The organism is Streptomyces sp. SPB162, assembly GCF_029504575.1.
GTDB lineage: Bacteria > Actinomycetota > Actinomycetes > Streptomycetales > Streptomycetaceae > Actinacidiphila.
Map to the genome: position 1 here is coordinate 4,424,358 of NZ_JAQFII010000001.1, position 56,857 is coordinate 4,481,214.

50 protein-coding genes, 3 rRNA genes and 1 pseudogene (2 of these 54 only partly in view) are annotated in these 56,857 nt (G+C 69.6%); 36 read left to right on the plus strand and 18 right to left on the minus strand.

What is annotated here, in order from left to right:
* Window positions 1-1,396, plus strand: the 3' portion of a protein-coding gene (locus tag M2266_RS20270) for an ATP-dependent Clp protease ATP-binding subunit (protein WP_277439464.1). Its footprint begins 1,136 nt before the window's first position; the window shows 1,396 of its 2,532 coding nt (coding positions 1,137-2,532); its start codon lies beyond the left edge, outside the window; the stop codon is at window positions 1,394-1,396.
* 80 nt (window positions 1,397-1,476) lie between these two features.
* Here M2266_RS20270 and M2266_RS20275 read toward each other — a convergent pair whose 3' ends face one another.
* The gene (locus tag M2266_RS20275) at window positions 1,477-1,617 is read right to left on the minus strand and encodes a hypothetical protein (RefSeq protein ID WP_277439465.1); all 141 of its coding nucleotides are present in this window, start codon (window positions 1,615-1,617) and stop codon (window positions 1,477-1,479) included.
* Between the two features lie 86 nt (window positions 1,618-1,703).
* On the opposite strand from M2266_RS20275, the gene M2266_RS20280 reads away from it, so the two are divergent.
* Complete coding sequence (locus M2266_RS20280; RefSeq protein WP_277441279.1) at window positions 1,704-2,009, plus strand: hypothetical protein; 306 nt, start codon at window positions 1,704-1,706, stop codon at window positions 2,007-2,009.
* 61 nt (window positions 2,010-2,070) lie between these two features.
* On the plus strand, window positions 2,071-2,301 hold the full coding sequence (locus M2266_RS20285; protein ID WP_277439466.1) for a hypothetical protein: 231 nt from the start codon (window positions 2,071-2,073) through the stop codon (window positions 2,299-2,301).
* 136 nt (window positions 2,302-2,437) lie between these two features.
* On the opposite strand, the gene M2266_RS20290 is transcribed toward M2266_RS20285, so the two are convergent.
* Window positions 2,438-3,337, minus strand: coding sequence for an alpha/beta hydrolase (locus M2266_RS20290; RefSeq protein ID WP_277439467.1), 900 nt, complete (start codon window positions 3,335-3,337; stop codon window positions 2,438-2,440).
* Window positions 3,338-3,394: 57 nt separating this feature from the next.
* Between M2266_RS20290 and M2266_RS20295 the strand changes: the two genes are divergently transcribed.
* On the plus strand, window positions 3,395-4,003 hold the full coding sequence (locus M2266_RS20295) for a TetR/AcrR family transcriptional regulator (protein ID WP_277439468.1): 609 nt from the start codon (window positions 3,395-3,397) through the stop codon (window positions 4,001-4,003).
* A 419-nt stretch (window positions 4,004-4,422) separates the two neighbouring features.
* Here the strand turns inward: M2266_RS20295 and M2266_RS20300 are convergent, their stop codons facing one another.
* Entirely contained in the window at window positions 4,423-4,812 is a 390-nt protein-coding gene (locus M2266_RS20300) for a trypco2 family protein (protein ID WP_277439469.1), read from the minus strand.
* 447 nt (window positions 4,813-5,259) lie between these two features.
* Here M2266_RS20300 and M2266_RS20305 point away from each other — a divergent pair, with 447 nt between their 5' ends.
* Complete coding sequence (locus tag M2266_RS20305) at window positions 5,260-5,964, plus strand: M23 family metallopeptidase (protein ID WP_277439470.1); 705 nt, start codon at window positions 5,260-5,262, stop codon at window positions 5,962-5,964.
* A gap of 18 nt (window positions 5,965-5,982) precedes the next feature.
* On the opposite strand, the gene M2266_RS20310 is transcribed toward M2266_RS20305, so the two are convergent.
* Complete coding sequence (locus M2266_RS20310; protein WP_277439471.1) at window positions 5,983-6,558, minus strand: TetR/AcrR family transcriptional regulator; 576 nt, start codon at window positions 6,556-6,558, stop codon at window positions 5,983-5,985.
* A gap of 196 nt (window positions 6,559-6,754) precedes the next feature.
* Here M2266_RS20310 and M2266_RS20315 point away from each other — a divergent pair, with 196 nt between their 5' ends.
* Window positions 6,755-8,362 (plus strand): MDR family MFS transporter, encoded by a 1,608-nt coding sequence (locus tag M2266_RS20315; RefSeq protein ID WP_277439472.1) that lies wholly within the window; start codon window positions 6,755-6,757, stop codon window positions 8,360-8,362.
* 46 nt (window positions 8,363-8,408) lie between these two features.
* On the opposite strand, the gene M2266_RS20320 is transcribed toward M2266_RS20315, so the two are convergent.
* The 5 genes from M2266_RS20320 to M2266_RS20340 all read right to left on the minus strand — a co-directional run bounded on the left by M2266_RS20320 (window position 8,409) and on the right by M2266_RS20340 (window position 12,531).
* Complete coding sequence (locus M2266_RS20320) at window positions 8,409-9,647, minus strand: HAMP domain-containing sensor histidine kinase (RefSeq protein WP_277439473.1); 1,239 nt, start codon at window positions 9,645-9,647, stop codon at window positions 8,409-8,411.
* Window positions 9,648-9,653: 6 nt separating this feature from the next.
* Window positions 9,654-10,337: a two-component system response regulator CseB gene (gene cseB, locus M2266_RS20325; protein WP_277439474.1), complete on the minus strand. Its 684-nt coding sequence runs from the start codon at window positions 10,335-10,337 to the stop codon at window positions 9,654-9,656.
* Window positions 10,330-10,938, minus strand: coding sequence for a hypothetical protein (locus M2266_RS20330; RefSeq protein WP_277439475.1), 609 nt, complete (start codon window positions 10,936-10,938; stop codon window positions 10,330-10,332). The genes cseB and M2266_RS20330 overlap by 8 nt, the downstream gene beginning before the upstream one ends.
* On the minus strand, window positions 10,926-11,456 hold the full coding sequence (locus tag M2266_RS20335) for a SigE family RNA polymerase sigma factor (protein WP_277439476.1): 531 nt from the start codon (window positions 11,454-11,456) through the stop codon (window positions 10,926-10,928). Before M2266_RS20335 ends, M2266_RS20330 begins: the two co-directional genes overlap by 13 nt.
* A gap of 178 nt (window positions 11,457-11,634) precedes the next feature.
* Entirely contained in the window at window positions 11,635-12,531 is an 897-nt protein-coding gene (locus M2266_RS20340; RefSeq protein WP_277439477.1) for an A/G-specific adenine glycosylase, read from the minus strand.
* A 206-nt stretch (window positions 12,532-12,737) separates the two neighbouring features.
* Here M2266_RS20340 and M2266_RS20345 point away from each other — a divergent pair, with 206 nt between their 5' ends.
* A complete protein-coding gene (locus tag M2266_RS20345) occupies window positions 12,738-13,496 on the plus strand; it encodes a hypothetical protein (protein ID WP_346780914.1) in 759 nt (252 codons plus the stop codon).
* 249 nt (window positions 13,497-13,745) lie between these two features.
* On the opposite strand, the gene disA is transcribed toward M2266_RS20345, so the two are convergent.
* Together disA and radA are read right to left on the minus strand one after the other, a co-directional pair.
* Window positions 13,746-14,870 carry a DNA integrity scanning diadenylate cyclase DisA gene (gene disA, locus M2266_RS20350; RefSeq protein WP_269271917.1) on the minus strand — a complete coding sequence of 375 codons (1,125 nt, stop codon included), beginning with the start codon at window positions 14,868-14,870 and terminating at the stop codon, window positions 13,746-13,748.
* A gap of 101 nt (window positions 14,871-14,971) precedes the next feature.
* Window positions 14,972-16,357: a DNA repair protein RadA gene (radA, locus tag M2266_RS20355; protein ID WP_277439479.1), complete on the minus strand. Its 1,386-nt coding sequence runs from the start codon at window positions 16,355-16,357 to the stop codon at window positions 14,972-14,974.
* A 201-nt stretch (window positions 16,358-16,558) separates the two neighbouring features.
* On the opposite strand from radA, the gene M2266_RS20360 reads away from it, so the two are divergent.
* Window positions 16,559-18,199, plus strand: coding sequence for a hypothetical protein (locus tag M2266_RS20360; protein ID WP_277439480.1), 1,641 nt, complete (start codon window positions 16,559-16,561; stop codon window positions 18,197-18,199).
* A gap of 217 nt (window positions 18,200-18,416) precedes the next feature.
* Here M2266_RS20360 and M2266_RS20365 read toward each other — a convergent pair whose 3' ends face one another.
* Window positions 18,417-19,202, minus strand: a complete 786-nt coding sequence (locus M2266_RS20365) for a hypothetical protein (RefSeq protein ID WP_277441280.1) — start codon at window positions 19,200-19,202, stop codon at window positions 18,417-18,419.
* A 158-nt stretch (window positions 19,203-19,360) separates the two neighbouring features.
* Between M2266_RS20365 and M2266_RS20370 the strand changes: the two genes are divergently transcribed.
* From M2266_RS20370 to M2266_RS20395, 6 genes and pseudogenes are all read left to right on the plus strand, one after another.
* On the plus strand, window positions 19,361-20,329 hold the full coding sequence (locus M2266_RS20370; protein ID WP_277439481.1) for a Ppx/GppA phosphatase family protein: 969 nt from the start codon (window positions 19,361-19,363) through the stop codon (window positions 20,327-20,329).
* A 127-nt stretch (window positions 20,330-20,456) separates the two neighbouring features.
* Window positions 20,457-21,269: a sugar phosphate isomerase/epimerase gene (locus tag M2266_RS20375; RefSeq protein WP_277441281.1), complete on the plus strand. Its 813-nt coding sequence runs from the start codon at window positions 20,457-20,459 to the stop codon at window positions 21,267-21,269.
* On the plus strand, window positions 21,266-21,973 hold the full coding sequence (locus tag M2266_RS20380; RefSeq protein ID WP_277439482.1) for a TetR family transcriptional regulator: 708 nt from the start codon (window positions 21,266-21,268) through the stop codon (window positions 21,971-21,973). The genes M2266_RS20375 and M2266_RS20380 overlap by 4 nt, the downstream gene beginning before the upstream one ends.
* Window positions 21,974-22,157: 184 nt before the next feature.
* A pseudogene (gene ilvD, locus M2266_RS20385) lies at window positions 22,158-24,000 on the plus strand (dihydroxy-acid dehydratase).
* Window positions 24,001-24,209: 209 nt separating this feature from the next.
* Window positions 24,210-24,758, plus strand: coding sequence for a hypothetical protein (locus tag M2266_RS20390; RefSeq protein ID WP_277439483.1), 549 nt, complete (start codon window positions 24,210-24,212; stop codon window positions 24,756-24,758).
* Between the two features lie 91 nt (window positions 24,759-24,849).
* Window positions 24,850-25,608, plus strand: coding sequence for a class I SAM-dependent methyltransferase (locus M2266_RS20395; RefSeq protein WP_277439484.1), 759 nt, complete (start codon window positions 24,850-24,852; stop codon window positions 25,606-25,608).
* 273 nt (window positions 25,609-25,881) lie between these two features.
* Here M2266_RS20395 and M2266_RS20400 read toward each other — a convergent pair whose 3' ends face one another.
* On the minus strand, window positions 25,882-26,343 hold the full coding sequence (locus tag M2266_RS20400) for a hypothetical protein (protein ID WP_277439485.1): 462 nt from the start codon (window positions 26,341-26,343) through the stop codon (window positions 25,882-25,884).
* Between the two features lie 150 nt (window positions 26,344-26,493).
* Here M2266_RS20400 and M2266_RS20405 point away from each other — a divergent pair, with 150 nt between their 5' ends.
* The 3 genes from M2266_RS20405 (at window position 26,494) to proC (ending at window position 29,173) form a co-directional block, all read left to right on the plus strand.
* Window positions 26,494-27,294, plus strand: coding sequence for an ABC transporter ATP-binding protein (locus M2266_RS20405; protein ID WP_277439486.1), 801 nt, complete (start codon window positions 26,494-26,496; stop codon window positions 27,292-27,294).
* Between the two features lie 237 nt (window positions 27,295-27,531).
* Window positions 27,532-28,230: an ABC transporter permease gene (locus M2266_RS20410; protein WP_277441282.1), complete on the plus strand. Its 699-nt coding sequence runs from the start codon at window positions 27,532-27,534 to the stop codon at window positions 28,228-28,230.
* Between the two features lie 133 nt (window positions 28,231-28,363).
* Window positions 28,364-29,173: a pyrroline-5-carboxylate reductase gene (gene proC, locus M2266_RS20415; protein ID WP_277439487.1), complete on the plus strand. Its 810-nt coding sequence runs from the start codon at window positions 28,364-28,366 to the stop codon at window positions 29,171-29,173.
* A 54-nt stretch (window positions 29,174-29,227) separates the two neighbouring features.
* Here the strand turns inward: proC and trpS are convergent, their stop codons facing one another.
* Window positions 29,228-30,217, minus strand: a complete 990-nt coding sequence (gene trpS / locus M2266_RS20420) for a tryptophan--tRNA ligase (RefSeq protein WP_277439488.1) — start codon at window positions 30,215-30,217, stop codon at window positions 29,228-29,230.
* Window positions 30,218-31,051: 834 nt separating this feature from the next.
* Between trpS and M2266_RS20425 the strand changes: the two genes are divergently transcribed.
* The 11 genes from M2266_RS20425 to M2266_RS20475 all read left to right on the plus strand — a co-directional run bounded on the left by M2266_RS20425 (window position 31,052) and on the right by M2266_RS20475 (window position 43,334).
* Window positions 31,052-32,575, plus strand: a 16S ribosomal RNA gene (locus tag M2266_RS20425).
* A gap of 291 nt (window positions 32,576-32,866) precedes the next feature.
* A 23S ribosomal RNA gene (locus M2266_RS20430) occupies window positions 32,867-35,991 on the plus strand.
* A 78-nt stretch (window positions 35,992-36,069) separates the two neighbouring features.
* Window positions 36,070-36,186 (plus strand): 5S ribosomal RNA (rrf, locus tag M2266_RS20435).
* The 16S, 23S and 5S rRNA genes sit together here, the layout of an rRNA operon.
* Before the next feature lie 83 nt (window positions 36,187-36,269).
* A complete protein-coding gene (locus tag M2266_RS20440; RefSeq protein ID WP_277439489.1) occupies window positions 36,270-36,932 on the plus strand; it encodes an HAD family hydrolase in 663 nt (220 codons plus the stop codon).
* A 48-nt stretch (window positions 36,933-36,980) separates the two neighbouring features.
* Window positions 36,981-38,180 (plus strand): MFS transporter, encoded by a 1,200-nt coding sequence (locus tag M2266_RS20445; RefSeq protein ID WP_277439490.1) that lies wholly within the window; start codon window positions 36,981-36,983, stop codon window positions 38,178-38,180.
* Window positions 38,149-39,324 carry an acetoin utilization protein AcuC gene (locus tag M2266_RS20450; protein ID WP_277439491.1) on the plus strand — a complete coding sequence of 392 codons (1,176 nt, stop codon included), beginning with the start codon at window positions 38,149-38,151 and terminating at the stop codon, window positions 39,322-39,324. The genes M2266_RS20445 and M2266_RS20450 overlap by 32 nt, the downstream gene beginning before the upstream one ends.
* A gap of 123 nt (window positions 39,325-39,447) precedes the next feature.
* Window positions 39,448-40,263 carry a phosphatase gene (locus M2266_RS20455; RefSeq protein WP_277439492.1) on the plus strand — a complete coding sequence of 272 codons (816 nt, stop codon included), beginning with the start codon at window positions 39,448-39,450 and terminating at the stop codon, window positions 40,261-40,263.
* Window positions 40,264-40,391: 128 nt separating this feature from the next.
* Window positions 40,392-40,604 carry a helix-turn-helix domain-containing protein gene (locus M2266_RS20460; RefSeq protein WP_164297503.1) on the plus strand — a complete coding sequence of 71 codons (213 nt, stop codon included), beginning with the start codon at window positions 40,392-40,394 and terminating at the stop codon, window positions 40,602-40,604.
* A gap of 115 nt (window positions 40,605-40,719) precedes the next feature.
* Window positions 40,720-40,818, plus strand: a complete 99-nt coding sequence (locus M2266_RS20465; protein WP_003948845.1) for an AURKAIP1/COX24 domain-containing protein — start codon at window positions 40,720-40,722, stop codon at window positions 40,816-40,818.
* A 220-nt stretch (window positions 40,819-41,038) separates the two neighbouring features.
* On the plus strand, window positions 41,039-42,082 hold the full coding sequence (locus tag M2266_RS20470; RefSeq protein ID WP_277439493.1) for an NAD-dependent epimerase/dehydratase family protein: 1,044 nt from the start codon (window positions 41,039-41,041) through the stop codon (window positions 42,080-42,082).
* 25 nt (window positions 42,083-42,107) lie between these two features.
* Window positions 42,108-43,334, plus strand: coding sequence for a lysophospholipid acyltransferase family protein (locus tag M2266_RS20475; RefSeq protein ID WP_277439494.1), 1,227 nt, complete (start codon window positions 42,108-42,110; stop codon window positions 43,332-43,334).
* 78 nt (window positions 43,335-43,412) lie between these two features.
* On the opposite strand, the gene M2266_RS20480 is transcribed toward M2266_RS20475, so the two are convergent.
* From M2266_RS20480 to M2266_RS20490, 3 genes are all read right to left on the minus strand, one after another.
* Complete coding sequence (locus M2266_RS20480; protein WP_277439495.1) at window positions 43,413-44,645, minus strand: DUF5667 domain-containing protein; 1,233 nt, start codon at window positions 44,643-44,645, stop codon at window positions 43,413-43,415.
* A gap of 232 nt (window positions 44,646-44,877) precedes the next feature.
* The gene (locus tag M2266_RS20485) at window positions 44,878-45,672 is read right to left on the minus strand and encodes an ECF subfamily RNA polymerase sigma factor, BldN family (RefSeq protein ID WP_277439496.1); all 795 of its coding nucleotides are present in this window, start codon (window positions 45,670-45,672) and stop codon (window positions 44,878-44,880) included.
* Between the two features lie 334 nt (window positions 45,673-46,006).
* Window positions 46,007-46,990, minus strand: coding sequence for an HAD-IB family hydrolase (locus M2266_RS20490; RefSeq protein WP_277439497.1), 984 nt, complete (start codon window positions 46,988-46,990; stop codon window positions 46,007-46,009).
* Window positions 46,991-47,119: 129 nt separating this feature from the next.
* On the opposite strand from M2266_RS20490, the gene M2266_RS20495 reads away from it, so the two are divergent.
* From M2266_RS20495 to M2266_RS20530, 8 genes are all read left to right on the plus strand, one after another.
* On the plus strand, window positions 47,120-47,398 hold the full coding sequence (locus M2266_RS20495; protein ID WP_277439498.1) for a glutaredoxin family protein: 279 nt from the start codon (window positions 47,120-47,122) through the stop codon (window positions 47,396-47,398).
* A 92-nt stretch (window positions 47,399-47,490) separates the two neighbouring features.
* Complete coding sequence (locus M2266_RS20500; RefSeq protein ID WP_277439499.1) at window positions 47,491-48,321, plus strand: 3'-5' exonuclease; 831 nt, start codon at window positions 47,491-47,493, stop codon at window positions 48,319-48,321.
* Window positions 48,322-48,453: 132 nt separating this feature from the next.
* Window positions 48,454-49,164, plus strand: a complete 711-nt coding sequence (locus tag M2266_RS20505) for a redox-sensing transcriptional repressor Rex (protein WP_277439500.1) — start codon at window positions 48,454-48,456, stop codon at window positions 49,162-49,164.
* The gene (locus M2266_RS20510; RefSeq protein ID WP_277439501.1) at window positions 49,161-50,486 is read left to right on the plus strand and encodes a glutamyl-tRNA reductase; all 1,326 of its coding nucleotides are present in this window, start codon (window positions 49,161-49,163) and stop codon (window positions 50,484-50,486) included. The genes M2266_RS20505 and M2266_RS20510 overlap by 4 nt, the downstream gene beginning before the upstream one ends.
* A complete protein-coding gene (hemC, locus tag M2266_RS20515) occupies window positions 50,483-51,472 on the plus strand; it encodes a hydroxymethylbilane synthase (RefSeq protein WP_277439502.1) in 990 nt (329 codons plus the stop codon). Before M2266_RS20510 ends, hemC begins: the two co-directional genes overlap by 4 nt.
* The gene (locus M2266_RS20520; protein ID WP_277439503.1) at window positions 51,469-53,085 is read left to right on the plus strand and encodes a uroporphyrinogen-III synthase; all 1,617 of its coding nucleotides are present in this window, start codon (window positions 51,469-51,471) and stop codon (window positions 53,083-53,085) included. The genes hemC and M2266_RS20520 overlap by 4 nt, the downstream gene beginning before the upstream one ends.
* A 315-nt stretch (window positions 53,086-53,400) precedes the next feature.
* Window positions 53,401-54,390: a porphobilinogen synthase gene (gene hemB, locus M2266_RS20525; protein ID WP_277439504.1), complete on the plus strand. Its 990-nt coding sequence runs from the start codon at window positions 53,401-53,403 to the stop codon at window positions 54,388-54,390.
* Between the two features lie 180 nt (window positions 54,391-54,570).
* The gene (locus M2266_RS20530; RefSeq protein ID WP_277439505.1) at window positions 54,571-55,506 is read left to right on the plus strand and encodes a hypothetical protein; all 936 of its coding nucleotides are present in this window, start codon (window positions 54,571-54,573) and stop codon (window positions 55,504-55,506) included.
* Between the two features lie 60 nt (window positions 55,507-55,566).
* On the opposite strand, the gene argS is transcribed toward M2266_RS20530, so the two are convergent.
* Window positions 55,567-56,857, minus strand: partial view of an arginine--tRNA ligase gene (gene argS / locus M2266_RS20535; RefSeq protein WP_277439506.1) — the 3' portion only. It continues 470 nt past the right edge of the window; only the last 1,291 of its 1,761 coding nucleotides appear in the window; the start codon falls outside the window, past its right edge; its stop codon occupies window positions 55,567-55,569.

Below are 56,857 nucleotides of genomic sequence, written 5' to 3' on the forward strand. Positions count from 1 at the left end.
CGCCGCCACCCTGGCCGACCGCTACATCTCGGACCGCTTCCTCCCGGACAAGGCGATCGACCTGATCGACGAGGCCGGCTCCCGGATGCGCATTCGCCGGATGACCGCACCGCCGGACCTCCGCGAGTTCGACGAGAAGATCGCCGACGTGCGCCGTGAGAAGGAGTCCGCGATCGACTCGCAGGACTTCGAGAAGGCCGCCTCGCTCCGCGACAAGGAGAAGCAGCTCCTCGCCGCCAAGGGCAAGCGCGAGAAGGAGTGGAAGGCCGGCGACATGGACGTCGTCGCCGAGGTGGACGAGGAGCTGATCGCGGAGGTCCTGGCCACGGCCACCGGCATCCCGGTCTTCAAGCTCACCGAGGAGGAGTCCTCGCGCCTGCTGCGCATGGAGGACGAGCTCCACAAGCGCGTCATCGGCCAGAAGGACGCCATCAAGGCGCTCTCCCAGGCCATCCGACGCACCCGCGCCGGCCTCAAGGACCCGAAGCGTCCCGGTGGCTCGTTCATCTTCGCCGGCCCGTCCGGCGTCGGTAAGACCGAGCTGTCGAAGACGCTCGCCGAGTTCCTCTTCGGCGACGAGGACGCGCTCATCCAGCTCGACATGTCGGAGTTCAGCGAGAAGCACACCGTCTCGCGGCTCTTCGGCTCGCCTCCCGGCTACGTCGGCTACGAAGAGGGCGGGCAGCTCACCGAGAAGGTGCGCCGCAAGCCGTTCTCGGTCGTCCTCTTCGACGAGGTCGAGAAGGCCCACCCCGACATCTTCAACTCCCTGTTGCAGATCCTGGAGGACGGTCGGCTGACCGACTCCCAGGGCCGGGTCGTGGACTTCAAGAACACGGTCATCATCATGACGACCAACCTCGGCACCCGGGACATCTCCAAGGGCTTCAACCTCGGCTTCGCGGCCACGGGTGACGCCAAGACCGGGTACGAGCGGATGAAGGCGAAGGTCGGCGAGGAGCTCAAGCAGCACTTCCGTCCCGAGTTCCTCAACCGTGTCGACGACGTCGTGGTCTTCCACCAGCTGACGGAGGAAGACATCATGCAGATCGTCGACCTCATGGTCGCCAAGGTGGACGAGCGCCTCAAGGACCGCGACATGGGCCTGGAGCTCAGCGTCGAGGCCAAGAAGCTGCTCGGCAAGAAGGGCTACGACCCCGTCCTGGGCGCCCGGCCGCTGCGCCGGACGATCCAGCGGGAGGTCGAGGACATCCTCTCCGAGAAGATCCTCTTCGGTGAGCTGCGCCCCGGTCACATCGTGGTCGTCGACACCGAGGGCGAGGGTGAGGAGAAGAAGTTCACCTTCCGCGGTGAGGACAAGGTCACGGTCGCGGACGCCCCGCCGATCGAGGCCGCGGGTTCGGGCGGCGCCCCGAACCTCTCCAAGGACGCGTAAGCGCCTGCCGCTCGGCCCGCAGTGACAGGGGGCGGGCCCGGAAACCTTCCAAGGTTCCGGGCCCGCCCCTTTGGCGTCTCTCAGGGCCTACTGATGCCCGCGTCCGCGTCCAGGACGTCCTGAGCCACCCGGGCGAGATCCTCCTCGCTCGGCATCAGCGCCCGCGCCTCCGGCGGCAGCGTGGCATACGTACTGACGGCGAGGGGCCGGCTGCAGGACATCCACTCCCTCGGGGATCGTCACCTTGAAATTCGTGGCTGCCGCGCCCTCCGAGCAGCCCACCGGCCCGTACGGACCGTTGGTCGCCATGCCGGAACTGGTACCCGACGCCCTGCGGGCGGCCGTCGCGAAGATCGCTCCGAGCAGGGTGCCCGCTCTGACCCAGCACGTGTTCGAAGCCACCAGCAATGCGCAGCGGACCAGCAGCCTGGCCCCATTGCGGGCCTTCGTTCACTCATGGGCGGTGTTCGTCGCCATCGAACGCATCCCGGAACGTGCCGCCCGGTTGCGGGAGCTGGAACGGGTCGTGAACGAGGGCTTGCACGACCCGACCGCGGCGATCGCGGAGATCCAGGCCATTCGTGAGGCGGCGGAAGCGGAAGCGGGTCTGTGACTGATGGGGGCTGGGACTGGAACCCCAGTAGGAGTACGTATCTCACGGGCTTCCGTCTGGCGTGATCGCCGAGGTCGAGCGCCTCGCCGCAGAACTTGCTGCCTTGGGCCGCGACGCGATGAAGGTGGGGCGGCCGGAGGGCCGGGAAGGCGGACTTCGGGAGTTCGACATCCTGAGCGGCCGGGGCTTCTTCTCTTTCCCTGCCGTTCCCCGGCAGCAAGCCGTCTACGTCTGCAACATCACCTTCTACGAGGAGCGAGGAAGGTCCGCAGTCATCGCGTTATGGGGGTGATCGGCCGGCCGCGTCACGCTGCACCAAAGAGCTCGTACCACGATCGTGGGTGGGCCTTCTTGAGGCGCCGTCAGCAGATGAGGCTGCGTGCCAGGGAGGCGAAGGTGTCGTGGAGTTCAGCCGTGTGGTGTGCCTGCTACCGGTTGGCCGCGAGGAAGTCCTCCAAAACCTCGACAAACCGTGCCGGCTGCTCCTCGGCCGGGTAATGGCCGCAGTCGTCGAGGACGACCCCCGTGACGTCGTCGGCCGCCAGCCGCATCGTCTGGGCGGCATTCCCGCCGCCCCACAGCGCGCCGCCGAGGGCGAGCACCGGCAGCGTCAGCCGGGTCTTGCTGCGCTGCTCGTTCTGCGCGATCGTCTCGTCCAGCGCCCGGTAGTACGCGAAGCTCGCCCGCAGCGCGCGAGGATCCGCGGTGATCGCGTCGACGTAGACGTCCACGGCGTACGCGGGGATCGCGGCCGGGGTGGCGGCCTTGGAGGCGAACTGCCAGCCGAAGAAGAGCCGCTCCCGTCCCCGGACCAGTTCCTCGTTGAGGTCGGTGAGCCGGTTGAAGCCGAACTGCCAGAGCTTCAGGTTGACCGCGTCCGGGCCGAAGAGCGGCGGGGACGGTGTGAGACCGGGGATCACTGCTTCGAGGATGGCGAGCCGGCCCACCCGCTCGGGGTGATCGGCGGCGAGGGCGTATGAGGTCCACGTACCGATGTCGTGGCCGACCACGTCGAACCGGTCGTGCCCGAGGGCGGCCATCAACGCGACCAGGTCGGCGGCCAGCGTGCCGGCGTCGTACCCGTCGTCGGGCTTGTCGGAGAGCCCGGCCCCGCGCGAGTCGACGGCGACCACGGTGTGCCGGCGGGCGAGCGCGAGCATCCCCTCCCGCCAGGCGTACCAGGTCTGGGGCCATCCGCCGACCAGCAGCAGCGCCGGGCCGTCCCCACCGGTGACCGCGTGCAGCCGCAGCCCGTTCGCCTCCACGAGCCGGCTGGTGAAGACGTCGGTGAACCCGTCGGGCAGTCGCAGCGAACTCAAGGTTGTCATGACGGCGACCCTACCCATCTTTGAACGATCGGTACAAGATGTGTAGAGTGACGGACCATGGCAGGCCGTAAGCAATTCGACGTGGACGAGGCGCTACGACGCGCGATGCACGTCTTCTGGCGCTGGGGATATTCGGAGGCCTCGATCGATCGCCTGACCGAGGGCACGGGCCTGGGCCGGGGCTCGCTCTACGGCACCTTCGGCGACAAGAGCGCCCTCTTCCGTAAAAGCCTCCAACGGTACGCGCAGACCTACCACCCGCTGTACGAGCGGGCACTGTCCGGCCCCCACCCGAGCCCGAGGGCCGTGGTGGCCGCCTTCCTGCAGGTCGCCCTGAACCGTATCGCCGACCCGACGGTCCCGGATGGCTGCCTGCTCACGGTGTCGGTAACGCAGTTCCCGGCGCTTGACGCGGAGGGCCAGGCGATGGTCCGCGCCATGATTGACGGGTTGCGGGCGAGGCTGGAGCAGGCGTTGCTGGCGGCGGGGGCCGGTGAGCAGGAGGCGGCAGAGCTGGCGTTGTGCACGCTGGCGACCAATAAATCTCTGGCGGTGCTGAGTCGCGCCGGTTTCTCGGGCGAAGACCTGGCAACCGTCGCGGCAGCCGCCGCCAAGAATGCCAAGGCTCTGCCGAATCGACCGGCCGAACCGTCGGGGCCGCGATAGGCGGGAACGACTCCGTCGCCAATGGATCTGCGGAGACCTTGGGGCAGCCGGCGGCTCGGCAAGAAGGGACTCGGCCCAGCCCTCATGGGGGCTGAGTCGACCCGGGCGACGAAATCGTCTCACCGGGGGAAGCAGCTGACCTGAGCCGCCTCGGCCTTCGGGCTCCTGGAGCTCGCAAAAGGATCATGGTGCAGGACATACAGAATGCCCTGCACACACAGCCGGTCCGCCACCGGCTTCGGCCCCGGAGACCGCTCGGGCCAAGGCGGCAGCGATGGCTCGACCAGCGCCCACAAGTCGTCGTCCACGATCCACGGCCGAGTCGTCCCACCCGCCCGAACGATCAGACCGTCACAACGGTCACGCCAACCAGGGCCGTTCAAGAAGATCGTGTTACGAGCTCAAAGGGGCCATCGCCGTCAGCTACCCGCGTCCGTGAAGTGGCTGCTGTCGCCCTCGTCGTTCAGGTGGACGTCCAGGTGACCGCCGGTCGTGGCGTTCCGTGGCTTGAGGGTGAAGGAGACCGTGTGGGTGCGGCCCCGCGTGCGGGTGCCTTCCACTCCGGCGTCCACGACCCAGGCCTTCACGCCGGCCTTGCCGGTCACGTCGCGGCGGATCTCCACCGTGAACTCCATGTGGATGTCACCGACCTCGAAGCGGACGGCCTTCCCGCTGCCGCGCGCGGCAGCGGTGGCCAGGCCCTCGCGGACCGCCTCGACCGCGTCCGCCAGCTCGATGTCGCTCAGGTACTCGTCGTCCGCCATCGCGTGCAGCCCCCGCCCTCGTCCGCCCTCGTCCGGTGAGGTCACGCTAGGGCAGCGCGGGTGCCCGTCGCCATGGTTTTCGGTGAATTGCGTGACGGGGGCCACAGGACTTTCGGCCCGCGGCAATTACTCCGAGGTCCCGCCGGAAAGGCAGTGGATCTTATGGTCCGGTGACTTGGCACACGCGCCATTTCGCCAATACTAGCCGGAATAGTTGTCGCTTCCACGGGATAACGAGGGCCGTGAATTCCGTGGCCTGGATCACAGGGGCGACACCGAAAACGCTGTGGTTTCGGCAGTGATGGGCGATTTGGTACCGCGATTCGGCCGTCACTTACCGCAGCGACAGGTGTTCCGCCGACCCATTCGCTACGGCCGCCGTTAGTAGAAAGGCGCCTTGTGCGGGCACTGCGGGGCGGGTTACCACTGAATGGCCAGAGCGGCCCACGGTCGCTTCGGCTTCCTACCCCCCATTCAGTGAGGTAATCCCGCATGCTCAAGAACTCGACGAAGAACCACGCCTCGAAGTCCGCCCTTCGTGGCCGTGCGGCCGTGGTGGCGGGCGGCGTGTGCGTGGCACTCGCGCTGGGCTCTACGGCGGCCATGGCCGCCGACTCGCAGGACGCCGGTCTCTTCGGAGCCTCGTCCGCGGGGAGCATCGCGGACGCGATGAAGACCCAGGCCGCCGGGCAGAAGACGCAGGCGGAGGTCCAGAAGCGGGCCGCCGCCGCGAAGGCCGACGCCAAGAAGCGCGCGGCCGTGAAGTCCGCCGCCGACCGCAAGGCGCGCGTGAACGCCTGGGTGAAGCCCGTGGACAACTACACGATCGGCGCGGCCTTCGCGCAGGCCGGTGCGCACTGGTCGCACAAGCACTCCGGCCAGGACTTCGTGGTCCCGACCGGCACGCAGGTCAAGGCCGTGCACGGCGGCACCGTGGTCGACGCCGGCTGGGGCGGCGCCTACGGCAACAACATCGTGATCAAGCACGCGAGCGGCACGTACACGCAGTACGGCCACCTGTCGAAGATCGAGGTCTCGGTCGGCCAGACCGTGAGCACCAGCCAGGAGATCGGCCGCTCCGGCAGCACCGGGAACTCGACCGGCCCGCACCTGCACTTCGAGGCCCGCACCACCCCGGTCTACGGCTCGGGCGAGGAGCCGCTGGCGTTCCTGCACCAGCACGGCGTCAACATGTGACCCGCGTCAACACACTGCTTACTCCAGGCCCTGGTGGGCCTGGGCGATGAGATCGAGGGCGACCTCGAGGATGGCTTCGCGCTTGTCCTCGGGGTCGCCCTCGATGTTCTGCACCGCGAACATCCCGGCGTGCATCGCGAAGAGCGCGGTGATGCAGCGGACCTGGCTCGCCATCGAGAACTCCGGCTCCTTGAGCAGGCCGTTCAGGGCGAGCATCTTGCTCTTGAACTGCTCGCCGATGCTCAGCTCGCGCACCGTGGCCTGGTTCTCCTGGATGAACCGGAAGAGCGCCGAGGCGCCCCACAGGGCGGCGCTGTAGCGGCGCAGCATCTCCTGCTTGTTCTCCAGGGTGCGCGGCTGCGCCTCGGCCCAGGTGATCAGCTCGTCCACCGGGCGGCCGATGTCCTCGACGATGCTGGTGAGGATGTCTTCCTTGGTCTTGAAGTGGTAGTAGAGCGCGGCCTTCGTCACGTCCAGGTGCTCGGCGATCTCACGCAGCGAGGTCTTCTCGTACCCCTGCTCGGCGAAGAGTTCGAGCGCGACGTCCTGGATGCGGTGGCGAGTGTCCCCGCGACGTGCCTGCGAAGTGCCCATGACTACCGCTCTCCTGCGTTGAACGCCCGTTTCGCCGGGGGCCGGTGTGGCTCCGGTATGGCTTCCGTCAAACGTAATCTACTTACTTGACGACCGGCTAGTGACGGCTTACCTTCAGTATCGTAATAAACTAGCCGGGCGGCAAGTAAGTACCAAAAGCGCGAGCGAGCCGCCCCATCCAGGGGAGGCACCGGTCATGTCCCAGACCGCAGAAACGCCACCCGAAGCGGCTCCTCAGCGCAGTGTGCGTGTGGTTCTGCTCGGGCTCATGATCGCGATGTTGCTCGCGATGCTCGACAACATGATCATCGGTACCGCGATGCCGACGATCGTGGGGGAGCTCGGCGGCCTCAACCACCTCTCCTGGGTGGTCACCGCCTACACGCTCGCGACCGCCGCCTCGACGCCCATCTGGGGAAAGCTCGGCGACATGTACGGTCGCAAGGGCATCTTCATGACGTCGATCGTGCTCTTCCTGGCCGGTTCGGCGCTCTCCGGTCTCTCCCAGTCGATGGACCAGCTGATCGCGTTCCGCGCGATCCAGGGCCTCGGCGCCGGCGGTCTGATCGTCGGTGTGATGGCGATCATCGGTGACCTCATACCGCCGCGGGAACGTGGCAAGTACCAGGGCATGATGGCCGGCGTCATGGCGCTCGCGATGATCGGCGGTCCGCTCGTCGGCGGCACCATCACCGACAACTGGGGCTGGCGCTGGAGCTTCTACATCAACCTGCCGCTCGGCGCGGTGGCGCTCGGGATGATCTACATCGTCCTGCACCTGCCGAAGAAGCGCGTCCAGGCCCGCATCGACTACCTCGGTGCCGGACTGCTCACGGTCGGCATCACCGCGCTGGTGCTCCTCACCACCTGGGGCGGCACCCAGTACGGGTGGGCCTCGGCGCAGATCATCGGGCTGCTCGTGCTCGGCGTCGTCGCGATCGCGGCCTTCGTCTGGGTCGAGACCAAGGCCAAAGAGCCTGTCATGCCGTTGCACATCTTCCGTAACCGCAACTTCTCGCTGATCTCCCTGATCGGCTTCCTCGTCGGTTTCGTGATGTTCGGCGCGATGACGTTCCTGCCGCTCTACCAGCAGACCGTCCAGGGCGCGTCGGCCACCAACTCCGGCCTGCTGCTCCTGCCGATGCTGCTGTCGATGATGGTGGTCTCGCTGATCGCCGGCCGGGTCACCACCCAGACCGGCCGCTACAAGATCTTCCCGATCATCGGCGGCGGCCTGATCACCGTCGGGCTCTACCTGCTGTCCACGATGGACACCGGCACCACCCGCTTCTGGTCCGGCGTCTTCATGGCCGTACTCGGCGCGGGCATGGGCTTCCTGATGCAGATCACCATGCTCGTCGCGCAGAACAGCGTCGAGATGAAGGACATCGGCGTCGGCAGCTCGTCCGCGACGCTCTTCCGCACCATCGGCGGCTCGTTCGGTGTCTCGCTCTTCGGCGCGCTCTTCACGCACCACGTGCAGGACACCATGACGGAGCTCGGCGGCGCCGGCGGCAGCAAGGCGACGCAGGGCTCGGCCCAGCTCGACCCGAACAGCATCGCGCACCTGCCGGCGCAGATCCGCGACGCCTACCTGCACGCGGTCTCCAACGGCACCCACACCGTCTTCCTGTGGGGCGCGGTGATCAGCGTCATCGGCTTCGTGGCGGCCTGGTTCGTCAAGGAGATCCCGCTGCGCGGCGCTCCGCAGGCCCCCCGCCGACGGCGACAAGGACGCGGCCTCCGCGGACGCGGCGCCGCTGCACGCGGTCGACGCGATCTGACGTACGCACGGAACGCATGACGACGGCCCCCGGCGAACGCGCCGGGGGCCGTCCGCGTACTGGGGTTCAGCGGGGCAGCAGCAGCTGGGCGACCGCGCCGCCGCCGTCGGAGGCGGGGGCGTTGCGGAAGGTGAGCCGGGCGCGCAACACGCGGGCCTGGCCGGCGGCGATGGTGAGGCCGAGGCCGTGGTCGCCGCCCGCCCGGTCGGAGCTGCCGGTACGGAAGCGGCTGGGGCCCTCGCGCAGCAGGTCGTCGGGGAAGCCGGGACCGTGGTCGCGGATCCGCAGGAACGGCCCGTTGATGCTCACCTCGGTCAGCGGCTTGCCGTGCCGTGCCGCGTTGGCCAGCAGGTTGCCGAGGATGCGCTCCAGCCGGCGCGGATCGGTGTGCACCACCGCGTCCTCGATCACGGTCACCTCGGCGTCGGGATCGAACGCCAGCACCCGGCGGCGGACGAAGTCGCCGAGCGCGACCTCCTGCAGGTCGGCCTGCTCGGCCGCCCCGTCCAGCCGCGCCACCTCCAGCACGTCCTCGACCAGGGTGCGCAGGGCCTGGGCCCGGTTCCGCACCAGCTCGGCCGGGCGGCCCGGGGGCAGCAGTTCGGCCGCGGTGACCAGCCCGGTCACCGGGGTGCGCAGCTCGTGGGCAATGTCGGCGGTGACCCGCCGCTCGGCCTCCAGCCGGTCCTGCAGCGCGTCGGCCATGGCGTCGACGGCGGCCGCCAGCTCGTCGGTCTCGTCGCGTACCCGGCCGCCGATCGCGGCGCGCACCCGCACCTCGGGGTTGCCGTCGGCCACCTTGCGGGCGGCGACGGCGGCCTTGCGCAGCCGCCGGGACATCCGGCCGCCGATCAGTACGCCGAGCGCGGTGCCGCCCACGACCACCGCGAGGGAACCGACTATCAGGGCCTGGTCGAGGTCGACGAGGACGGAGTAGCGGTCCTTGAAGGTGGTGCGCAGCGACAGGATGCGGCCGTCGTTGGTGGGCGTCTCGGCCCACACGATCGGCGCGCCGCCGCTGTCCTGGACGTACGTCGCCCGTTCGCCCCTGGCCGCGAACTCCTTGAGCGGCTTGGGCAGGGCCGGGTCGTCGAGCTGGGCCGAGAAGACCTTCTTGCCGGTGACCTCGTAGATCCGCAGCGCGGACTGCACCCGTTCGTCCTGCACGTCACGGGAGTTGTCGATCATGCTGACGCGGGCGGCGTTGTGCACCACGAGGCTCAGCGCCACGGCGACGAGCACCGATACGCAGGCGATGGCGGCGCTGAGCTTCCAGCGCAGACTGGAGCGGGGGAACAACGGCATGGTGTGTCAGGCCCTGAGTTTGTAACCGAAGCCGCGCACCGTCTCGATCCGGTCCTGACCGATCTTGACACGCAGCCGCTGGACGTGGACGTCCACGACCCGGGTGTCGCCACCCCACTCATAGTCCCAGACCCGCTCCAGCAGCCGGTCACGGGAGAGCACGGCGCCGGGCGCCCCGGAGAACTCCAGCAGCAGCCGCATCTCGGTGGGGGTCAGGGCGAGCCGCTCACCGCCGCGGGTCACCTCCAGCCCCTCGGGGTCGATCTCGATGTCGCCGAAGGACAGCAGGGCCGCCTCCGCCGGTTCGTCACCGGAGGAGGCGTGGCCGAAACGGCGCAGGACCGCCCGGATCCGGGCGACCAGCACCGCCCCGTCGAAGGGCTTCGTCACGTAGTCGTCGGCGCCGGCCTCGAGGCCGAGCACGATGTCGATGGAGTCGGCGCGCGCGGACAGCATGATCACCGGCACGGTCGACTCGTCCCGGATCCGCCGGCACAGGCTCACGCCGTCGAGCCCCGGCACCATCACGTCGAGCAGCGCGAGATCGGGCTGCTCGGCGCGGAACGCCTCGAGTCCGGCGAGCCCGTCGGCGACCGCCGTCACCTTGAAGCCGTCCCGCTCCAGTGCGAGCGTGGTCGCCTCGCGGATGACGTCGTCGTCCTCGACGAACAGGACGTGTGTCTCAGCCATGCGTCTTCTTTTCCGGCGTAGGTGAGGGGAGCGCGTCCCCGTAGTCGGTGTACGTGCGCTCCACCTGCACGAACCTGGTGTCCTTCCAGACGTACGTCAGGGCCTCCTGCCCGGTGGGGCAGCAGACCTGGTCGTCGCCTTTGTACACCTGACGGATGATCTCGAGTCTGCCGTTGTCGGCGCTGCCGTAGACCGGCGGCTGCTCGTCGGCGAAGACGTTCTGGTAGTGCCCGTCGATCATCCGGTACACATAGCTCGCGATCCCCATGCCATCGCCGCAGGTGGCGACGTTCACGATCAGATCGGGTCCATCGCCGCTGGTCAGATCGCCGGACGAGGTGTCCACCGGGTACTCGTCGCCCGCGCACGGCGCGAGATCGTCGCGCACCTCCGCGCTGACGTTCCGGGTGTCCCTCTTCACCAGCTTCGCCAGCGCCGCCGGGTCACCGGCGATGGACGGCACGGGGCTGGGCTCCGCCTTCAGCGTCTGGAGGGGTGCGGGGCCCTCACGGCGTGCCCCGGTGCCGGTCCTGCAGCCTGCGAGCGCGGTCAGCAGGCACATGGCCACTGCCACCGCGATCAGCGCTGCTAGGCGGCGCACACGCCCTCCATCCGTGAGTAGCCGTAACGGCCGTGCTCCAGCTCGTGGCGCAACCGGGCGAGCGCCCGGTGCAGAGTGCTCTTCACCGTACCTGTCGACATCCCGAGGGCGCGGGCGGTCTCCTCCGTGGACAGCTGGCCGTAGTGGCGCAACATCACGACCTGGCGCTGCTTGGGGGCGAGGACCTTCAGCGCGTCGCGGAGCATCTCGCGGTCGGCCCGCTGGTCGGCGCCGTCGTCGACGCTGGCGTCCGGCAGCTCCTGGGTGGGGATCTCGTCGAGCTTGCGGTTGCGCCACCACTCGGTCCGCGTGTTGATCATGACGCGGCGCATGTACGCGTCCGCGAGCGACTTGTCCGCGATGCCGTCCCAGCGGGGGTAGGTGCGCACCAGTGCGGTCTGGACGAGGTCCTGGGCGTCGATCGGGTCGGGCACGAGCCGCCGTGCGCTGCGCAGCAGTGCGTCCTGCCGCGTCCTCACGTACTCCTCGAACTCCAGAACCGTGCCGTTCGCCGCCATGGGTCGCCCTCCGTCCCGTGCTGTCCCGCCCTGCCGGTTGTTGCGCTGATGTGCCAACCGTTCCGACGAGGACGACGCTACGGAGGGGATGTTGGGCTTTTGCCACCGTGGGCGCACAGGGGGCTCACAGGAAGCCGTCGGTTATGTAACAGCCTCAGGACCAACGTCCCGAAGGGGTTTAAACGGGCAACCGGTAGACACCGTCGGCGAGCGGCTCGACCAGACCGTCCTCCACCAGGCCGTCCAACGCGCGGGCCCGCTGCACCGGCTCGTGCCACACCGCGTCCAGCGCGGACTGCGGCACGGGTTCGACCGCCTCCCGCAGCACGGCGAGCAGCTTTCCGCGCACCTGGCGATCGGTGCCCGCGTACGTCTGGCCGCGGCGCGGCGGCCCCGTGTGCGCGGGGGAACCGGCCAGCCGCCAGGCGCAGCTCGCCGCGATCGGGCAGCGGGCGCAGTCGGGTGTGCGCGCGGTGCAGACCAGCGCGCCCAGTTCCATCGTGGCCGCCGCCCAGCGGGCCGCCGTCGCCTGGTCGGCGGGCAGCAGGGTCAGCGCGGTGCGCCGCTCGGCGGCGGTGGTCGCCGTCGGCGGGTACTGGACGCCGGTGACGGCCCGGGCGAAGACCCGGCGGACGTTGGTGTCCAGCACGGAGTGCCGCTGGCCGTACGCGAACGAGGCGATGGCCGCCGCGGTGTACTCGCCGACCCCGGGCAACGCCAGCAACTTGGCGTGGTCGCGCGGGACTTCACCGCCGTGGCCGAGCGCTATCGCGGTCGCCGCCGCGTGCAGCCGCAGCGCGCGGCGCGGGTAGCCGAGCCGGCCCCAGGCCCGCACGGCCTCGCCCGCCGACTCCGTCGCGAGGTCGGCGGGGCGCGGCCAGCGCGCCAGCCACTGCTCGTACACCGGCAGCACACGGCTGACCGGGGTCTGCTGCAGCATGAACTCGCTGACCATCACCCCCCACGCTCCGGCCTCCGGGCGGCGCCACGGAAGGTCCCGGGCGTGCTCGTCGAACCAGTCGATGACCGGGGCGTGCAGATCGGAGTGTGCGGTGGCGCGGGTGTCTGTGCTCATAGCGTCGTCGATCCTCGCACATGCCACTGACAGTGACCGCCCCGGCGGGAAAACGTGATGATCGGGAAAGACCACGCCCAGTCCGGCGGGTGTTGCGACGGTGCGCGGTGGATCTCCCCTAGAGTTCGCGTGTGGGCTCTGTGCGCAATCCGATCGGACCTCTTCCGTCGTCCATCTACTGGCGACGGCGGGCTGTTGTGCTCTGCATGGTCGCTCTGCTCGCCGTATTGGCGGTGTGGGCCTTCGACTCGGGCGGTTCCGGCGGCGGCAACGGCGCGAAGGGACCCGACGGGCACACCCCGGCGACCTCCATCACGCCCGGCCCCACCCCCAGCGGCTCGCACATCCCCGGACGGCCGGGCGGACGCGACACCAGCGGCGGCGGCTCCTCGGGCGACACGTCGTCCGGCGGCACCTCCGGATCGCCCTCGTCCGGCACCGACGCCGGTGCGTCCGGGGGCGGTTCGAACGGCACGACGACCGGCTCCTCGGCCGGTACCACGTCCGGCGGAGCGGCGGCCGGCGGCTCGGGCGGCCAGCTCCCGGCGGGCTCGACCCTGGCCGACTGCGCCGTCTCCGACGTCCAGTTGACGCTGCGCAGCACGCAGAACGCCTACGCGCCGGGCGAGAAGCCGAAGTTCGAGCTGACCGCGGCCAACTCCGCCGCCACGGCCTGCAAGCTGAACTTCGGTTCGACGGCGGCCGTCGTCTCCATCACCGCCACCACCGGCAACAAGCACGTGTGGTCCACCGACGACTGCCCGGCCGCCCGCGGCGCCTACCTGATGCAGGTTCCGGCGCACAGCGCGACGACCTACACGATCGAATGGGACCGCCGGACGAGCTCCCCGGCGTGCGCCACCCCCAAGGACCAGCCTGCGGCCGTGGGAACGACCTACCTCGTGGAAGCGAGGCTTCCGGGCTTCACCCCGAAGCAGGCGTCCTTTGTCCTGAAGGCCGACTGAAGGTGTTGCGAAAGTAGCGCCGTTCGCCCGTGAGGACGGGGTCCGCGGCGTCTGGTGCGTGGGACTGCAGGGCGGAGGGTCGTCCTCGTACCGGACGTACTTGGACGGGCCGGACAACGCGGCAGGCGTGCGTGCCGGGCGTCGCGGGCCAGACGGGGCTTTCGCACCACCCTTCAGGACGCGTCAGGAACGTGCGAGGGGGGTCGGGGCATCGGCCCCGACCCCCCTCGGCACAGCACGAACCCCGGACTAGACGTAACGCTCCAGGATCGACGACTCCGCCAGCCTGGACAGGCCCTCCCGCACCGACCGGGCGCGCGCCTCCCCGACCCCGTCCACCGTCTGCAGATCGTCGACGCTCGCGGCCAGCAGCTTCTGCAGCCCGCCGAAGTGCTCGACGAGCCGGTCGATGACCGTGTTCGGCAGCCGCGGCACCTTCGCCAGCAGTCGGTAGCCGCGCGGCGAGACCGCGGAGTCCAGGGTCTCGGGGGAGCCGGTGTAACCCAGGGCGCGGGCCACGGTGGTGAGTTCGAGCAGCTCCGCGTGGGGCAGCGCGTCCAGTTCGACGAGCGCCTCCGGCACCGTCCGGTTCCGCTTCGCGGTCGGCTCCGGCACGTAGTCCTTGACGACCAGTTCGCGCTCCGGCTCGACGCCCGCGATCAGCTCGTCCAGCTGCAGGGAGAGCAGCCGGCCGTCGGTGCCCAGCTCGACCACGTACTCGGCGATCTCGGTGGCGATCCGGCGGACCATCTCCAGCCGCTGCGATACCGCGCTGACGTCCCGGACCGTGACCAGGTCCTCGATCTCCAGCGCGGAGAGCGTGCCCGCCACCTCGTCCAGGCGCAGCTTGTACCGCTCCAGGGTGGCCAGCGCCTGGTTCGCCCGCGACAGGATCGCGGCGGAGTCCTCCAGGACCCGGCGCTGCCCGTCGACGTACAGCGCGATCAGCCGCATCGACTGGCTGACCGAGACGACCGGGAAGTTGACCTGCTTGCTCACCCGGTCCGCGGTGCGGTGCCGGGTGCCGGTCTCCTCGGTCGGGATGTTGGAGTCGGGGACCAGCTGCACGCCGGCCCGCAGGATCTTCGTCAGGTCCTTGTCGAGGATCAGCGCGCCGTCGAGCTTGCACAGTTCGCGCAGCCGGGTCGCGGTGAACTCGACGTCGAGGACGAAGCCGCCCGTACAGAGCGACTCGACGGTCTTGTCCATGCCGAGGACGAGCAACCCGCCCGTATTACCCCGCAGAATGCGTTCGAGTCCGTCCCGCAGGCCGGTGCCCGGAGCTACCGCACTGAGCGAAGCGCGCATCAGGGCATCGGCAGCGGAACTCCCGCCGGACTTGCCGGGAGCTGCTGCCCGGTCGTTGGCTGCCACTGCAATCCTCCGGTCGCTACGGATGCCCAAAGGGCGAGACCAGGGCAAAGTTTACTGACGTTCTCTCCGCAATGGGCCAGCGACCGCTGTTCGGACCCTCCCTAGCCTCGTGAGCCGCGCTTCGGGAGCGCCCGCAGGGCGTCTGAGATGTCGGCCACCTCGACCACTTTCATGCCCGGCGGGATCTTCCCGGGATCCGGCGGTACGAGGGCGTGGGTGAAGCCCAGCCGGGCCGCCTCTGACAGCCTGCGCTGCACCCCGGTGACCCGTCTGACCTCGCCCGCGAGGCCGACCTCGCCGATCGCGACCAGGTTCTTGGGCAGCGGTGTGTCGATCGCCGCACTGGCCAGCGCGAGGGCCACGGCAAGGTCCGCCGCGGGCTCGGTGAGCTTCACGCCGCCCACCGTCGCCGTGTAGATGTCGCGCTTTCCGATCGCCTGGATCCGGCCGCGCTGTTCGAGCACGGCGAGCATCATCGAGACGCGGGACGTCTCGAGACCCGACGTCGTACGGCGCGGGGACGGGATCTGGGTGTCGACGGTGAGCCCCTGGACCTCGACCACCAGCGGGCGCTTGCCCTCCAGCGTGACCGTCAGGCAGGTGCCGGGGACCGGTTCGTCGCGGCGGGTCAGGAAGAGCCCGGAGGGATCGGCCAGTCCCGTGATGCCCTCGTCGTGCAGTTCGAAGCAGCCGACCTCGTCGGTCGCGCCGTACCGGTTCTTGACGCCGCGGATCAGTCGCAGCCGGGCGTGTCGGTCGCCCTCGAAGCTCAGCACCACGTCGACCAGGTGCTCCAGCAGGCGGGGACCCGCGATGGCGCCGTCCTTGGTGACGTGGCCGACCAGGAGCGTCGACATACCGCGCTCCTTGGAGGCACGGATCAACGCCCCGGCGACCTCGCGGACCTGCGCCATCCCGCCGGGCGCGCCGTCGATCTCCGGGGACGCCACCGTCTGTACCGAGTCCAGAATCAGCAGTGCGGGCTTGATGTCGTCCAGATGGCCCAGGACGGCCGACAGATCCGTCTCGGCCGCGAGGTACAGGTGGTCGGAGAGCGCGCCGATCCGGTCGGCGCGCAGCCGGACCTGGGACGCCGACTCCTCGGCGGTGATGTAGAGCGTCGGGCCCTGCGCGCTGGCCGCCTTCGCCGCCACGTCCAGCAGCAGCGTCGACTTGCCGACGCCCGGTTCACCCGCGACCAGCACGACCGCGCCGGGCACCAGCCCGCCGCCGAGCACCCGGTCCAGCTCGGGTACACCCGTCGAGCGGGCCGTCGCCTGGCTGACGTCCACCTGGCCGATCGGCTTCGCCGCCGTCGTCACCCGGCCGGCCGCCGTGGTCCTGACGGCGGGCGCGCCGCCGAACTCCTCGACGGTGCCCCAGGCCTGGCACTCCCCGCAGCGGCCGAGCCACTTCACAGTGGTCCAGCCGCACTCGGTGCAGCGGTAGGACGGTCGGTCCTTCGTGGCGGTCTTGCGGGGAGGCATGGGGTTCACCGTAGCCGCAGGGTCCGACAACGCGTCCCGATCCCTCCCACCGGACGTCCGCAGCGCACGCACCCGCGTTCTCCGCGGCACTCGTCCGAGTGAAGGGGGTGTCCCCTTTTGAGCGGCATCACCACCCATACGGGTTAACGCCCCGCAGGACACCTGAGACTTGTGCTCCGGCCGTCCTACCGTCGCCGGGTGATGAGCAGGCAGGAGATCCAACCCCAGGACGCCGGTACCGGCCCTCGCACCGGTACGCACCGCAAGCACCGGGCGGCGTCGCGGACACGCCCCGAAGCGCGTCCGGAACAGCGCGACCGCAAGGACCGGCGCCCGCACGGCACGCTGCCGATGCAGCCTCCGGCCCACTACGAGCCCTATCTGGACGGGCTGTTCACCTACTGCCTCTCCGTCCTCTGCGAGCACGACGCCGCCGCGGCCGCGCTCGGCGAGGTGCTCGCCCTCGCCGAGCGGCAGCGTGGCCGGCTTCGTGACGCCGGGCTGCGCCGTCCCTGGCTCTACGCCCTCGCCCGCTGGTCCTGCCGCCGCCGCCTGGCGGCCGGCCGGCCCGAGGTGCCCCGCATGTCGGTGGCGGTCGCCGACGAGCGCCGCGGCCGGCTGGCCGCCCTCGCCTGGCCGGAGGCCGCGGGCACCACCCCCGAGCAGCGCGAGGCGCTCGAACTCGCCGTCCGCCACCAGCTCCCGCCGCACGAGGTCGGCCACGTCCTCGGCATCGAGCCGGACGCGGCCCGCGCGCTCCTCGCCCGCGCCGCCTGCGAGGTCGAACGCACCCGCGCCGCCCTCGCCGTCGTCGAGGTCGGCACCTGCGCCGCCGTCGGGCGGCTGGCCGGTGACACCCAGGTGCTGCTCGGCCCGGCGCTGCGCCGGGAGCTCGTACGGCATGTCGACGAGTGCCCGGAGTGCCGGCTCACCGCCGAGCGCGCCGTGGGCGCCTCCTGGCCGGGCGCCGCCACCACCGCGGCGACCGCCGTCCTCACCATGCTCGAAGCGCCGCGGTCCGCCGCGTACGCCGCCCTCATGTACTCCCTGCGCGACGGCGCCGGCCGCAGCCGCGAGGGCACCCCGCGCTTCGACCGGCGCGGCTTCCCCCTCGACCACCGGGACCGCGCCGCCCGCCTCGCCCAGTTGCGGCACCGCGCCATCACCACCACGGTCGTCGCCGCCGTCGTCGCGGCGCCGGTACTCGCCCTGTGGGCCGCCTACCGCGGCGCGCCGATCGGTGCGGACGAGCCGGGCGGCATCTCCGCCAGCGAACCGGACGCCGACGGCATCGACGGCCACCCGTACGAGAAGGCCGGCAGCACCGGAACCGGCGACGCCCGGCAGCCGGCGGCCGGGCGGGCGCCGGGAACGACCGTCAGCGTCGCCACGTCCGCCCCTCCCGGCTCGGCCACCCCGCAAACCTCCGCCCCAGGCGCCGGCCACCTCACCGTCACCGCCGGATCCCACGGCGGCACCACCGTCATCACCCTCACCGCGAGCGGCGACGCCCCCGTCCACTGGGCCGCCTCCACCGCCGCCCACTGGCTCCACCTGAGCGCCATCGCGGGAGACCTACGCCCCGGCGAGTCGGCCACGATCGCCGTAACGATCATTCACGCCGCCGAACCCCCCACCCCCTGGACCGCCCACATCCTCCTGACCCCCTCAGGAGCGGCAATCACCATCCAGGGCACCCCGACACGCCCCACGCATACCCCGACCCCGGCACCGACCCACACGACGCCGACTTCAACCCCCGCCCCGACCCTCACACCGACGCCGGACCCCACCCCGACCCCCACCCCGAGCGAGTCGACGCCGGCCCCGTCGACGACCTGAGAGCCGAGCGCGCGCGGCCCCCCGGACCTAGGCCGTGTCTGACGAATCCCGCCTGGCCCGGGACGCCTGGCACGCGCGCTCTCCCCCAGCTACCGCTGGGAGGGGCCCCCAGTTGTCGGGCCCGCCCCGGTACGTCCAGTACAGGGGCGACCCTCCGCCGTGCGATCGCACGCACCAGACGCCCCGGGCCCGCCCTCCGGGCGGACGCCGGTATGTGTCAGACACGACCTAGGCCGGGCGGCACGGGATCCGCCGGATGCGGAGCCATCGGCAGCAACGAAGCCAGCCGCGCCTCGCACAACTCCGCCAACCGCGAATACCCCGCCACCCCCATGAGCTCCGTCAGCTCCGGCCGGTACGACACATAAACCGGCTCGCCCGCCCCATGCGCCGACGTCGCACTCGTGCACCACCAGTGCAGGTCGTGCCCGCCCGGCCCCCACCCCCGCCGGTCGTACTCGCCGATGGACACGACCAGAACCCGCGTCTCGTCCGGCCGGTCCACCCAGTCGTACGTGCGCCGGATCGGCAGCTGCCAGCACACGTCGGGCTTCGTCTCCAGCGGTTCCTTGCCCTCCCGGAGGGCAAGAGCGTGCAGCGCGCACCCCTGTCCGCCGGCGAAACCGGCGCGGTTGCTGAAGATGCAGGCACCGTCGACCACGCGGGTCTGACGTTCGCCGTCCTCGTTGACCATGGCCCAGGCGCCCGCCTTCTCCGTGCCCAGGTCGTGGAACTGCCAGGTCTCGGGTGTGAGCCGGGCGGCGTGGCCGGCGACACGCTGCTCGTCCTCCTCGTCGGAGAAGTGCGCGCCCAGCGAGCAGCATCCGTCGGCGGCGCGGCCGGCGACGATGCCCTGGCAACCCTGGCCGAAGATGCAGGTCCAGCGTGAGGTGAGCCAGGTGAGGTCGCAGCGGAACAGCTGCTCGTCGTCGGCCGGGTCGGGGAACTCGACCCACGCGCGGGCGAAGTCCGGACCGGCCTCGTCCGGCACGGCAGCCGGCACCGAGACGGTTGCGGATCCCCGCGGGGACGTTTTCGACTGCTTGAGCTTCTTTGCCACGTTCTTCGCCACGTTGCCAGGGTAGATCGCCGGGAGCGCGGACAGCGTCTGCTGCGGCCCCCGCACCATGTGCGGCGCTGATGGGCGCTAGCGTCTGTCCCATGCGACTCGGAGTGCTCGACGTGGGTTCCAACACCGTTCACCTGTTGGTGATGGACGCGCACCCGGGTGCGCGCCCGCTGCCGGCCTACTCCCACAAGGCGGAGCTGCGCTTGGCGGAGCTGCTCGACGATCACGGGGCGATCAGCCTGGAGGGCGTCGACCGGTTGGTGGCGACGCTCGCGCAGGCACTGCGTATCGCCGAGGACAAGGGCGCGGAGGACGTGCTGGCGTTCGCCACCTCGGCGGTCCGTGAGGCGGCCAACGGCGAGGCGGTGCTGGCGCGGGTCGCCGCCGAAGCCGGCGTGACGCTCACGGTGCTGTCCGGCGAGGACGAGGCCCGGCTCACGTTCCTCGCGGTGCGCCGCTGGTTCGGCTGGTCGGCGGGCCGGCTGCTGGTTCTGGACATCGGCGGCGGCTCCCTCGAAGTCGGTTACGGCATGGACGAGGACCCGGACGCGGCGGTCTCGCTGCCGCTCGGCGCGGGCCGGCTGACCAGCGCCTGGCTGCCGGGCGATCCGCCGGCCACCGACGATGTGCGCGCGCTGCGCAAGCACGTCAGGGCCGAGATCGCCCGGACGGTCGCGGAATTCTCGCGGCTCGGCCGCCCGGACCACACGGTGGGCACGTCGAAGACGTTCAAGCAGCTCGCCCGGATCGCGGGCGCCGCGCGCAGCGCCGACGGCGCGTACGCCCAGCGGTCGCTGACCCGCAAGTCGCTGGAGGAGTGGGTGCCCCGGCTGTCGACGATGCGCAGGGTCGAGCGCGCGCAGCTGCCCGGGGTCTCGGAGGGCCGCGCCGGTCAGCTGCTGGCGGGAGCGCTGGTGGCGGAGGCGGCGATGGACCTCTTCGGGGTCGCGGAGCTGGAGATATGTCCCTGGGCGCTTCGCGAAGGCGTGATTCTGCGCAAACTCGATCTCATGGGGAACGAACGCGGCTCCATGTTGACCGTGTCACGTCGGCGCAGATGAGAGTGCCGTTCGGCTGACCGGTCGCCGTACGCTGTCTCCCGTGGCTGAACGAGCGGACCATAAGGCGTACGCGGACCGACAGGCGTTCGGTGTCCCCGCGCCCGGAGGAGCCCCGGCGCCCGGACACGTGGTGCGCGTGCCGGACGCGAAGGTCGCGCTGTCCACGGCCTCCGTATATCCGGAGTCGACGGCGACGGCGTTCGAGATCGCGGCGCGGCTGGGTTACGACGGCGTCGAGGTCATGGTGTGGACCGACCCGGTCAGCCAGGACACAGAGGCGCTGCGCCGGCTCTCGGACTACCACCGGGTCCCGATCCTCGCGGTGCACGCGCCGTGTCTGCTGATCACCCAGCGGGTGTGGTCCACAGACCCGTGGATCAAGCTCCAGCGGGCGCGCGCGGCGGCCGAGACGCTGGGCGCGTCGACCGTCGTCGTCCATCCACCGTTCCGGTGGCAGCGCAACTACGCGCGCGATTTCGTGCGGGGCATCTGGCGGATGGCGGACGAGACCGACGTCCGCTTCGCCGTCGAGAACATGTACCCGTGGCGGTACCGCGACCGCGAGATGCTCGCGTACGCACCGGACTGGGACGTCACCAAGGACGACTACCGGCACTTCACGGTGGACCTGTCGCACGCCTCCACGTCCCGCAGCGCGGCTCTGGACATGGTCGACCGGATGGGCGACCGGCTCGCGCACGTCCACCTCGCCGACGGCAACGGATCGGCCAAGGACGAGCACCTGGTGCCCGGCCGGGGCGGGCAGCCCTGTGCCGAGCTGCTGGAACGGCTCGCGCTGAGCGGATTCACCGGCCATGTGGTCGTCGAGGTCAACACACGGCGGGCGATGTCCGCCGCCGAACGTGAGGCCGACCTCGCCGAGGCGCTGGCCTTCACCCGGCTCCACCTGGCCACGGCGGCCCGGGTCCCCGGCGCGTGACGGGCGGGGCGCGGGGCGAGCCGCGGGAAGGGCCGGAACCATCGGGATCGCCGCGGAAGCCGGATGCGGGAGCCCGGAAGTCCGTACCGAAGGCCGAACCGGCGAACGAGCCGCGCCGCCGCGGACGCCCCAGCGGGACGCGGGCCGGGGCGACCGACTCGCGGGACCGCATCCTGTCCGCCGCCCGCGCCGAGTTCTCCGCGCACGGCTACGACAAGACGTCGGTCCGTTCGGTCGCGAAGGCGGCGGGGGTGGACCCGGCGCTGGTGCACCACTACTTCGGCACCAAGGAGCAGGTCTTCGCGGCGGCGATCGAGCTGACCTTCGAGCCCGCGCTGCACGTCCCCGACGTGGTGGGGCCGGGCCCCGACGGGATCGGCGAACGGCTCGCCCGCTACTTCCTCGGAGTCTGGGAGAGCCCGGCGACGCGCGGCCCGCTGCTGGCCGTGATCCGGTCCGCGCTGACGCACGAGACGGCGGCGGCCGTGCTGCGCGGGTTCCTGCTGCGCCGGCTGCTGGAGCGGATCGCGGAGGACCTGCGGGTGCCGAATCCGAGGCTGCGGGCGGAGCTGGCCGCGTCACAGATGGTCGGCATCGCGATCCTGCGCTACGTGATCAAGGTCGAGCCGCTGGCCTCGGCCGACGTCGAGGACATCGTGGCGCTGGTCGCGCCCACGCTGCAGCGCTACCTGACCGAGGTATGACGGTCGAGGTATGACGGTCGAAGTATGACGGCCGTGGCATGACGACCGATCCATAGCGGCGGCGTCTGCGACGTGACCGGGATATGAGCCATTCGTCCCGCATTCCGGACAGACTGTCCAGAGCGTGGAACCACGGCGTACTGTCGGAAGGATCCGAGGACGAACTTGAGGGAGTGGAGCTACCGTGCCCGATCTGAGGTCACGAACGGTCACCCACGGCAGGAACATGGCGGGGGCCCGCGCCCTGATGCGCGCCTCCGGCGTGGCCAGCGCCGACATCGGCAAGCCGATCATCGCTGTCGCCAACAGCTTCACCGAGTTCGTACCGGGCCACACCCATCTCCAGCCGGTCGGCCGGATCGTCTCCGAGGCGATCCTGGCGGCGGGCGCCGTCCCGCGTGAGTTCAACACCATCGCGGTCGACGACGGCATCGCGATGGGCCACGGCGGCATGCTCTACTCGCTGCCCCTCGCGCGACCTGATCGCCGACTCCGTCGAGTACATGGTCGAGGCGCACTGCGCGGACGCGCTGATCTGCATCTCGAACTGCGACAAGATCACGCCGGGCATGCTGATGGCCGCGCTGCGCCTCAACATCCCGGTCGTATTCGTCTCCGGCGGCCCGATGGAGGCCGGCAAGGCCACCCTCGTCGACGGCACGGTCCGCAAGCTCGACCTGGTCAACGCGATCTCCGACGCGGTCGACGAGAACGTCTCGGACGAGGACATCCTCCGCATCGAGGAGAACGCCTGTCCGACCTGCGGCTCGTGTTCCGGCATGTTCACCGCCAACTCGATGAACTGCCTCGCCGAGGCGATCGGCCTGGCGCTGCCCGGCAACGGCTCCGTGCTGGCCACCCACACCGCCCGCAAGGCGCTGTACGAGGACGCCGGCCGGACCATCGTCGAGATCACCAAGCGCTACTACGAGCAGAACGACGAGACGGTCCTGCCGCGCAACATCGCGACCCGCGCGGCCTTCGAGAACGCCGTGGCGCTCGACATCGCCATGGGCGGCTCGACCAACACGATCCTGCACCTGATGGCCGCCGCCCAGGAGGCCGAGGTCGACTTCTCCATGGCGGACATCGACGCGCTCTCGCGCCGGCTGCCCTGCCTGTCCAAGGTCGCGCCCAACGGCGACTACTACATGGAGGACGTGCACCGGGCGGGCGGCATCCCCGCCATCCTCGGCGAGCTCTACCGCGCCGGCCTGCTGAACGAGGACGTGCACACCGTGCACTCGCCCTCGCTCGCCGACTGGCTCAAGAGCTGGGACATCCGCGGTGGCTCCCCGTCGCCCGAGGCCGTCGAGCTCTTCCACGCCGCCCCCGGCTGCGTCCGCTCCGCGTCCGCCTTCTCGCAGTCCGAGCGCTGGGACACCCTCGACACGGACGCCGCGGGCGGCTGCATCCGCGACGCCGCGCACGCCTACTCCACCGAGGGCGGCCTGGCGATCCTGTACGGCAACCTCGCCGTGGACGGCTGCGTCGTGAAGACCGCGGGTGTCGACGAGTCGATCTGGACCTTCGAGGGCCCCGCCGTCGTGGTGGAGTCCCAGGAGGCCGCGGTCGACGCGATCCTCACCAAGCGCGTCAAGGAGGGCGACGTCGTCGTCATCCGCTACGAGGGCCCCAAGGGTGGCCCCGGCATGCAGGAGATGCTCTACCCGACCTCGTTCCTCAAGGGCCGCGGTCTGGGCAAGGCCTGCGCGCTCATCACCGACGGACGCTTCTCCGGGGGCACCTCGGGGCTGTCGATCGGCCACTGCTCCCCGGAAGCGGCGTCCGGCGGCACCATCGCCCTCGTCGAGGACGGCGACCTGATCCGCATCGACATCCCGAACCGGGGCGTCAACCTCATCGTCCCCGACGAGGAACTCGCGGCCCGTCGCGAGGCGCTGGGCGGCGTCTACGCCCCCAAGGACCGCGTGCGCAAGGTCTCGCCGGCGCTGCGCGCCTACGCCGCGATGGTGACGAGCGCGGACACGGGCGCGGTCCGCGACGTCAGCAAGCTCGAAGGCTGAGGACGTCAGGCTCCAGGGCTGAGGACGTCAGCAAGCTCGAAGGCTGAGGACGTCAGCTAGCTCAAAGGCTGAGAACCTAACCTCCCGCTGCCCCGGCCGGTCGATCCCGACCCGCCGGGGCAGCGGTGCGTCCAGGTGTCGGAGGCCCGAATTCCCGATACGCCCCTTTCCGGTACTCGCGGGCCAGGCCGTTCGGCGATAATCGAACCGTGGACGACAACCCCCAGACCCAGCCGCACGACCAGCCGGAACCCGCGGCCTCCGACGGCCCCCGGCCCGAGCCCCTCCGCTTCTTCGGCACGACCTGGGTGGACCACGACGGCGGCTACGCGCTGCGCCGCGCCGGCGTCGCCGTCGGCGCGCTGGCCGCCGCCGCGGCGGGCGCGTTCGTGCTCCGCTTCGGCTTCCAGGGCCTGAGCATCGCGAAGGTGGGCACGTTCGTCGGGCTGCTCGTCGTCGTCGCCTTCGCCGTCTGCAGCGCGCTGGCCTTCCGCAAGACGTGGGAGGGCTTCACCCGGCGCCCCGAGCCCGGCGGCAGGGGATCCGACGCGGCGGCGGGCTCCGCCCAAGGCATCCTGCTGATCGGCTTCATCGGCACCCTGCTCGCCTATGCGGTCCGCGCCCTCATCGAGGCCCCCGGCGAGAAACTGCACCGCGCCGAGTACGAGCGCGCCCGCGAACTCCACACCCGCCGCCGCACCACCCGCACGGGCAACCCGGCCGCCCGCGCCGCGGCCAAGAAGCGCAAGCGGGGCTGACGGCCGGGTCCGTCGCTCGGCGACGGCTGACAGCCGATTCCCGGTCTCGGCGACGGCTGACAGCCGTCCCCGGTCTCGGCAGAATGTTCGTATGACGTCGTCGTCGCATGCCGCCCTGGCCCGCTCGTTCGACAGGGTCGCGGCCGAGTACGCGGCCTCCCGCCCCACGTACCCGCCGGAGCTGTTCGACGCCGTCGAGGAACTCTCCGAGCGGTCACTGACGGGTGCCACGGTGATCGACGTCGGCGCCGGTACCGGCATCGGGACCCGGCTGCTGGGGGAGCGCGGAGCGCGCGTCACCGCCGTGGAGCCCGGCGCCGGCATGGCGGCGCAGTTCGGAGCCGCGCTGCCCGCCGTCCCGCTCGTGAGGGCGGACGGGAACGCGCTGCCCTTCGCGGACGGCGCCGCGGACTTCGTGACGTACGCCCAGGCCTGGCACTGGACCGACCCGGCCCGTTCGGTCCCCGAGGCGCTGCGCGTACTGCGCCCGGACGGCGCGCTGGCGATGTGGTGGAACATGCCCGACCTGAGCCACCGCTGGATCGCCGCCCAGGAGGCGCGACTCGCCGAGCGCTGCGCCGGCTACCGGCCGCCCGGCTTCCCGCAGACCGTCCCCGGCCTGCTCGCGCACTTCGCGGTCCGCGTCAGGACCCGTTCCATCCGGTGGTCCCGCCGCATCACGGTGGACGACCGCCTCCGCACCCTCGCCACACACTCGTTCCTCGCGGTGATGGGCGCGGCGGCGGACCCGGTCCTGCGCGCGGAGCGGGAGGAACTGCGCACGCTCTTCCCCGACGGGACGCTGGACGAGCCGTACGTCACGAACGTGACGGTGGCCCACCGGGCCTGACGGCCCGGCCGGGCGGCTGGGAACGCCGCCCCCGTCGGGGCTCGCCTGATCCGACCCGGACAAGCCTCCGTCCGAGCTGGGCCGGACGCTCCCTGGCAGGAGGCGGGTAGGCCCCGCCGCCGGCAGACAAGCCCGTCCGGCCTGGACAAGCCTCCGTCCGGGGCCCGGGCCAGACGCCCCCCGTGGCGGCCACCTGAGCCACCGCGGCGGGTGGACAAGCCCGGGCACGAACTCCGCCCCCGGGCCGGCTCATCCCCCGACCCGCCCGGAGGGCTACCCGCGGCGCGAAGCGGCGACCACGCCGACCGTGCCCACCACGGCCGCCACGATCGCGCCGCGCCACAGGCCGTCCCACAGGCTGCCGAAGAAGCCCTCGCTGCTCAGGATCTGACGCATCACGAAGTCGGAGACGAAGAGCAGAGCGGCCGGGACCACCGCCACCTGCCATGGGTGCGCGCGTGCCCACCGGCGGATGCGCCGGTCGGTCCTGGCGCTGCTGCCGAGCACCGCGCCGGCGCCGCCGACGAGGAAGAAGAGCATCAGGGCGACGGACAGCGCACTGACGACCATGCCGAGTCCGAAGTCACCCCCGATGGCATGGAGCGCGAGCGAGACTCCGCCGCCCAGCGCTCCTACGGCCGCGGCGGGCCGCCAGGGCCCGAGCGTCGCCGAGGCCACGGCCAACTGCCGCTTCTCGGACCTGGTCACATCGATGTCGCGGGATGAACGCCTCATACCGCCACGGTCCTGCGGCAGCCCCGTGAACGCCATAGGGGATGACCCTGAGCAGACCCCCGGCCCGACCCGGACGACCCGGACGACCCGGACCGCGCCCGCACGCCGCGAACGCTTGACGAGAGCCCTTCGGCGGAGCATATTCATCACATGATGAATAAATTTGAACCCGCGGTACGAGCCGACGGCCTCACCGTCGTCCGCGGCACCCGCACCGTCCTGAACGGCATCGGGTTCACCGTCCCGCGCGGTCAGGTCACCGGCCTGCTGGGCCCCAGCGGCTGCGGCAAATCCACCCTCATGCGCGCGATCGTCGGCACCCAGGCGCACGTCACCGGCACCCTCGACGTCCTGGGCCTCCCCGCCGGACACCCCCGGCTCCGCTCCACCGTCGGCTACGTCACGCAGGCGCCGTCCGTCTACACCGACCTCACCGCGCGCCAGAACCTCGACTACTACGCGTCCGTCCTCGGCCTGACCCGCGCCGGCCGCCGCGATCACGTCGATCGAGCCCTCACCGACGTCGACCTCGTCTCGCACGCCGACTCGCTCGCCGGGAACCTCTCCGGCGGTCAGTGCGGACGCGTCTCGCTCGCGGTCGCCCTGCTCGGCGAACCCGAACTCCTCGTCCTCGACGAACCCACCGTCGGCCTCGACCCCGTCCTGCGCCGCGACCTGTGGAACCTCTTCCACCGCCTCGCCGACGAACGCGGCGCCACCGTCCTGATCTCCTCGCACGTCATGGACGAGGCCGAACGCTGCCACCGCCTGCTGCTCATGCGCGAGGGCGGCATCCTCGCCGACGACACCCCCGACGGGCTGCGCGAGTCCACCGGCTCCGCCACGGTCGAGGAGGCGTTCCTGCACCTCGTGGACGCGGCCAACGCCGGACCGAACCACCCCTCGAACGTCGTCACCCTCCCCGACACCCGCCAGGAGCAGGCCAAATGAGCACCCAGCAGCCGCCCGCCAGCACCTTCCCCCAGACTCCGTCCGGGGGGACCCCCAAGACTCCGTCCGGGGGGAACTCCGAAACTCCGTCCGGGGGGTCCTCCAGAACTCCGTCCGGGGGGAACTCCGAAACTCCGTCCGGGGGGAACTTCCCACCGGCTCTCCCACACCCGGCACGAAACGCGGGCTCCCAGGGCGTTCTCCCTCACGCGCACGTTCGCCACCGCCCGCCGGGTCCTGCGCCAGCTCGGCCACGACCCCCGCACCATCGCCCTGATGCTGGTCGTCCCCTGTGTGCTGCTCGCGGTGCTGAGCTGGGTCTACGACGGCAAGCAGCACACGTTCGACCAGGTCGGAGCGTCACTCCTCGGCATCTTCCCGCTCATCCTGATGTTCCTGGTCACCTCGATCGCCACCCTGCGCGAACGCACCTCCGGCACGCTGGAGCGACTGCTGTCGATGCCGCTGGGCAAGGCCGACCTGCTCGGCGGCTACGCCCTCGCCTTCGGCGGCGTCGCCGTCGTCCAGGCCTGCCTCGCCACCGGCCTCGCCGTCTGGGGGCTGGGTCTCGACGTCGTCGGGTCGCCCTGGCTGCTCCTCGTCATCGCCCTCGCCGACGCCTTCCTGGGCATCGCCCTCGGCCTCTTCGTCAGCGCCTTCGCGGCCAGCGAGTTCCAGGCCGTCCAGTTCATGCCGGCCGTGCTTCTCCCGCAGCTGCTGATGTGCGGACTCCTCGTCCCGCGCGACACCATGCAGCCGGTGCTCGCCGCCGTCTCCGACGTGCTCCCCATGTCGTACGCGGTCGACGGCATGACCCAGGTGCTCCAGCACTCCGGAGTCACCGGCGACTTCGTCCGCGACCTGGCCGTCGTCGCTGCCTGCGCCCTGCTGGCCCTGGCCCTGGGAGCGGCGACCCTCCGCCGCCGTACCCCCTGAGACCGGTGGGCCCGTACCGGCAGCCCCGTAGTACCCGCAGCCCCGTACCGGCAGTCGGACGGCGAAGCCGTCGGCGGCCGTCCTGGTGCGAGGATGGCGGCGAAAGCCCCCGTATCGCTTGAGGTGAGCCGCCATGACCCAGAAAGTCGCCGTACTCGGCACCGGCAAGATCGGCGAGGCCCTCCTCTCCGGCATGATCCGGGCCGGCTGGTCGCCCGGCGACCTGCTCGTCACCGCCCGGCGTCCGGAGCGTGCGGAGGAGCTGCGCACCCGCTACGGCGTCGAGGCCGTGAGCAACGCGGAGGCGGCCAAGGCCGCCGACACCCTCATCCTCGCGGCGAAGCCGCAGGACATGGGTGCGCTCCTGGACGAGCTGGCGCCGCACGTCGCCGCCGACCGCCTCGTCATCAGCGCGGCCGCCGGCATCCCGACCGCGTTCTTCGAGGAGCGGCTCACGGAGGGCCTCGCGGTCGTCCGCGTCATGCCGAACACGCCGGTGCTGGTCGACGAGGGCATGTCGGTCATCTCCGCGGGCAGCCACGCCACCGAGGCGCACCTCGTCCGCACCGAGGACATCTTCAAGCCGGTCGGCAAGACGCTGCGCGTCCCCGAGAAGCAGCAGGACGCCGCGACCGCGCTGTCCGGCTCGGGGCCCGCGTACTTCTACTACCTGGTCGAGGCGATGACCGACGCCGGCATCCTCCTCGGCCTGCCCCGGGCCCAGGCGCACGACCTGATCGTCCAGTCGGCGATCGGCGCGGCCGTCATGCTGCGCGACAGCGGCGAGCACCCGGTGAAGCTGCGCGAGGCGGTGACCTCACCGGCGGGCACCACCATCAGCGCCATCCGCGAACTGGAGAACCACGGGGTGCGCGCCGCGCTGATCGCCGCCCTCGAGGCGGCCCGCGACCGCAGCCGCGAGCTGGCCTCCGGCAACGGCTGAGGTGCGGAGGGGCGGGCTCACAGTCCGCCCCTCCGCACCTTTGTCATCCGGCGGTCACAGCAGCCCGATCGCCCGGTAGGCGGCGTCGACCGTCGGGCGCGCGAGGGCCCGTGCCCGCTCGGCGCCGTCGCGCAGCACCTCGTCGAGGTACCCGGGATCGGCGCAGAGCGCGGAGTGGCGTTCCTGCAACGGCCGCAGCAGCTCGACGACCGCCTCCGCCACGTCCTTCTTCACCGCGCCGTACGAGTCGTACTCCGCGGCCAGCGCCGCCGGCTCCCCACCGGTGCAGGCGGCCAGGATCTCCAGCAGGTTCGCGAGCCCCGGCCGTTCCGCCCGGTCGTACTCCACCTCGGAACCGCTGTCCGTCACCGCCCGCATGACCTTCCTGCGGATCACCGCGGGCTCGTCGAGCAGGGAGACGGTCCCGGTCGTCACCGCCGCGGACTTGCTCATCTTGGAAACCGGGTCCTGCAGATCCATCACCCGCGCCGCCACCGGCGGCAGCACCGCACGGGGCACGGTGAACGTGTGCCCGTACCGCTGGTTGAAGCGGGACGCCAGATCACGGGTGAGCTCCACGTGCTGCGCCTGATCGACGCCGACCGGCACCTCGTCGGTCCGGTACGCCAGGATGTCCGCCGCCATCAGCACCGGATAGGTGAGCAGGGAGACCCGAACCGTCTGCTGTTTCGCGGATTTCTCCCTGTACTGGATCATGCGACGCAGTTCTCCGTCGGTGGCCGTGCACTCCAGTACGTAGGACAGCCGGGTGTGCTCTTCCACGTGGCTCTGCACGAATACGGTGCACACCTTCGGATCGAGTCCGGCTGCCAGCAGGAGTGTCGCCATCTGGCGCGTGAGCCGTCGCACCCGAGCCGGTTCGTGCTCGGTGGTGAGCGCGTGCAGATCGACGACGCTGAAGAGCGAGTCCTCCGGGTGCGGGCTCCGGTGCTGGTCGACGGAGACCCAGCGTTGGATGGCCCCGAGGTAGTTCCCCAGGGTGAGGTGCCCGGACGGTGTCACTCCGCTGAAGATGCGCGTCATCTCAGAGACTTCTTCCTTGTCGTGGCCGCCGCTGTCGCCGGCCGGGCGTCAAGGTCGAGATACGCGAACGGCCGCCGAAGCGGCGGCCGTTGGGTGCATGCGCTGCGAGGGTCGGCCGCCTTCAGGCGGCCCACCACTGTTGGGTGTGCGCATGCGTCGTCATGCGCCTCAGGGTACTCCCGAGTGGTCCGGTGGGCACGGGGTTGACGACGGCGGGTCGCGTGCGTAGTGTTCTCCGAGTTGCCCGCCGGTGAACGCCGACGCGAGTCGGTCCCGAGGCAGCCACTCCGATCACCACAACCACTCGAACGAACGACGTGTTGTCGTTTTGTTTTCGTGCGCGTTTTCGGAATGGGAACGGAAAGCGGCCGATTTGGATCGGAAGCCGGAGTTCCGCTAAAGTTTCACTCGCCGGAAGGGCCTAACGGCCCGGATGGCAAGCCCCGCTGACTGGGGGTCAGGCCCGAAAGGTTCTGATAGAGTCGGACTCGCCGGAAAGCGCGAAAGCGAAGAAGGCGAAACCCGCTGACTGGGAATCGGACACGAAAGCGTCTGATAGAGTCGGAAACACGAAGGGAAGCCCGGAGGGCGCCGGAAACGGCACCAAAGGAAGCGTCCGTTCCTTGAGAACTCAACAGCGTGCCAAAAGTCAACGCCAGACTTAAAACACCCCGGGCGGAACCCATACGGGTTTCGTTTGGTGGTTCCTTTGAAAAAGTCCTTTCGCCCTCCGGTCCTTCGGGACGGGAACTGGCGGGAGGCGAATAACACAGCGAGGACGCTGTGCACCACGGGCCTTATTCCGGCCGGTGGTGCCGCTCTTGCGTGGAGACATTCACGGAGAGTTTGATCCTGGCTCAGGACGAACGCTGGCGGCGTGCTTAACACATGCAAGTCGAACGATGAAGCCTTCGGGTGGATTAGTGGCGAACGGGTGAGTAACACGTGGGCAATCTGCCCTTCACTCTGGGACAAGCCCTGGAAACGGGGTCTAATACCGGATAACACTTACCTCCTCCTGGGGGTGGGTTAAAAGCTCCGGCGGTGAAGGATGAGCCCGCGGCCTATCAGCTTGTTGGTGGGGTAATGGCCTACCAAGGCGACGACGGGTAGCCGGCCTGAGAGGGCGACCGGCCACACTGGGACTGAGACACGGCCCAGACTCCTACGGGAGGCAGCAGTGGGGAATATTGCACAATGGGCGAAAGCCTGATGCAGCGACGCCGCGTGAGGGATGACGGCCTTCGGGTTGTAAACCTCTTTCAGCAGGGAAGAAGCGCAAGTGACGGTACCTGCAGAAGAAGCACCGGCTAACTACGTGCCAGCAGCCGCGGTAATACGTAGGGTGCGAGCGTTGTCCGGAATTATTGGGCGTAAAGAGCTCGTAGGCGGTCTGTCACGTCGGATGTGAAAGCCCGGGGCTTAACCCCGGGTCTGCATTCGATACGGGCAGACTAGAGTGTGGTAGGGGAGATCGGAATTCCTGGTGTAGCGGTGAAATGCGCAGATATCAGGAGGAACACCGGTGGCGAAGGCGGATCTCTGGGCCATTACTGACGCTGAGGAGCGAAAGCGTGGGGAGCGAACAGGATTAGATACCCTGGTAGTCCACGCCGTAAACGTTGGGAACTAGGTGTTGGCGACATTCCACGTCGTCGGTGCCGCAGCTAACGCATTAAGTTCCCCGCCTGGGGAGTACGGCCGCAAGGCTAAAACTCAAATGGAATTGACGGGGGCCCGCACAAGCAGCGGAGCATGTGGCTTAATTCGACGCAACGCGAAGAACCTTACCAAGGCTTGACATACACCGGAAAGCCGTAGAGATACGGCCCCCCTTGTGGTCGGTGTACAGGTGGTGCATGGCTGTCGTCAGCTCGTGTCGTGAGATGTTGGGTTAAGTCCCGCAACGAGCGCAACCCCTGTTCTGTGTTGCCAGCATGCCCTTCGGGGTGATGGGGACTCACAGGAGACTGCCGGGGTCAACTCGGAGGAAGGTGGGGACGACGTCAAGTCATCATGCCCCTTATGTCTTGGGCTGCACACGTGCTACAATGGTCGGTACAATGAGCTGCGATACCGCAAGGTGGAGCGAATCTCAAAAAGCCGGCCTCAGTTCGGATTGGGGTCTGCAACTCGACCCCATGAAGTCGGAGTTGCTAGTAATCGCAGATCAGCATTGCTGCGGTGAATACGTTCCCGGGCCTTGTACACACCGCCCGTCACGTCACGAAAGTCGGTAACACCCGAAGCCGATGGCCCAACCCGCAAGGGAGGGAGTCGTCGAAGGTGGGACTGGCGATTGGGACGAAGTCGTAACAAGGTAGCCGTACCGGAAGGTGCGGCTGGATCACCTCCTTTCTAAGGAGCATTCTGGCTGCGATAGCAGTCCAGGGCCATTACGCCGGCATACGTTCGGCGGTGGTTGCTCATGGGTGGAACGTTGACTATTCGGCACACTGGGAATCCGGAAGCAAGTACTGCTTCGGCGTGGAAAGCGTCTGGATTGCTGGTGGGTCGGGCACGCTGTTGGGTCCTGAGGGAACGAAAGTCCCCTCTCGACGCCGGCCTCACCAAACTTCGCTTTCGGGCGTGGGGGTGTGGGGGAGGGTTCGTTGCTTGAGAACTACATAGTGGACGCGAGCATCTGTAAGGCAAGTTTTTAAGGGCGCACGGTGGATGCCTTGGCACCAGGAACCGATGAAGGACGCGAGAGGCCGCGATAGGCCCCGGGGAGCTGTCAACTGAGCTGTGATCCGGGGGTGTCCGAATGGGGAAACCCGGCAGTCGTCATGGGCTGTCACCCATACCTGAACACATAGGGTATGTGGAGGGAACGCGGGGAAGTGAAACATCTCAGTACCCGCAGGAAGAGAAAACAACCGTGATTCCGGGAGTAGTGGCGAGCGAAACCGGATGAGGCCAAACCGTATGCGTGTGATACCCGGCAGGGGTTGCGCATGCGGGGTTGTGGGATCGTACTTTCATCGTCTGCCGGCGATGAGGCGAGTCAAAAACCGTATGGATAGGCGAAGGACATGCGAAAGGTCCGGCGTAGAGGGTAAGACCCCCGTAGCTGAAATCTGTACGGCTTGCTTGTACGACACCCAAGTAGCACGGGGCCCGAGAAATCCCGTGTGAATCTGGCGGGACCACCCGCTAAGCCTAAATATTCCCTGGTGACCGATAGCGGATAGTACCGTGAGGGAATGGTGAAAAGTACCGCGGGAGCGGAGTGAAATAGTACCTGAAACCGTGTGCCTACAAGCCGTGGGAGCGTCGGATCACATGCTTGCATGTGATCTCGTGACTGCGTGCCTTTTGAAGAATGAGCCTGCGAGTTTGCGGTGTGTGGCGAGGTTAACCCGTGTGGGGTAGCCGTAGCGAAAGCGAGTCCGAATAGGGCGAATGAGTCGCGCGCCCAAGACCCGAAGCGGAGTGATCTAGCCATGGGCAGGTTGAAGCGGAGGTAAGACTTCGTGGAGGACCGAACCCACCAGGGTTGAAAACCTGGGGGATGACCTGTGGTTAGGGGTGAAAGGCCAATCAAACTCCGTGATAGCTGGTTCTCCCCGAAATGCATTTAGGTGCAGCGTCGCGTGTTTCTTGCCGGAGGTAGAGCACTGGATAGGCGATGGGCCCTACCGGGTTACTGACCTTAGCCAAACTCCGAATGCCGGTAAGTGAGAGCGCGGCAGTGAGACTGTGGGGGATAAGCTCCATGGTCGAGAGGGAAACAGCCCAGAGCATCGACTAAGGCCCCTAAGCGTACGCTAAGTGGGAAAGGATGTGGAGTCGCAGAGACAACCAGGAGGTTGGCTTAGAAGCAGCCATCCTTGAAAGAGTGCGTAATAGCTCACTGGTCAAGTGATTCCGCGCCGACAATGTAGCGGGGCTCAAGCGTACCGCCGAAGTCGTGTCATTCCCGTGTGAAGCCCTAACGGGTGCGGGGATGGGTAGGGGAGCGTCGTGTGCCGGGTGAAGCGGCGGCGGAAGCCAGTCGTGGACGGTACACGAGTGAGAATGCAGGCATGAGTAGCGATACACACGTGGGAAACGTGTGCGCCGATTGACTAAGGGTTCCTGGGTCAAGCTGATCTGCCCAGGGTAAGTCGGGACCTAAGGCGAGGCCGACAGGCGTAGTCGATGGACAACCGGTTGATATTCCGGTACCCGCTTTGAAACGCCCAGTATCGAACCCTCTGATGCTAAGGCCGTGAAGCCGTCCTGGAGCCTTCGGGCAAAGGGGAGTGGTGGAGCCGCCGGTCCAAGGTGGTAGTAGGTAAGCGATGGGGTGACGCAGGAAGGTAGTCCAGCCCGGGCGGTGGTTGTCCCGGGGTAAGGGTGTAGGGCGTGTGATAGGCAAATCCGTCACACATTAAGTCTGAGACCTGATGCCGAGCCGATTGTGGTGAAGTGGATGATCCTATGCTGTCGAGAAAAGCCTCTAGCGAGTTTCATGGCGGCCCGTACCCTAAACCGACTCAGGTGGTCAGGTAGAGAATACCGAGGCGTTCGGGTGAACTATGGTTAAGGAACTCGGCAAAATGCCCCCGTAACTTCGGGAGAAGGGGGGCCACAACTGGTGAGGGAACTTGCTTCCTGAGCTGGGGGTGGCCGCAGAGACCAGCGAGAAGCGACTGTTTACTAAAAACACAGGTCCGTGCGAAGCCGTAAGGCGATGTATACGGACTGACGCCTGCCCGGTGCTGGAACGTTAAGGGGACCGGTTAGTCACATTTCGGTGTGGCGAAGCTGAGAACTTAAGCGCCAGTAAACGGCGGTGGTAACTATAACCATCCTAAGGTAGCGAAATTCCTTGTCGGGTAAGTTCCGACCTGCACGAATGGCGTAACGACTTCTCGACTGTCTCAACCATAGGCCCGGTGAAATTGCACTACGAGTAAAGATGCTCGTTTCGCGCAGCAGGACGGAAAGACCCCGGGACCTTTACTATAGCTTGATATTGGTGTTCGGTTCGGCTTGTGTAGGATAGGTGGGAGACTGTGAAGTCATGGCGCCAGCCATGGTGGAGTCGTCGTTGAAATACCACTCTGGTCGTGCTGGATGTCTAACCTCGGTCCGTGATCCGGATCAGGGACAGTGTCTGGTGGGTAGTTTAACTGGGGCGGTTGCCTCCTAAAGAGTAACGGAGGCGCCCAAAGGTTCCCTCAGCCTGGTTGGCAATCAGGTGTTGAGTGTAAGTGCACAAGGGAGCTTGACTGTGAGACTGACGGGTCGAGCAGGGACGAAAGTCGGGACTAGTGATCCGGCGGTGGCTTGTGGAAGCGCCGTCGCTCAACGGATAAAAGGTACCCCGGGGATAACAGGCTGATCTTCCCCAAGAGTCCATATCGACGGGATGGTTTGGCACCTCGATGTCGGCTCGTCGCATCCTGGGGCTGGAGTCGGTCCCAAGGGTTGGGCTGTTCGCCCATTAAAGCGGTACGCGAGCTGGGTTTAGAACGTCGTGAGACAGTTCGGTCCCTATCCGCTGCGCGCGTAGGAATATTGAGAAGGGCTGTCCCTAGTACGAGAGGACCGGGACGGACGAACCTCTGGTGTGCCAGTTGTCCTGCCAAGGGCATGGCTGGTTGGCTACGTTCGGAAAGGATAACCGCTGAAAGCATCTAAGCGGGAAGCCTGCTTCGAGATGAGTATTCCCACCCCCTTTGAGGGGTTAAGGCTCCCAGTAGACGACTGGGTTGATAGGCCAGATGTGGAAGCCCGGTAACGGGTGGAGCTGACTGGTACTAATAGGCCGAGGGCTTGTCTAACTATTTTTGCTTCGCGTCCACTGTGTAGTTCTGAAGTAACGAACCGTGCTGATACCCGGTTGGTTAACTTCATAGTGTTTCGGTGGTCATAGCGTTAGGGAAACGCCCGGTTACATTCCGAACCCGGAAGCTAAGCCTTTCAGCGCCGATGGTACTGCAGGGGGGACCCTGTGGGAGAGTAGGACGCCGCCGAACAATCTTTGAGAAGAAGCCCCTCAGGCAATAGCCTGAGGGGCTTCTTTGCGTTCCGGCCCCGCGCGTTCTCTAGAGTGGTCGCCATGCGCTATGAGCTGATCATCTTCGATAACGACGGCGTCCTGGTGGACAGCGAGCCGATCTCCAACCGGATCCTGGCCGGCTATCTCACGGAACTCGGGCACCCGACGTCGTACGAGGACTCCATCCGCGACTACATGGGCTCCGCCATGCACCGGGTCCACGAGCTGGTGCTGGCGCGGTCCGGGCGGCAGCTGCCGGAGGAGTTCGACGACGTCTTCCACGGGCGGGTCTTCGAGTCCTTCCGTCGCGACCTCCAGCCGGTGCCCGGGGTCGCGGACGTCCTGGGGAAGCTCACGGCGGACGGTGTGCCGTTCTGCCTCGCCTCATCGGGGAGCCATGAGCGGATCAGGGTGGCGCTGCACACGACCGGGCTCTTCGAGCACTTCGGTGAGGAGCGCATCTTCAGCTCGCAGGACGTCGGGCGGGGGAAGCCGGCGCCCGACCTCTTCCTGCACGCGGCGCGGGTGATGGGTGCCGATCCCGCTCGGTGCGCGGTCGTCGAGGACAGTCCGCTGGGCGTACAGGCGGCCGTGGCCGCCGGGATGGACGTGTACGGCTTCACGGCGATGACTCCCGCGGCGAAGCTCCAGGACGCCAACGCCCTGTTCAGCGACGCCCGTGAGCTTCCGGATCTGCTCACGACCCGATCATCCAACTTGTGACCCGCAGCACCTACTCATCCGTAGCTTCGGGATCTACGCTGCTCGCTCATGGACGCATCTCTGCGGCATGGCCGGGCCTCGCTGGCGGTCAGCTTCTTCAGCCAGGGCGTGGTCTTCGCTCTGCTCGTGACCCGTATTCCGGCGATCCAGGACCGTTACGGGATCAGTGACGGGCTGCTGCCGGTCTTCCTCGCCGCGGTTCCCGTGCTGGCCGGTGCGGGGAGTGTGGCGACCGAGCACCTGGTGAAGCGGGTGCGGCCCAGCGTCGTACTGCGGTGGGTCCAGCCGCTGGTGGCGCTGGTCCTGGTCGCGGCGGGTGCCGGGAACGCGATGTGGCAGATAGCCGTGGCGCTGGGCCTGTTCGGCATCTGTGTCGGCGGGCTCGACGCCTCCATGAACATGCTGGGTGTGAGCCTGCAGCGCACCTACGGCCGCAGCATCATGCTCGGCTTCCACGCCGCCTACAGCCTCGGCGGGATCACCGGCGCCTCGCTGGCGTGGGCGGGCGCGCACTGGCACCTGTCGCTCGCGGTGCTCTACGCGCCGGTCGCGGTCGTGCTGATCCCCTTGGTGCTGGTGGCGAGCCGCTGGTACGTGGACCAGCGCGCGGAACCGGTGGCCGAGGGCGCGGAAGCTCCGGTGGCGACCCCTGTGGTGATGCGGCTGCTGCTGCCGCTCTGCCTGGTGATGTCCTTCGCGTACATCGGCGACTCGACGGTCTCCAACTGGAGCGCGAAGTACCTTCAGGACACCCTCGGCAGCTCCGATCAGCTGTCCACCGTCCCCTACAACATCTACATGGTGACGACGCTGCTCGGCAGGGCGGCCGGGGACCTCGGTGTGCGGCGCTTCGGCGGGGCCGCCGTGGTGCGGTTCGGGACGGTGCTGGCCGCGATCGGCTTCGGGGTGGTGGCGGCGGCTCCGGGCCCGTGGGTCGGGATGCTGGGGTTCACGCTGCTGGGGTTCGGGCTCTGCGTCATCGTGCCCACCACGTTCGCCGCTGCGGGACGGCTCTTCCCCGGCGCCTCGGACACGGCCATCGCGCGGCTGAATATCTTCAACTACGTCGGGTTCCTGATCGGCGCCCCGCTGGTGGGGGCGATCGGTGACGCGTGGAGCTACCGGGGCGCGATGCTGATCCCGATGGTGCTGGTGCTGGCGACGCTCCTCTATGCCAAGTCGTTCGACACGGGCGAGGCCCGATACGGTGTCGGCCATGAGCGGCCGCGCACAGTTGATGTGGGATGAGCAGGTAACCGAGTACGACTTCGGCCCCGGGCATCCGATGGACCCGGTGCGGTTGTCGCTCACGATGCGGCTGGTGGAGGCTTTCGGGCTGGACCAGAAGCTCAAGGTGACCTCCGCGCCGGCCGCCGGGGACTCCACCCTCGGGCTGGTGCACCGCGCCGACTACGTGGCCGCGGTGCGGCGGGTCTCCGCCGATCCGCGGTCGGTCGAGCAGGCCTACGGCCTCGGTACCGAGGACAATCCGGCCTTCGCCACCATGCACCGGGCAGCCGCGCTGATCGCCGGGCAGTCCGTCGGGGCGGCGGAGGCGGTGTGGAGCGGCGACGTCGCTCACGCGGTGAACTTCGCGGGCGGGCTGCACCACGCGATGCCGGGCTCCGCCGCGGGCTTCTGCGTGTACAACGACGCGGCCTTGGCGGTGGCGCGGCTGCTGGAGCTCGGTGCGGAACGGGTGGTCTACGTGGATGTCGACGTGCATCACGGGGACGGGGTGCAGGCGGCCTTCTGGGACGATCCGCGCGTCCTGACGATCTCGCTGCACGAGCACCCGCGGACGCTGTTCCCGCAGACCGGCTGGCCGGAGGAGACCGGGGGCGCGGGCGCGGAGGGCGGGGCGGTGAACATCGCGCTGCCGGCCGGAACGGGCGACGCGGGGTGGCTGCGCGCGTTCCACGCGGTCGTACCGGAGCTGATCGCGGCCTTCGGCCCGCAGGTCGTCGTCTCGCAGCATGGGGCGGACACCCACTTCGAGGACCCGCTGGCGCATCTCGCGGTCAGCCTGGACGCCCAACGCGCGGTCGCCGAGGCGTGCCACCAGTTGGCGCACGAGCACGCGGAGGGCCGCTGGGTGGCGCTCGGCGGGGGCGGCTACGCGGTGACGGACGTCGTACCGCGCTCCTGGACGCATCTGGTGGCGATCGCCGCGGGCGCGCCGCTCGACCCGGCCGCCGAGACTCCGGAGCCGTGGCGGCACGAGGTGTACCGCGCGACGCGGGCGATGGCGCCCGCGCGGATGACGGACGGTCGCCACCCGGTGCGCTGGCGGAGTTTCGAGGACGCCGGGTACGACCCGGCGGACCGGCTCGACCAGGCGATTTTGGCCACCCGCCGGGCGGTGTTCCCCCTGCACGGCCTGCTGGCCTGAGTCCCCGGCACGGGCGGGCGGGGCGGGGACGCGGGATGGGTGGTAATGGTGCCAATCACCCGCAAGGGGTGTGTTTTGCGGTTTCGGGGGGTCAGCGGGGGCGCAGCAGGCAGTATCGGGGGCGTGCTGAGTGTCGGCGCGCTGCGCGCGCATCTGCTGGCGGCCCGGCTGGCCGGTCCCGTGGCGACGCCCCGGGAGAAAAGTCTGCTCAGTTATCGGTTGTTCGCGGCGCGGGATCCGCGCCTGACGCTCGGTCTCGACCCCGAAGGAACGTGGGGTACGGCGGAGTTGCTCAGGTTGATGGCCGAAAGATGTGGGGTCTCACCGGACCCCGGGCACACTTCGGGGCAGGATGTGATCGACCCCGACTGCACGGTGGCGGCGCTTGACGCTTTCGCGGAACGTTTGGGTCGGGCAGCGGCCGACCGGGTTCCGGTACTGATCGGAACGGGTCATCCGAGCCGGCTTCTGGGCTTCTACGCCGCGTTGGCCGCGGCATTGTCGGCGGCAGGATGTCCTGTCCTCACCTCGGCGCACGGTCGACGTGTCGACATTCCGACCCGATTCGGGCTACGCCAGCACAACCTTTGGTACGTAGGCGGAGTCGCGATGGTCCGCACCGCGGACGCGGATGTCACGTACGACGAGCCCGGCACGCACACGCACTCCCCTCTCCCGGTTCGCGCGGCACTGGCCGCCGCGGCCGGCCACGGCGGGGTGCTGCCGGGGCTGGTGGTCGGTGATCACGGGTGGGTCTGCGGGGCTGGTCAGCTGGGCATCGAGGCGATCGGGCTGGCGGACGCCGATGATCCGGCCGTCTTCGTGGCCGAGGCGGAGGGCCGGGTTTCCGTCGCGGTTCCGCTTGATGACGCTGTGCGGTCTGATTACTACCGACCGCTTACACGCTATGTACTCAATCGAGCGTGTCTGTCACAGTAGTCAACCGATCGCAACTCCTCTTCCCCACTTGCATCACCCGCACCTAATCTGGGGAGGAGCGCACGTGCCTGCTGGAGTCACCGGAGGGGAAGCCGGTGGCCGTCATGTGCGGAAGGTTCAGGTGTGTCATGGCTGCTAGCGACAGGCCTCTCAACGAGGTCGTTTTCCTGACTGTGGCGGAGGTCGCCTCAGTAATGCGTGTGTCCAAGATGACCGTGTACCGATTGGTGCACAGTGGCCATCTGCCGGCGATCCGGGTGGGCAGGTCCTTCCGGGTGCCAGAACAAGCCGTCCACGACTACCTGCGTGAGTCCTACGTGGGGGTGGGGGAATCCGCCTGACGGCCTCATCGGTCGCCTCGGTTCTACCCGCCCCCTCAGGGCGGGTAGGCTTGGCCGACGTAGGTCGTGTGGGCTCGGACGCCCCGCACCGAGTGAAAACGAAGCGAGGGTAGTCGTGGGCTCTGTCATCAAGAAGCGGCGCAAGCGTATGGCCAAGAAGAAGCACCGCAAGCTGCTGAAGCGTACGCGTGTGCAGCGTCGCAACAAGAAGTAAGCGAGCCACTCGCTGCACTTCCCTGCCCTCCCACCACCGTGCTCCGTGCGGCGGTGGGAGGGCAGCGGCGTTCCCGGGGTGGTTAGGGCACTCGGGGGTAGCCGAAGGCCCGGGGCGTCCGCCGCACGGGGGGCGTTCCCGGCCGGCGGCCCCAGGCCGTCATCACAGCGCAACAACGAACCGATACGGTGCGTACATCCCTGATGGAAGGCGCTGAATCGTGGGCAAGGTGGTGCTCGTCACCGGAGTCGCGCGAAAGCTGGGCGGCCGGTTCGTCCGCCGGATCCAGCATGATCCGGACGTGGACCGGGTGATCGCCGTGGACGCCGAGGTGCCCGAGCACCAATTGGGCAGCGCGGAGTTCGTCCGCGCGGACATCCGGCACCCGATGATCGCCAAGGTGCTCGCCCAGCACAACGTCGACACCGTGGTGCACATGGACGTCAGCGGCACCCCGCTGGGCTCCGGCGGCCGGACGCAGGTCAAGGAGACCAACGTCATCGGCACGATGCAGCTCCTGGGGGCGTGCCAGAAGGCCCCGACCGTGAGCCGCCTCGTGGTGAAGTCGACGACCAGCGTCTACGGCTCCGCGCCCCGCGACCCGGCGGTGTTCACCGAGACCATGCCGCCGAAGTCGCTGCCCAGCGGTGGCTTCGCGAAGGACGCGGTCGAGGTCGAGGGTTATGTGCGCGGGTTCGCGCGCCGCCGGCCCGACGTCGCGGTGGCGGTCCTGCGATTCGCCAACATCCTCGGCCCGCAGGCCGACTCCCCGCTCGCCGAGTACTTCTCGCTGCCGGCGCTGCCGACGGTGTTCGGCTACGACCCGCGGCTGCAGTTCGTGCACGAGGACGACGTGACCGACGTGCTGGTCCTCGCCTCGCTCGACCCCCGCCGGGGGACGCTCAACAGCGGCACGTTCAACATCGCCGGCGATGGCGTCCTGCTGCTGTCGCAGACCGCCCGACGGCTCGGCCGGCCCACCGTCCCGGTGCTGCTGCCCGCCGTCACCTGGATCGGGCAGATGCTGCGCACGGCGGGGGTCACGGACTTCTCGCCGGAACAGATCCGGCTGCTGACCCACGGCAGAGTGGTGGACACCACCCAGATGCGTGAGACGCTCGGTTTCGTGCCGCGGTACACCACGGCCGAGACCTTCGGCGACTTCGCCCGGAGCCGTGGTCCCGGCCTGCTGCCGCCCGACCGGCTCGCCCGCACGGTCGACGCGATCGCCGCCGCGCTTCCCGCGGGCGCCAACCGGACGTAGAGCCCCAACGAGGAGGAGCCGCAGCATGGCGGATGCCAAGGTCATCCCGTTCGACGAGGACACACGTGCCCGTCGGGGGCCGGGCCGGCCGCGCGGACGGGCGGGATCCAGGAAGAAGGGCGAGGGGGCCGTCTCAGCGACGGCCCTGGCCGCCGTTCCGGCGGAGCTCCCGGACGAGGCGGCCGGTGCGCCGAAGCCCCGCGTTCCGCACGCGGCAGCTGAGGCCGCGGGGGCGTTCGGGACGGCCCGTGAGGGCGCTCAGCAGGGCCAGGACGGCCTCGCGGGCGATCCGGAGGGAATCGGGCGTTCCGCGGAGGCCGACGGCGGTGGCGGGCCGCGCACGGCGCCCGCGGCGGCCGTCGCCGAAGCCCTGACGGAGGCGCTGACCGGTGCGGCCGAGCGGCTGATGGGCATCCGCTGGGACCGCAAGGTCGCCCACGGGCTGTCGTTCCTGCGGCGCCGGATCACCGGGGACTACGAGGTCGACGAGTTCGGGTACGACCAGCAGCTCACCGACCAGGTGCTCATGTCGGTGCTGCGACCGGTCTTCGACCAGTACTTCCGGGTCGAGGTCAAGGGCATCGAGAACATCCCGGCCGAGGGCGGCGCCCTCGTGGTCGCGAACCACTCGGGGACGCTGCCGCTCGACGGGTTGATGGCGCAGGTCGCCGTCCACGACCACCACCCGGCCAACCGCCACCTGCGGCTGCTCGCCGCCGACCTGGTCTTCGCGCTGCCGGTGGTGAACGAGCTGGCCCGCAAGGCGGGCCACACGCTGGCCTGCACCGAGGACGCCCAGCTGCTGCTGGAGCGCGGTGAGGTCGTCGGGGTGATGCCGGAGGGCTTCAAGGGCCTGGGCAAGCCCTTCGCCGACCGCTACAAGCTGCAGCGTTTCGGCCGCGGCGGCTTCGTCTCGACGGCGTTGAGGACCGGCGCGCCGATCGTTCCGTGCTCGATCGTGGGGGCGGAGGAGATCTACCCCATGGTCGGCAACTCCAAGACGCTGGCGCGGCTGCTGGGCGTGCCGTACTTCCCCCTCACACCGACCTTCCCCTGGCTGGGGCCGCTGGGCCTGGTGCCGCTGCCGACGAAGTGGACGATCCAGTTCGGGGAGCCGATCAGGACCGACCAGTACCCGCCGGAGGCGGCGGAGGACCCGATGCTGGTCTTCAACCTGACGGACCAGGTGCGGGAGACCATCCAGCACACGCTGTACAAGCTGCTGGTGCAGCGGCGGTCCGTGTTCTTCTGAGGTCGCTCTTCCGCGAAACACCCGTGGGGTGGGTCCTGGCCGTCGGCCGGGACCCACCCCACACGCAGTAACGGCCGGTTACTCCTCGGCGTCCTCCGCCCCCAGGCCGAGGCCCGGGAGCAGGCCGGGGAGCAGCGGGGGCAGGTTGACGGACGGCGGCGTGGCCGTCGCCGGGCTGGACGAGCTCTCCTCGCCGGTGCCCGGTGACGGTGGCAGCAGCCCGTCAGTGCCGCCGATCAGGTGTTCCTTGTCCTTGCCGGCGCTCGGGCTGCTGGTGGTGCCCGGAGTGCCGCTGTGGCCCTCCGCGGTGGCGGAGGTGTGCGGCGCCGGGGTGGCCGTGCCGCTGTGGCCGGTACCGGTGGGGCCGGGTTTGCCGGCCTGCCGGTGCGCGGGGCCTTCGCTGCCCTGGGGGTGGGGGAGCTTTCCGGCCAGTGGTGCGACGTCGTGCTCTATGGCGTCGAAGACCGAGGTGACCTGGGTACTCACGTCGCCGAGCTGGGTGGGCAGCCGGTCGCGCAATTGGCTCCACCCCTCGCGGTGCGAGGCGTTGAACTCGTTGAGCACCTCCATCGGCTGCAGCGAGCCATCGCGCTGGTACGCCGCGGTGAGCAGTCGGTGGCCTTCCGCGGCCTCCTGGTGCATACCGAGGAGCGCCCTGCGGACCTCACCGACCGATTCGCTGTCGAGTTCGCCCGAGCGACCGCGCTCCATGAGGCGCCGGGCCTCCTGCATACGGGTCGCGGCCATGTCCAGCAGGACGCCTCCCCGGGAGGCGTCGTTGTTGGCCATGTCCAGCTTGAGATCCTCCATGCCCCGTTTGAGGCCGTAGAGGGTGTCTCCTGGCAGTGCGTTCGTACTGGCCGCCGCGACTCCGCCCAGGGCCCCGGCCGCTACGCCCACGGAGAGCCCGCCGGCGGCGAGCCGGCGGGACCAGCGGGATCGTGGCCTGAGTTTCCCGAGCCCGGTGGCGCGGTGGGCGCCGCCGGTCCGTTGCTCGGGGACCTTGGGGGAGACCTCAAGGCTGCCGTCGGCGAGCGCGGTCTCCATCGCGGCGATCAGTTGGGCACGTTGCACCGTCTTCGCCTCGGCGCTCAGCACCGGCGGCCGCCGGTCGCCGATGGCACCGACCAGAGCCAGCAGTCGCCCCTGATCGGGGTCGGCATGCCGGTCCGTGGCATGGGCGCCGTGTTCGCCGGCGGGCTCCTGGGGTGAGCTGTCGGAGGTCCGGGGGTCTTCCCCCGGGAAACCGGCAGTCTCAAGGGCCTGGGCGAAGGCGTTCGCCCGACGGTGTGCCGTTGCTTGTCCGATCATGGGCGGCACCTCCTCTCGTCATCCACACTCGACTCCCGAAGCCGCCCGGAAGGTTGCATTCCTTGTTTCTGTCCACCCAATCGAGTGACTGGAAGCGGCCAGAGCGCGGCAGAGAGGTGTCTGCATGTGGTGCAACGAGCGCCGCGCCAGTTGGGTTACGCGGTCATGATGATCGGACCGCAGCAACCGGAAAAATGGCCGGTGAAGGTGGGGGAAAAGGGACAACTCAGGCTCACCGGGCGTCTTCGGGGAGCAACCTGGCCAGGGTGCGCACGGCGCGGTACTGAAGGGTCTTGATCGCCCCTTCGTTCTTGCCCATGATGCGGGCGGTCTCGGCGACCGACAGGCCCTGCAGGAAGCGCAGCGTGACGCACTCCTGCTGCTGCGGGTTGAGCTTCCTGACCGCGACGAGCAGCGCCTCGTTGGAGAGCTGCTCCAGCACCGAGTCCTCGGGGCTGCGCTCGACCTCGTTGGCGTCGAGCATCTCGCCGGTGGTGACCTCGAGGCGGAAGCGGCTGGACTTGAAGTGGTCGGCGACCAGGTTGCGGGCGATCGTGACGAGCCAGGCGCCGAAGTCGCGGCCCTGCCAGGTGAAGGTGCCGATCCGGCGCAGGGCGCGCAGAAACGTCTCGCTGGTCAGGTCCTCGGCGGTCGCCTTCCCGCCGACGCGGTAGTAGATGTACCGGTAGACGGTGTCGGAGTAGTGGTCGTAGAGCCGGCCGAAGGCCTCGGTCTCGCCGGCCTGGGCCCGCTCGACGAGGTCCATCATCCGGCCGCTGTCACTGTCCGCGGCGGGACGGCGGGCGGTGGGTCCGCCGGCGGCGTTGCTGCCGGAGCCGCTCCGAGGGGTGTTCCGGGTGCGTCTGCCTGCGGCGGTGCTGACTTCGGCCAGAGCGTACGCGGGGCCGGCGGGAAAGGGCGTGGCGAGGGCGGGCTCGGCGAACGCGGGGACGACACGCAGGCAGTCGTTCACCAATGCGCGCAGCGTTGCCAGGCCGGAGGTGTCAACCCCGTCGTGTGGGTACACGGGACTCCCAGAGGCAGAACTTCCATCACGTGCAGTACGGGACCGGGCACCCGCCGTGGTCGACGTGTGGGTTCCGATTGCGTCTGAGGAGAATAACGCTTCGTACAGGCGGCGCTACACCGTGTTGCCTAAATCGCCGGTTACGTCGGTTCCTTGGTGCATTGGTGATCGATCAATTATCGAACATTGAACCGAAGTTGACCGCTTACGTTCGTGAATTGGTCGCGGGGAGTGCGTGTTGTGGCTGTGTGACAGTGCTGCGACCACGGGGCGGCGTGGCGCGGCCGCGGCACGGGACGCGGCACCGCTCGCGGGGTGTCGCGGCGGACAGCTCTTAGCGACGGCGGCGGTGGATCGCCACCGCGGCGAGCGCGCCGCCCGCCACCGCGCCCACTCCGGCCGCGGCCGGGATGCCGATCTTCGCGGCCTTGCGGCCGGTGCGGTAGTCGCGCAGCCGCCAGCCCTGGGCGCGGGCGTGCTTGCGCAGCCGGGCGTCGGGGTTGATCGCGTACGGGTGCCCGACCAGCGACAGCATCGGGATGTCGTTCGCCGAGTCGCTGTACGCGGCGCAGCGTGACAACTGCAGCCCCTCGGCGCCGGCGAGCGCCCGGACCGCCTCGGCCTTGGACGGCCCGTGCAGCGGTTCGCCGACCAGCCGGCCGGTGTAGACGCCGCCGACCGATTCGGCGACGGTGCCCAGCGCGCCGGTCAGGCCGAGCCGGCGGGCGATGATCGTCGCGGTCTCCACGGGCGCGGCCGTGACCAGCCAGACCCGCTGGCCCGCGTCGAGGTGGGCCTGGGCGAGGGCCCGGGTGCCCGGCCAGATCTTCTCCGCCATGTACTCGTCGTAGATCTCCTCGCCGATCGACATGAGCTCCTCGACGCGGTGCCCCTTGACGATCGACAGCGCGCTGTCCCGCGCGTCCTGCATGTGCTCGGGGTCCTCGGACCCGGCCAGCCGGAACCAGGCCTGCTGCCAGGCGAAGCGGGCGAGCTCGCGCTTGTGGAAGAACTTCCGCTTGTACAGGCCGCGGCCGAAGTGGAAGATCGCGGCGCCCTGCATCACGGTGTTGTCGAGATCGAAGAAGGCGGCGGCGTGCGGATCCCCGACGACGGGGAACTCGGGCGCGCCGCCGTTCTCGTCCGGCTTCCCCGGTTTCGCGTTCTTTCCGGGCCCGGCGCCCGCCGCGGGTGCTTCCGCTGCCTTGGAGTGTCCGGCCGGCACCGCGAGTGCGGCCTCGGCTGCGGCCTCGCCGGCCAGCACGCTGCGCGCGGTGGCGGAGCGCTTACGGGGGGTGAGCCATTGCAAAGCGGCCATGCGGCGAGCATAGCCATGTTGTTCGGCCGGTCCCGGCCGCGGAAGGAGCGATGGCGTGAACACCTCGCGACATAGGTGTTACCCGCCGACCGGGTCCGCCCGTGCGCGCACGGGGGCACAATGTCTCGGATGAGTCCCCTCCTGCGCCGCAGCGCCCGCAAGGACCCCGCCGACCGCACCGTGACGCTGATCGGCAAGCCCGGCTGCCATCTGTGCGACGACGCCCGCGCGGTGATCGAGAGAGTCGCGGGGGAGCTCGGCTCCCGCGTCGACGAACGCGACATCACCCAGGACGAGGAGCTGTACCGCAAGTACTGGGAGCAGATCCCGGTGGTGCTGGTCGACGGTGAGCAGCACGACTTCTGGCGGGTCGACGAGCAGCGGCTGCGGACCGCGCTCACCGGCTAAGCCCCTTATGAGCGCGTTACACGTGGTGCGCGCATTCGATTACCATCGAGTTCGATTTGAACACCGGGGGCTAGGCGTGAGGATGTGGGCGCGTGCTCTCCGGACGGTTCCAGGGGTCTGGCGGCTACGCCGTCGTGGACCTGGAGGCCACCGGGTCCAGTTCACGGCGGCACCGGGTGATCGAGGTGGCCGTGGTGCTGCTCGACCGGGAGTGCGTCCCGCAGGGCGAGTTCAGCACGTTGATCGATCCCGAAGGGCCGGTCGGCCCGACCCATATCCACGGCATCGAGCGGCATGACCTCGGTGGGGCGCCGACATTCGCGGGGATCGCGCCGAGACTGCTGGGGCTGCTGCGCGGCAGGGTGCTGGTGGGGCACAACGTGGGGTGTGATCGGGCGTTCCTGGCCGCTGAGTACGCGCGGCTGGGCGTGACGCTGCCGGCCGTGCCGGAGCTGTGCACGATGCGGATGGCCATCTCGCGGGTGCCGGGTCCGCGCGGATTCTCGCTGGGGGCTTGCGTGGCGGACGCCGGACTGGGTGACTGGGCGGCGCACACGGCGCTGGGTGACGCGCGGGCCACCGCGCGACTGTTCGCGCACTACGTGGCGGAAGCAGCGGACGTGGCGGAAGCGGCGGAAGTGGCGGAAGTGGCGGGCCGGATCGGCGTACCGGGAGCGGTGGAGACTGCGGCGGGAGTGGAGTGGCCGGTGATCGCGCGGCTGCCGGAGGCTGACGCGCTGTGGCTCGGGCGGGCCTCCGTTGATCGTCCGCCCGGCGGGTCGGCGGACCGATCGGTGGAGCGGTCGGCCGAGCCGTTGGTGGAGGCGGCGGCGGACTGGTCCGCGGAAATACCGAACGGCCCGAAGGGATGGAACGACTCGCCACAGCGAATGGTTTCTTGTGTCCGGAATGGGAGCGCGTGATGCCGGTCACTTCCACCGGACAAAACGGACACTATCTTTGTGCACGCGTTCACAAAGACATAGCCTGGCATGCACGGGGCGGCCCCGGGGACTGTGGTTCTCGGACGTCTACGCTCTACCCGCAGGAGCATCGTGGCAACTAGCCGTTCTCACCGACCGGCGACCCGCAGCCGAGGGATTCCCGAGGCCACCGTCGCCAGGCTTCCGCTGTACCTGCGGGCTCTCACCACGCTTTCCGAGCGTTCGGTGCCCACGGTGTCGTCGGAGGAGCTCGCGACCGCCGCGGGGGTCAACTCCGCGAAACTGCGCAAGGACTTCTCCTACCTCGGCTCGTACGGGACCCGCGGCGTCGGCTACGACGTCGAGTACCTCGTCTACCAGATCTCCCGTGAGCTGGGTCTCACCCAGGACTGGCCCGTCGTGATCGTCGGTATCGGAAACCTCGGTGCCGCGCTCGCCAACTACGGCGGCTTCGCCTCCCGCGGGTTCCGCGTCGCGGCCCTGATGGACGCCGACGCGACCCTCGCCGGAAAGCTGGTGGCCGGACTCCCGGTCCGGCACATCGACGAGCTCGAAGCCATCGTCGAGGACAACCAGGTGTCGATCGGCGTCATCGCGACTCCGGCCGGCGCCGCGCAGGAGGTCTGCGACCGCCTCGTCACCGCGGGCGTCACCTCCATCCTGAACTTCGCGCCGACCGTGCTGCAGGTCCCCGAGGGCGTCGACGTCCGCAAGGTCGACCTCTCCATCGAGCTGCAGATCCTCGCGTTCCACGAGCAGCGCAAGGCCGGCGAGCAGGGCCAGAGCCCGGACGGGGACGTTCCCGCCGTGATGCCCGCATGAGTGTTCTCGTTGTCGGCCTGAGCCACCGCAGCGCACCGGTCAGCCTGCTGGAGCGGGCCGCGCTCACGGACGAGGCCAAGGCCAAGCTGCTGCAGGACGCGCTGGCCGCCGAGCCCGCGACCGAAGCGGCGGTGCTCGCCACCTGCAACCGCATCGAGCTCTACGCCGACGTGGACAAGTTCCACGCGGGCGTCGCCGAGCTGTCGATGCTGCTGTCACTGCACAGCGGCGTCGGCCTCGAAGAGCTCACCCCCTACCTCTACGTGCACTACGAGGACCGGGCCGTCCACCACCTGTTCTCGGTCGCCTGCGGCCTGGACTCCATGGTGGTCGGCGAGGGCCAGATCCTCGGCCAGATCAAGGACGCGCTCGCGCTGGGCCAGGAGCTGCACACCGCGGGCCGGCTGCTCAACGACCTGTTCCAGCAGGCCCTGCGGGTCGGCAAGCGCGCGCACAGCGAGACCGGCATCGACCGGGCCGGGCAGTCGCTCGTCACCTTCGGTCTCGATCAACTGGCCGCCACCACCGGCAAGCTGGCCGGCAAGCGCGCCCTGGTGGTCGGCGCGGGCTCGATGTCCTCGCTGGCCGCCGCCACCCTGGTCCGCGCGGGCGTCACCGAACTCGTCATCGCCAACCGCACCGCCGACCGCGCGGAGCGGCTCGCGGCCCAGCTCGGCGGCCGGGCCGCCGACTTCGACGCGGTCGCCGGCGAGCTGGCCTCGGCCGATCTCGTCGTGTCCTGTACCGGGGCGACCGGTCTGGTCCTGGACCACGCCACCGTCGCCGCCGCCGTCGCCACCCGCACCGCGACCGGCGCCGGCTCCGCCCCGCTGGCCCTGCTCGACCTGGCGATGCCGCGCGACGTCGACGCCGCCGTGCACGGCCTCGAAGGTGCCCACCTGGTCGACATAGAGTCGCTCGCCGAGGCCTCCGCGGATGCCCCGATGGCCGCCGACGTCGACGAGGTCCGCAAGATCGTCGCCGCCGAGGTCGGTGCCTTCGGCGCCGCCCAGCGCGCCGCGCGCATCACCCCCACCGTCGTCGCGCTGCGCGCGATGGCCGCCGACGTCGTCACCGGGGAACTGACCCGGCTCGACGGTCGGCTCCCCGACCTGGACGACAAGCTGCGCGCCGAGATCACCCAGACCGTCCGCCGCGTCGTCGACAAGCTCCTGCACGCGCCCACCGTGCGGGTCAAGCAGCTCGCGGGCGAACCCGGCGGCGCCGGGTACGCGGACGCGCTGCGTGAACTCTTCGACCTCGACCCGCAGGCGGTCGCCGCCGTCAGCAGGGCCGACGACCCGAATCGAGGGCGGCCATGAACGGCCCCATCGCATTGAAACTGGGCACCCGGCGCAGCAAGCTCGCCATGGCGCAGTCCGGCATGGTGGCGGAGCAGGTGCGCCAACTGACCGGCCGGCCGGTCGAGCTCGTCGAGATCACCACGTACGGAGATGTCTCGCGTGAGCAGCTCGCGCAGATCGGCGGCACCGGAGTCTTCGTCTCCGCGCTGCGGGACGCGCTGCTCACCGGCGAGATCGACTTCGCCGTGCACTCGCTCAAGGACCTGCCGACGACTCCCGCCGAGGGCCTCGAACTCGCCGCGATCCCGGTCCGCGAGGACCCCCGTGACGCACTCGTCGCCCGCGACGGGCTGACGTTCGAGCAGCTCGTGGCGGCCTCCGCCGCGCTGGGCCGGCCGGCCCGCGTCGGCACCGGATCGCCGCGCAGGATGGCGCAGTTGAACGCCTGGGCCCGCAGCCTGGGCGGGGCGGTCGAGACGGTGCCCATCCGCGGCAACGTCGACACCCGCATCGGCTTCGTCGCCTCGGGAGAACTCGACGCCGTCGTCCTGGCCGCCGCCGGGCTCAGCCGCCTCGGCCGCCTCGGTGAGGCGACCCAGCTGATCCCCGTCGACGCCGTCCTGCCCGCCCCGGGACAGGGCGCGCTCGCCATCGAGTGCTCCGCCGGTAACGCGGCGGGGTCGGCGCTGGCCGCACAGCTCGCGGAACTCGACGACCCGTTCACCCGGGCCGCCGTCACCGCTGAACGATCACTGCTCGCCGCCCTTGAGGCCGGCTGCTCCGCCCCTGTGGGCGCGCTGGCCGACCTGGTGGCCGACGGGCAGATTTCCGAGCTGCGCCTGCGGGGGGTCGTCGGTACGACCGACGGCACCCAGCTGGTGCAGATGTCCATCACTGGTGCAACCCCTGAGTCCGCGGATGACGCCGCGGTTCTCGGTCGCGAACTCGCGGCCGAGATGCTCGCCAAGGGCGCAGCCGGTCTTATGGGGGAGCGCGTACTTTGAGCCCCACCGCCGTCAACCACTCCGGCCTCGGCCACGTCACCTTCCTCGGTGCCGGGCCCGGTGATCCCGGGCTGCTGACTCTGCGCGCCGTCGAGGCGCTGTCCCACGCCGACCTGCTGGTCGGCGAGCCGCACGTGCTGGAGGTCGTGCGCACGCACGCCCGAGCAGACGTGGGCACGGCTGAACCAGCGGCAGGCGAGGGCGTGTTGGACGCTTCCGCTGCCGCAGCCAAGCTTGTCATGGCGTCCGCCCGCACCGGCAAGCGGGTCGTCCGTGCGGTAGCGGGTGACCCCGGCCTGGACAACTGCTCGGCGAGCGAGATGCTCGCCTGCGCGGCCGCCGGCATTCCCTTCGAGGTCGTGCCGGGCGTCTCGGCGGCCATGGGTGTACCCGCTTACGCCGGGGTCCCGCTCAGCGCCGACGTCCGCTGCGTCGATGCCGCCACCGCCTCCGACCGCTGCTGGAGCGAGGTCGGCGCGAGCGAGGCCACGCTGGTCCTCACCACGACGCTGCAGACCGTGGTCGCCGCCGCGGCGGAGCTGGTCGCGGCGGGCCGCAAGCCGGACACCCCGCTGACCGTCACGGTCGCCGGCACCACGACCCGGCAGCGCACCTGGACCGCGACTCTGGCCACGATCGCCTCCGAGCTGAAGGCCACCAAGGCGCTGCCGACGCCGGAGGGCCCGATCGCGGCGATAGCCGTCGTCGGCCAGCGCAGTCTCCAGCGCGCCCAGCTGTCCTGGTTCGAGACCAAGCCGCTCTTCGGCTGGCGCGTCCTGGTGCCGCGCACCAAGGAGCAGGCCGCCTCGCTGTCGGACCAGCTGCGTTCGTACGGCGCGGTCCCGCACGAGGTGCCGACGATCGCCGTCGAGCCGCCGCGGACTCCGCAGCAGATGGAGCGGGCGGTGAAGGGGCTGGTCACCGGGCGTTATGAGTGGATCGCCTTCACGTCCGTGAACGCCGTCAAGGCGGTGCGGGAGAAGTTCGAGGAGTACGGGCTCGACGCGCGCGCCTTCGCGGGGATCAAGGTCGCCGCGGTCGGCGAGCAGACCGCCCAGTCGCTGGTCGAGTTCGGCGTGAAGCCGGATCTCGTCCCGAGCGGTGAGCAGTCGGCGGCGGGGCTGTTGGAGGACTGGCCGCCGTACGATCCGGTCTTCGACCCGATCGACCGGGTGTTCCTGCCGCGCGCCGACATCGCCACGGAGACGCTGGTGGCGGGTCTGGTGGAGCTCGGCTGGGAGGTCGACGACGTCACCGCCTACCGGACGGTGCGGGCTTCGCCTCCGCCGGCCGACACGCGAGAGGCGATCAAGGGCGGCGGGTTCGACGCGGTGCTCTTCACGTCGTCGTCGACGGTGCGGAACCTGGTCGGCATCGCCGGGAAGCCGCACAACGTGACGGTGATCGCCTGTATCGGGCCGGCCACGGCGAAGACGGCCGAGGAGCACGGGCTGCGGGTCGACGTGATGTCGCCGGAGCCGTCCGTGCATGCGCTGGCGCAGGCCCTGGCGGACTTCGGTACGGCGCGGCGGGTGGCGGCGGAGGACGCGGGCGACCCGGTGACGCGGCCCAGCGAGCGGCGGCCGGGGTCGCGGCGGCGGGCGCGGGTGTAGTTGTTGCGGGGGGTGGTGCGGGGGTGGTGCGGCGCGGGTCCGTTCTGAAAGGGCGGGGCCGCGCCGGGGTGACTCCTCGGACGACGAACGCTCGTGTCTGCTGCGAACTGCGGGCCGGATTCGTTCGTCGTCCTGCGGGGACACCCCGCCACTGCCCCTCCGGCCGGTGGGTGGCCGTGCCCCAGGCGGATGTTTCTCTGACCCGTGCTGGTCCCCTCCGTCCGCTCCGGCCGACGTGTAGTCGGGAAGAGCATGCTGGGACCGGGCGTAGTTTTGAGTTCTGGAACGTCTCCGGTGTTGGAGGAAGGCTCGGACATGACTGGCTACGGTGAATTCCCCGGAGCGCGCCCTCGTCGGCTGCGTACCAGCCCGGCGGTGCGGCGGTTGGTCGCCGAGACCCGGCTGGATCCCGCTGAGCTGATCCTGCCGATGTTCGTGCGGGAAGGGCTCAGTGAGCCCGTGCCGGTCTCCTCCATGCCCGGTGTCTTCCAGCACACCCGCGACACGCTGCGGAAGGCTGCCCTGGAGGCGGCCGAGGCCGGTGTCGGCGGGATCATGCTGTTCGGTGTGCCGTTGGTGAAGGACGCGGTCGGGACGCAGGGGACCGAGCCGGACGGTGTGCTGCAGGTCGCCATTCGCGATGTGGTCTCCGAGGTCGGGGACGCTGTTGTGGTGATGTCCGATCTGTGTCTGGACGAGTTCACCGACCACGGGCACTGCGGGGTGCTCGACGCGCGGGGGCGGGTCGACAACGACGCGACGCTGGAGCGCTACGCCGAGATGGCGCAGGTGCAGGCCGACGCGGGCGTTCATGTGGTGGGCCCGTCCGGGATGATGGACGGTCAGGTCGCCGTCGTGCGTGACGCGCTGGACGCGGTCGGGCACGAGGACGTCTCCATCCTGGCCTACACGGTGAAGTACGCGTCGGCCTTCTACGGGCCCTTCCGCGAGGCCGTCGACTCGTCGCTCACCGGCGACCGCAAGACGTATCAGCAGGACCCGGCGAACTTCCGCGAGTCGATGCGGGAGCTGGCGCTGGATCTCGCCGAAGGCGCTGACATGGTGATGGTCAAGCCCGCGCTGCCGTACCTGGACGTGCTGCGGAAGGTCGCCGACACCGTCGACGTGCCGGTGGCCGCGTATCAGGTGAGCGGTGAGTACGCGATGGTCGAGGCGGCTGCCGCGAACGGGTGGATCGACCGGGACCGCACCATCATGGAGACGCTCACGTGCGTGCGGCGAGCCGGCGCCAACATGATCCTCACGTACTGGGCGACGGAGGTCGCCCGGAAGCTTTCGCGCTGACGCCGCGACCGAAGGCAGGGGGTTGGACGCGGCGTCGTTCCGCGTGAGCGAGCCGGCCGCCCATGCCCTGCCGCCTGGTGTCCCGGCCGGATGCGGCGATTTTCGAAAGTGGGTTCGAACTCTGTTTCGGGTGGGCAGGTTGGTGAGGTCAACTCGCCTCACACGGGATGGAGTTCATTCGTGCACGCACGTAACGGGGGCCGTAGGGCCATCCGCGCGCTGTTCACCGGGCTGCTGGCGTCCGCCGGGCTGATCGGTGCCCTCATTACCCCTGCCCAGGCCGCGACGGCCCCGGTGGCAGCGACCTCGTACCGGTTCACCAGTGCGGCGGGCGACTACATAGGCCAGGGCAGGACCGCCTCGTACTCCACCCCCGCGGCGAGTATCACCGTCGTCGGGACGGGCGCCGATCTGACCGTGCGCGTCCTCGGCGGCGGGGACAACTGGGGCGTCGAACTCGCCGCGCCCCGGGGCGATGTTCTGCGGCCCGGTACCTACCGGGGCGCGGAGCGCGCGCCGTTCCGGACTGGACGGTCACCCGGACTGAACGTCGACGGCGACGGACGCGGCTGCAACGAGGTGTACGGCCAGTTCACCGTCCATCAGATCGCGACCGACGCCTCGGGCGCGGTGACGCTCCTGGACGCGAGCTTCACGCAGAACTGCGAGCAGGCGGCCGCGCCCGCGCTCACGGGCACTGTGAAATACCACGCCTTCCCGCTGTCGTACTCCTACTCCAGCGACGAGGGGGACTGGGTCGGCGGTGGCAAGAGCGTCTCCTATTACGGATCCACCAGTACCTTCACGCTCAGCGGGACCACCAGCCGGCTGCAGTACGGGGTGTCGGGCAAGCGTGACGACTGGACCGCCCTGCTCGACGCACCCAGCGGGCAGCAGTTCACGGCGGGGACCACGTACCAGGCGACGGGCGTGAACGGCGACGCGTCCATGATGGTCTTCGGCGATGGACGCGCCTGCACGGCGACCGGCACGTTCACCATCAACAAGCTCGTGACCGACGCCGCGGGCAACGTCATCGCCCTCGCGGCGACGTTCGTCCAGCACTGCGACGGCGGCACGCCCGCCCTGCGCGGCACGATCCACTACTACGCCTGACCGGTTTCGAACGAGGGGCCCCGCCGGGCGACCGCCCGGCGGGGCCCCTCGTACGTCACCTCAGAGCTGGTCGGGCGTGTGGATGCCCAGCAGCGTCATTCCCTGGCGCAGCGTGCGGCCGGTCAGGGTGCAGAGGAAGAGCCGGTTCTCGCGGACGTCATCGGGGGTTTCGGGCTTGAGGACCGGGCACAGCTCGTAGAACGTCGCGAACGCGGAGGCCACCGAGTAGAGGTACGAGGCCAGTTTGTGCGGCTCGTACGTCTCCGCGACGCCCGCGAGGGCGTCACCGAACTCGTCCAGCAGCAGGCCCAGCGCGCGCTCCGCCGGGGCCAGCGGCAGCTCCGGGCGGGCGACGGCCTGAGCCTTGCCGGCCTTGCGGAGGATGGACTGGGTCCTGGCGTAGGCGTACTGGGTGTACACGCTCGTGTCGCCGGTCAGCGACACCATCCGGTCCAGGTCGAAGACGTAGTCGCGGCCGAGGGACGTGGAGAGGTCCGCGTACTTGACCGCGCCGATGCCGACCTCGGCGCCGCGTTCCGCGACCTCCGCGTCGGAGAGTTCCTCGTTCTTCTCCTTGACGACGACCGTGGCCCGCTCGACCGCCTCGTCGAGCAGGTCGACCAGCCGGACCGTCTCGCCCTCACGGGTCTTGAACGGCTTGCCGTCCTTGCCGAGCACCGTGCCGAACGGCAGGTGCTTGACGGTGACCTCGTCGGTGAGCCAGCCGGCCCGCCGGGCCGTCTCGAAGACCATGCGGAAGTGCAGCGCCTGCCGGGCGTCCACCACGTAGAGGAGGGTGTCGGCCTTCAGGTTTCCGGTCCGGTCGCGGATCGCCGACAGGTCGGTGGCCGCGTAGCCGAAGCCGCCGTCCGCCTTCTGGACGATGAGCGGGACCGGTTCGCCGTCCTTGCCCTTGATCTCGTCGAAGAAGACGCAGAGCGCGCCGTTGGAGCGCACCGCCACGCCGGTGTCCTCGAGGATCTTGCAGGTCTCGACGAGCATGTCGTTGTACGCGGACTCGCCGACGATGTCCGCGTCCTGGATCGCGATGTCGAGCTTGTTGTAGACCGAGTAGAAGTAGATCTTCGACTCGTCCACGAACCGCTGCCAGAGCGCGAGGGTCCGGGGTTCTCCGGCCTGCAGGTCCACCACGCGCTTGCGGGACCGGTCCTTGAAGGCCTCGTCGGCGTCGAAGAGCGTCCGTGCCGCCTTGTACGTCCGGTTGAGGCGGGACATCGACGCCTCGCCGTCGGTGTCGGCGTCCGCGTGGTCCAGCTCGTGCGGGTGCTCGATCAGGTACTGGATGAGCATGCCGAACTGGGTGCCCCAGTCGCCGATGTGGTGCCTGCGG

Excerpts from the sequence above, each read along its gene's own strand:
- M2266_RS20310 (WP_277439471.1), bottom strand. The coding sequence starts at position 6,558 with ATGGGCACTTCGCAGGCACGTCGCGGGGACACTCGCCACCGCATCCAG.
- M2266_RS20395 (WP_277439484.1), top strand. The coding sequence starts at position 24,850 with ATGACGTCGTCGTCGCATGCCGCCCTGGCCCGCTCGTTCGACAGGGTC.
- M2266_RS20280 (WP_277441279.1), top strand. The coding sequence starts at position 1,704 with ATGCCGGAACTGGTACCCGACGCCCTGCGGGCGGCCGTCGCGAAGATC.
- M2266_RS20370 (WP_277439481.1), top strand. The coding sequence starts at position 19,361 with ATGCGACTCGGAGTGCTCGACGTGGGTTCCAACACCGTTCACCTGTTG.
- hemC (WP_277439502.1), top strand. The coding sequence starts at position 50,483 with ATGAACGGCCCCATCGCATTGAAACTGGGCACCCGGCGCAGCAAGCTC.
- M2266_RS20320 (WP_277439473.1), bottom strand. The coding sequence starts at position 9,647 with ATGCCGTTGTTCCCCCGCTCCAGTCTGCGCTGGAAGCTCAGCGCCGCC.
- trpS (WP_277439488.1), bottom strand. The coding sequence starts at position 30,217 with ATGACGCGCATCTTCAGCGGAGTGACACCGTCCGGGCACCTCACCCTG.
- M2266_RS20290 (WP_277439467.1), bottom strand. The coding sequence starts at position 3,337 with ATGACAACCTTGAGTTCGCTGCGACTGCCCGACGGGTTCACCGACGTC.
- M2266_RS20490 (WP_277439497.1), bottom strand. The coding sequence starts at position 46,990 with ATGGCCGCTTTGCAATGGCTCACCCCCCGTAAGCGCTCCGCCACCGCG.
- proC (WP_277439487.1), top strand. The coding sequence starts at position 28,364 with ATGACCCAGAAAGTCGCCGTACTCGGCACCGGCAAGATCGGCGAGGCC.
- M2266_RS20445 (WP_277439490.1), top strand. The coding sequence starts at position 36,981 with ATGGACGCATCTCTGCGGCATGGCCGGGCCTCGCTGGCGGTCAGCTTC.
- M2266_RS20335 (WP_277439476.1), bottom strand. The coding sequence starts at position 11,456 with ATGGCGGCGAACGGCACGGTTCTGGAGTTCGAGGAGTACGTGAGGACG.
- M2266_RS20510 (WP_277439501.1), top strand. The coding sequence starts at position 49,161 with ATGAGTGTTCTCGTTGTCGGCCTGAGCCACCGCAGCGCACCGGTCAGC.
- M2266_RS20480 (WP_277439495.1), bottom strand. The coding sequence starts at position 44,645 with ATGATCGGACAAGCAACGGCACACCGTCGGGCGAACGCCTTCGCCCAG.
- M2266_RS20275 (WP_277439465.1), bottom strand. The coding sequence starts at position 1,617 with ATGTCCTGCAGCCGGCCCCTCGCCGTCAGTACGTATGCCACGCTGCCG.
- M2266_RS20315 (WP_277439472.1), top strand. The coding sequence starts at position 6,755 with ATGTCCCAGACCGCAGAAACGCCACCCGAAGCGGCTCCTCAGCGCAGT.
- M2266_RS20405 (WP_277439486.1), top strand. The coding sequence starts at position 26,494 with ATGATGAATAAATTTGAACCCGCGGTACGAGCCGACGGCCTCACCGTC.
- M2266_RS20305 (WP_277439470.1), top strand. The coding sequence starts at position 5,260 with ATGCTCAAGAACTCGACGAAGAACCACGCCTCGAAGTCCGCCCTTCGT.
- cseB (WP_277439474.1), bottom strand. The coding sequence starts at position 10,337 with ATGGCTGAGACACACGTCCTGTTCGTCGAGGACGACGACGTCATCCGC.
- radA (WP_277439479.1), bottom strand. The coding sequence starts at position 16,357 with ATGCCTCCCCGCAAGACCGCCACGAAGGACCGACCGTCCTACCGCTGC.
- M2266_RS20475 (WP_277439494.1), top strand. The coding sequence starts at position 42,108 with ATGGCGGATGCCAAGGTCATCCCGTTCGACGAGGACACACGTGCCCGT.
- M2266_RS20345 (WP_346780914.1), top strand. The coding sequence starts at position 12,738 with ATGGTCGCTCTGCTCGCCGTATTGGCGGTGTGGGCCTTCGACTCGGGC.
- M2266_RS20400 (WP_277439485.1), bottom strand. The coding sequence starts at position 26,343 with ATGAGGCGTTCATCCCGCGACATCGATGTGACCAGGTCCGAGAAGCGG.
- M2266_RS20495 (WP_277439498.1), top strand. The coding sequence starts at position 47,120 with ATGAGTCCCCTCCTGCGCCGCAGCGCCCGCAAGGACCCCGCCGACCGC.
- M2266_RS20295 (WP_277439468.1), top strand. The coding sequence starts at position 3,395 with ATGGCAGGCCGTAAGCAATTCGACGTGGACGAGGCGCTACGACGCGCG.
- M2266_RS20360 (WP_277439480.1), top strand. The coding sequence starts at position 16,559 with ATGAGCAGGCAGGAGATCCAACCCCAGGACGCCGGTACCGGCCCTCGC.
- M2266_RS20460 (WP_164297503.1), top strand. The coding sequence starts at position 40,392 with ATGGCTGCTAGCGACAGGCCTCTCAACGAGGTCGTTTTCCTGACTGTG.
- M2266_RS20440 (WP_277439489.1), top strand. The coding sequence starts at position 36,270 with ATGCGCTATGAGCTGATCATCTTCGATAACGACGGCGTCCTGGTGGAC.
- M2266_RS20450 (WP_277439491.1), top strand. The coding sequence starts at position 38,149 with ATGAGCGGCCGCGCACAGTTGATGTGGGATGAGCAGGTAACCGAGTAC.
- M2266_RS20340 (WP_277439477.1), bottom strand. The coding sequence starts at position 12,531 with ATGAGCACAGACACCCGCGCCACCGCACACTCCGATCTGCACGCCCCG.
- hemB (WP_277439504.1), top strand. The coding sequence starts at position 53,401 with ATGACTGGCTACGGTGAATTCCCCGGAGCGCGCCCTCGTCGGCTGCGT.